This window comes from Arthrobacter sp. JUb119 (genome assembly GCF_024807995.1).
Lineage (GTDB): Bacteria > Actinomycetota > Actinomycetes > Actinomycetales > Micrococcaceae > Glutamicibacter.
Genome location: NZ_JANUFE010000003.1, coordinates 342471 through 398691, shown reverse-complemented (window position 1 = coordinate 398691; position 56221 = coordinate 342471). Strand labels below are relative to the sequence as shown.

56 protein-coding genes and 2 riboswitches (2 of these 58 only partly in view) are annotated in these 56221 nt (G+C 61.9%); of the genes, 33 read left to right on the top strand and 23 right to left on the bottom strand.

Annotated elements, in window-relative coordinates; genetic code table 11:
- From M2368_RS10800 to M2368_RS10765, 8 genes are all read left to right on the top strand, one after another.
- On the top strand, nucleotides 1-175 hold the end of the coding sequence (locus M2368_RS10800) for a LacI family DNA-binding transcriptional regulator (RefSeq protein ID WP_498724447.1). 839 nt of this gene lie to the left of the window's left edge; only the last 175 of its 1014 coding nucleotides appear in the window; the start codon falls outside the window, past its left edge; its stop codon occupies nucleotides 173-175.
- 306 nt (nucleotides 176-481) lie between these two features.
- Nucleotides 482-2215 carry an ABC transporter ATP-binding protein gene (locus tag M2368_RS10795; protein ID WP_498724446.1) on the top strand — a complete coding sequence of 578 codons (1734 nt, stop codon included), beginning with the start codon at nucleotides 482-484 and terminating at the stop codon, nucleotides 2213-2215.
- On the top strand, nucleotides 2216-4300 hold the full coding sequence (locus tag M2368_RS10790) for an ABC transporter ATP-binding protein (protein WP_332504215.1): 2085 nt from the start codon (nucleotides 2216-2218) through the stop codon (nucleotides 4298-4300).
- A 149-nt stretch (nucleotides 4301-4449) separates the two neighbouring features.
- The gene (locus M2368_RS10785; RefSeq protein ID WP_208294295.1) at nucleotides 4450-5373 is read left to right on the top strand and encodes a LysR family transcriptional regulator; all 924 of its coding nucleotides are present in this window, start codon (nucleotides 4450-4452) and stop codon (nucleotides 5371-5373) included.
- Nucleotides 5374-5642: 269 nt separating this feature from the next.
- Entirely contained in the window at nucleotides 5643-6632 is a 990-nt protein-coding gene (locus M2368_RS10780) for an FUSC family protein (RefSeq protein ID WP_498724445.1), read from the top strand.
- A gap of 158 nt (nucleotides 6633-6790) precedes the next feature.
- Nucleotides 6791-7555 (top strand): aquaporin Z, encoded by a 765-nt coding sequence (aqpZ, locus tag M2368_RS10775; RefSeq protein ID WP_498724444.1) that lies wholly within the window; start codon nucleotides 6791-6793, stop codon nucleotides 7553-7555.
- Nucleotides 7556-7693: 138 nt separating this feature from the next.
- Complete coding sequence (locus M2368_RS10770) at nucleotides 7694-8464, top strand: CPBP family intramembrane glutamic endopeptidase (RefSeq protein ID WP_105662070.1); 771 nt, start codon at nucleotides 7694-7696, stop codon at nucleotides 8462-8464.
- A 3-nt stretch (nucleotides 8465-8467) separates the two neighbouring features.
- The gene (locus tag M2368_RS10765) at nucleotides 8468-9667 is read left to right on the top strand and encodes an MFS transporter (protein ID WP_498724443.1); all 1200 of its coding nucleotides are present in this window, start codon (nucleotides 8468-8470) and stop codon (nucleotides 9665-9667) included.
- 41 nt (nucleotides 9668-9708) lie between these two features.
- Here M2368_RS10765 and M2368_RS10760 read toward each other — a convergent pair whose 3' ends face one another.
- On the bottom strand, nucleotides 9709-10542 hold the full coding sequence (locus M2368_RS10760) for an MBL fold metallo-hydrolase (RefSeq protein ID WP_498724442.1): 834 nt from the start codon (nucleotides 10540-10542) through the stop codon (nucleotides 9709-9711).
- 152 nt (nucleotides 10543-10694) lie between these two features.
- Here M2368_RS10760 and M2368_RS10755 point away from each other — a divergent pair, with 152 nt between their 5' ends.
- A complete protein-coding gene (locus M2368_RS10755) occupies nucleotides 10695-12035 on the top strand; it encodes an MATE family efflux transporter (protein ID WP_498724441.1) in 1341 nt (446 codons plus the stop codon).
- 130 nt (nucleotides 12036-12165) lie between these two features.
- Here M2368_RS10755 and M2368_RS10750 read toward each other — a convergent pair whose 3' ends face one another.
- Nucleotides 12166-12378 (bottom strand): hypothetical protein, encoded by a 213-nt coding sequence (locus tag M2368_RS10750; RefSeq protein WP_498724439.1) that lies wholly within the window; start codon nucleotides 12376-12378, stop codon nucleotides 12166-12168.
- 58 nt (nucleotides 12379-12436) lie between these two features.
- Complete coding sequence (locus tag M2368_RS10745; protein ID WP_105656097.1) at nucleotides 12437-13072, bottom strand: GntR family transcriptional regulator; 636 nt, start codon at nucleotides 13070-13072, stop codon at nucleotides 12437-12439.
- Nucleotides 13073-13202: 130 nt separating this feature from the next.
- Between M2368_RS10745 and M2368_RS10740 the strand changes: the two genes are divergently transcribed.
- The 6 genes from M2368_RS10740 (at nucleotide 13203) to rraA (ending at nucleotide 18915) form a co-directional block, all read left to right on the top strand.
- Nucleotides 13203-14516, top strand: coding sequence for an MFS transporter (locus tag M2368_RS10740; protein ID WP_498724438.1), 1314 nt, complete (start codon nucleotides 13203-13205; stop codon nucleotides 14514-14516).
- 34 nt (nucleotides 14517-14550) lie between these two features.
- Nucleotides 14551-15771, top strand: coding sequence for an alpha-hydroxy acid oxidase (locus tag M2368_RS10735; RefSeq protein WP_332489048.1), 1221 nt, complete (start codon nucleotides 14551-14553; stop codon nucleotides 15769-15771).
- A gap of 56 nt (nucleotides 15772-15827) precedes the next feature.
- Complete coding sequence (locus tag M2368_RS10730; protein ID WP_105662065.1) at nucleotides 15828-16421, top strand: DUF308 domain-containing protein; 594 nt, start codon at nucleotides 15828-15830, stop codon at nucleotides 16419-16421.
- Nucleotides 16422-16459: 38 nt separating this feature from the next.
- The gene (locus tag M2368_RS10725) at nucleotides 16460-16753 is read left to right on the top strand and encodes a hypothetical protein (protein ID WP_286134039.1); all 294 of its coding nucleotides are present in this window, start codon (nucleotides 16460-16462) and stop codon (nucleotides 16751-16753) included.
- A 207-nt stretch (nucleotides 16754-16960) separates the two neighbouring features.
- Complete coding sequence (locus tag M2368_RS10720; protein ID WP_286134064.1) at nucleotides 16961-18355, top strand: amino acid permease; 1395 nt, start codon at nucleotides 16961-16963, stop codon at nucleotides 18353-18355.
- A gap of 83 nt (nucleotides 18356-18438) precedes the next feature.
- Complete coding sequence (gene rraA, locus M2368_RS10715) at nucleotides 18439-18915, top strand: ribonuclease E activity regulator RraA (RefSeq protein WP_332502708.1); 477 nt, start codon at nucleotides 18439-18441, stop codon at nucleotides 18913-18915.
- Between the two features lie 16 nt (nucleotides 18916-18931).
- Here rraA and M2368_RS10710 read toward each other — a convergent pair whose 3' ends face one another.
- Nucleotides 18932-19240 carry a hypothetical protein gene (locus tag M2368_RS10710; RefSeq protein WP_105656103.1) on the bottom strand — a complete coding sequence of 103 codons (309 nt, stop codon included), beginning with the start codon at nucleotides 19238-19240 and terminating at the stop codon, nucleotides 18932-18934.
- Between the two features lie 251 nt (nucleotides 19241-19491).
- Nucleotides 19492-20043, bottom strand: coding sequence for a CGNR zinc finger domain-containing protein (locus tag M2368_RS10705; protein WP_105656104.1), 552 nt, complete (start codon nucleotides 20041-20043; stop codon nucleotides 19492-19494).
- 124 nt (nucleotides 20044-20167) lie between these two features.
- Between M2368_RS10705 and M2368_RS10700 the strand changes: the two genes are divergently transcribed.
- The 4 genes from M2368_RS10700 (at nucleotide 20168) to M2368_RS10685 (ending at nucleotide 24471) form a co-directional block, all read left to right on the top strand.
- On the top strand, nucleotides 20168-21145 hold the full coding sequence (locus M2368_RS10700) for an EamA family transporter (protein WP_105656105.1): 978 nt from the start codon (nucleotides 20168-20170) through the stop codon (nucleotides 21143-21145).
- Between the two features lie 127 nt (nucleotides 21146-21272).
- A complete protein-coding gene (locus M2368_RS10695) occupies nucleotides 21273-22796 on the top strand; it encodes a GMC family oxidoreductase (protein ID WP_332489047.1) in 1524 nt (507 codons plus the stop codon).
- A 170-nt stretch (nucleotides 22797-22966) separates the two neighbouring features.
- Nucleotides 22967-23419 (top strand): MarR family winged helix-turn-helix transcriptional regulator, encoded by a 453-nt coding sequence (locus tag M2368_RS10690; RefSeq protein ID WP_105662061.1) that lies wholly within the window; start codon nucleotides 22967-22969, stop codon nucleotides 23417-23419.
- Nucleotides 23416-24471 carry an FUSC family protein gene (locus M2368_RS10685; RefSeq protein ID WP_332502702.1) on the top strand — a complete coding sequence of 352 codons (1056 nt, stop codon included), beginning with the start codon at nucleotides 23416-23418 and terminating at the stop codon, nucleotides 24469-24471. Before M2368_RS10690 ends, M2368_RS10685 begins: the two co-directional genes overlap by 4 nt.
- On the opposite strand, the gene M2368_RS10680 is transcribed toward M2368_RS10685, so the two are convergent.
- From M2368_RS10680 to M2368_RS10660, 5 genes are all read right to left on the bottom strand, one after another.
- Nucleotides 24455-24778 (bottom strand): 4a-hydroxytetrahydrobiopterin dehydratase, encoded by a 324-nt coding sequence (locus tag M2368_RS10680; RefSeq protein WP_166650861.1) that lies wholly within the window; start codon nucleotides 24776-24778, stop codon nucleotides 24455-24457. The two genes, M2368_RS10685 and M2368_RS10680, sit on opposite strands and share 17 nt — an antisense overlap.
- 168 nt (nucleotides 24779-24946) lie before the next feature.
- Nucleotides 24947-26449: a D-serine/D-alanine/glycine transporter gene (gene cycA, locus M2368_RS10675; protein WP_105656110.1), complete on the bottom strand. Its 1503-nt coding sequence runs from the start codon at nucleotides 26447-26449 to the stop codon at nucleotides 24947-24949.
- A 216-nt stretch (nucleotides 26450-26665) separates the two neighbouring features.
- A riboswitch (glycine riboswitch) is annotated at nucleotides 26666-26774 on the bottom strand.
- A riboswitch (glycine riboswitch) is annotated at nucleotides 26775-26873 on the bottom strand. It abuts the riboswitch before it with no gap.
- Between the two features lie 228 nt (nucleotides 26874-27101).
- Nucleotides 27102-29360: a heavy metal translocating P-type ATPase gene (locus M2368_RS10670; RefSeq protein WP_332727867.1), complete on the bottom strand. Its 2259-nt coding sequence runs from the start codon at nucleotides 29358-29360 to the stop codon at nucleotides 27102-27104.
- Between the two features lie 56 nt (nucleotides 29361-29416).
- Nucleotides 29417-29731 (bottom strand): heavy-metal-associated domain-containing protein, encoded by a 315-nt coding sequence (locus tag M2368_RS10665; protein WP_105656112.1) that lies wholly within the window; start codon nucleotides 29729-29731, stop codon nucleotides 29417-29419.
- A gap of 59 nt (nucleotides 29732-29790) precedes the next feature.
- Entirely contained in the window at nucleotides 29791-30120 is a 330-nt protein-coding gene (locus tag M2368_RS10660; protein ID WP_498724435.1) for a metal-sensitive transcriptional regulator, read from the bottom strand.
- Nucleotides 30121-30216: 96 nt separating this feature from the next.
- On the opposite strand from M2368_RS10660, the gene M2368_RS10655 reads away from it, so the two are divergent.
- Nucleotides 30217-31359, top strand: a complete 1143-nt coding sequence (locus M2368_RS10655; protein ID WP_498724434.1) for a lipid II:glycine glycyltransferase FemX — start codon at nucleotides 30217-30219, stop codon at nucleotides 31357-31359.
- 13 nt (nucleotides 31360-31372) lie between these two features.
- Nucleotides 31373-32647, top strand: a complete 1275-nt coding sequence (locus M2368_RS10650; RefSeq protein ID WP_105656115.1) for a carboxylate--amine ligase — start codon at nucleotides 31373-31375, stop codon at nucleotides 32645-32647.
- Here M2368_RS10650 and M2368_RS10645 read toward each other — a convergent pair.
- Entirely contained in the window at nucleotides 32608-34107 is a 1500-nt protein-coding gene (locus tag M2368_RS10645; RefSeq protein WP_498724433.1) for a DUF4232 domain-containing protein, read from the bottom strand. The genes M2368_RS10650 and M2368_RS10645 overlap by 40 nt on opposite strands.
- A gap of 109 nt (nucleotides 34108-34216) precedes the next feature.
- On the opposite strand from M2368_RS10645, the gene M2368_RS10640 reads away from it, so the two are divergent.
- The gene (locus M2368_RS10640; protein WP_105662056.1) at nucleotides 34217-34675 is read left to right on the top strand and encodes a GatB/YqeY domain-containing protein; all 459 of its coding nucleotides are present in this window, start codon (nucleotides 34217-34219) and stop codon (nucleotides 34673-34675) included.
- Between the two features lie 115 nt (nucleotides 34676-34790).
- On the top strand, nucleotides 34791-36038 hold the full coding sequence (locus tag M2368_RS10635) for a CynX/NimT family MFS transporter (RefSeq protein ID WP_498724522.1): 1248 nt from the start codon (nucleotides 34791-34793) through the stop codon (nucleotides 36036-36038).
- Here the strand turns inward: M2368_RS10635 and M2368_RS10630 are convergent.
- A complete protein-coding gene (locus M2368_RS10630; RefSeq protein WP_105662055.1) occupies nucleotides 36035-36799 on the bottom strand; it encodes a DUF2786 domain-containing protein in 765 nt (254 codons plus the stop codon). The genes M2368_RS10635 and M2368_RS10630 overlap by 4 nt on opposite strands.
- A 408-nt stretch (nucleotides 36800-37207) precedes the next feature.
- A complete protein-coding gene (locus tag M2368_RS10625) occupies nucleotides 37208-37873 on the bottom strand; it encodes an IclR family transcriptional regulator (RefSeq protein ID WP_105656120.1) in 666 nt (221 codons plus the stop codon).
- 168 nt (nucleotides 37874-38041) lie between these two features.
- Between M2368_RS10625 and M2368_RS10620 the strand changes: the two genes are divergently transcribed.
- The 3 genes from M2368_RS10620 (at nucleotide 38042) to M2368_RS10610 (ending at nucleotide 41684) form a co-directional block, all read left to right on the top strand.
- Nucleotides 38042-39940 carry an FAD-dependent monooxygenase gene (locus tag M2368_RS10620; RefSeq protein ID WP_498724432.1) on the top strand — a complete coding sequence of 633 codons (1899 nt, stop codon included), beginning with the start codon at nucleotides 38042-38044 and terminating at the stop codon, nucleotides 39938-39940.
- Nucleotides 39941-40052: 112 nt separating this feature from the next.
- Entirely contained in the window at nucleotides 40053-40772 is a 720-nt protein-coding gene (locus tag M2368_RS10615) for an AAA family ATPase (protein ID WP_105656122.1), read from the top strand.
- Nucleotides 40773-40856: 84 nt separating this feature from the next.
- Nucleotides 40857-41684 carry a PspA/IM30 family protein gene (locus M2368_RS10610; RefSeq protein WP_498724431.1) on the top strand — a complete coding sequence of 276 codons (828 nt, stop codon included), beginning with the start codon at nucleotides 40857-40859 and terminating at the stop codon, nucleotides 41682-41684.
- A gap of 86 nt (nucleotides 41685-41770) precedes the next feature.
- Here M2368_RS10610 and M2368_RS10605 read toward each other — a convergent pair whose 3' ends face one another.
- The 3 genes from M2368_RS10605 to M2368_RS10595 are packed head-to-tail and all read right to left on the bottom strand — an operon-like array spanning nucleotide 41771 to nucleotide 44600.
- Nucleotides 41771-42634 (bottom strand): hypothetical protein, encoded by an 864-nt coding sequence (locus M2368_RS10605; RefSeq protein WP_105656124.1) that lies wholly within the window; start codon nucleotides 42632-42634, stop codon nucleotides 41771-41773.
- The gene (locus M2368_RS10600) at nucleotides 42631-43320 is read right to left on the bottom strand and encodes a response regulator transcription factor (RefSeq protein ID WP_105656125.1); all 690 of its coding nucleotides are present in this window, start codon (nucleotides 43318-43320) and stop codon (nucleotides 42631-42633) included. Before M2368_RS10600 ends, M2368_RS10605 begins: the two co-directional genes overlap by 4 nt.
- Nucleotides 43308-44600 carry a sensor histidine kinase gene (locus M2368_RS10595; protein ID WP_105656126.1) on the bottom strand — a complete coding sequence of 431 codons (1293 nt, stop codon included), beginning with the start codon at nucleotides 44598-44600 and terminating at the stop codon, nucleotides 43308-43310. The genes M2368_RS10600 and M2368_RS10595 overlap by 13 nt, the downstream gene beginning before the upstream one ends.
- A 125-nt stretch (nucleotides 44601-44725) precedes the next feature.
- On the opposite strand from M2368_RS10595, the gene M2368_RS10590 reads away from it, so the two are divergent.
- Complete coding sequence (locus M2368_RS10590; protein ID WP_498724430.1) at nucleotides 44726-45334, top strand: GNAT family N-acetyltransferase; 609 nt, start codon at nucleotides 44726-44728, stop codon at nucleotides 45332-45334.
- A 71-nt stretch (nucleotides 45335-45405) separates the two neighbouring features.
- On the top strand, nucleotides 45406-46245 hold the full coding sequence (locus tag M2368_RS10585; protein ID WP_332502693.1) for an SGNH/GDSL hydrolase family protein: 840 nt from the start codon (nucleotides 45406-45408) through the stop codon (nucleotides 46243-46245).
- A gap of 12 nt (nucleotides 46246-46257) precedes the next feature.
- Here M2368_RS10585 and M2368_RS10580 read toward each other — a convergent pair whose 3' ends face one another.
- Nucleotides 46258-46680: a VOC family protein gene (locus M2368_RS10580; RefSeq protein WP_105656139.1), complete on the bottom strand. Its 423-nt coding sequence runs from the start codon at nucleotides 46678-46680 to the stop codon at nucleotides 46258-46260.
- Between the two features lie 198 nt (nucleotides 46681-46878).
- Nucleotides 46879-47301, bottom strand: coding sequence for an acyl-CoA thioesterase (locus tag M2368_RS10575; protein ID WP_105656140.1), 423 nt, complete (start codon nucleotides 47299-47301; stop codon nucleotides 46879-46881).
- A gap of 244 nt (nucleotides 47302-47545) precedes the next feature.
- Here M2368_RS10575 and glsA point away from each other — a divergent pair, with 244 nt between their 5' ends.
- Nucleotides 47546-48571: a glutaminase A gene (gene glsA / locus M2368_RS10570; RefSeq protein ID WP_498724429.1), complete on the top strand. Its 1026-nt coding sequence runs from the start codon at nucleotides 47546-47548 to the stop codon at nucleotides 48569-48571.
- Nucleotides 48572-48614: 43 nt separating this feature from the next.
- Here the strand turns inward: glsA and M2368_RS10565 are convergent, their stop codons facing one another.
- The 4 genes from M2368_RS10565 to M2368_RS10550 all read right to left on the bottom strand — a co-directional run bounded on the left by M2368_RS10565 (nucleotide 48615) and on the right by M2368_RS10550 (nucleotide 51959).
- Nucleotides 48615-49028 (bottom strand): hypothetical protein, encoded by a 414-nt coding sequence (locus M2368_RS10565; protein WP_498724428.1) that lies wholly within the window; start codon nucleotides 49026-49028, stop codon nucleotides 48615-48617.
- Between the two features lie 88 nt (nucleotides 49029-49116).
- The gene (locus tag M2368_RS10560) at nucleotides 49117-50367 is read right to left on the bottom strand and encodes a signal peptidase I (RefSeq protein ID WP_498724427.1); all 1251 of its coding nucleotides are present in this window, start codon (nucleotides 50365-50367) and stop codon (nucleotides 49117-49119) included.
- 150 nt (nucleotides 50368-50517) lie between these two features.
- Entirely contained in the window at nucleotides 50518-51138 is a 621-nt protein-coding gene (locus M2368_RS10555; protein WP_498724426.1) for a SipW-dependent-type signal peptide-containing protein, read from the bottom strand.
- 206 nt (nucleotides 51139-51344) lie between these two features.
- The gene (locus tag M2368_RS10550; protein WP_498724425.1) at nucleotides 51345-51959 is read right to left on the bottom strand and encodes a TetR/AcrR family transcriptional regulator C-terminal domain-containing protein; all 615 of its coding nucleotides are present in this window, start codon (nucleotides 51957-51959) and stop codon (nucleotides 51345-51347) included.
- A 139-nt stretch (nucleotides 51960-52098) separates the two neighbouring features.
- Between M2368_RS10550 and M2368_RS10545 the strand changes: the two genes are divergently transcribed.
- Together M2368_RS10545 and M2368_RS10540 are read left to right on the top strand one after the other, a co-directional pair.
- Nucleotides 52099-53076 carry a nitrilase-related carbon-nitrogen hydrolase gene (locus M2368_RS10545; RefSeq protein ID WP_498724424.1) on the top strand — a complete coding sequence of 326 codons (978 nt, stop codon included), beginning with the start codon at nucleotides 52099-52101 and terminating at the stop codon, nucleotides 53074-53076.
- Nucleotides 53069-54100 (top strand): agmatine deiminase family protein, encoded by a 1032-nt coding sequence (locus M2368_RS10540; protein WP_332499264.1) that lies wholly within the window; start codon nucleotides 53069-53071, stop codon nucleotides 54098-54100. The genes M2368_RS10545 and M2368_RS10540 overlap by 8 nt, the downstream gene beginning before the upstream one ends.
- A 4-nt stretch (nucleotides 54101-54104) precedes the next feature.
- Here the strand turns inward: M2368_RS10540 and M2368_RS10535 are convergent, their stop codons facing one another.
- On the bottom strand, nucleotides 54105-55280 hold the full coding sequence (locus M2368_RS10535; RefSeq protein WP_332489077.1) for an FAD-dependent oxidoreductase: 1176 nt from the start codon (nucleotides 55278-55280) through the stop codon (nucleotides 54105-54107).
- Nucleotides 55281-55393: 113 nt separating this feature from the next.
- Between M2368_RS10535 and M2368_RS10530 the strand changes: the two genes are divergently transcribed.
- Both M2368_RS10530 and M2368_RS10525 read left to right on the top strand, forming a co-directional pair.
- Nucleotides 55394-56131, top strand: a complete 738-nt coding sequence (locus M2368_RS10530; RefSeq protein ID WP_133834141.1) for a sulfite exporter TauE/SafE family protein — start codon at nucleotides 55394-55396, stop codon at nucleotides 56129-56131.
- Nucleotides 56132-56209: 78 nt separating this feature from the next.
- Nucleotides 56210-56221, top strand: partial view of a hypothetical protein gene (locus M2368_RS10525; RefSeq protein WP_332489078.1) — the beginning only. Its footprint extends 1152 nt past the window's final position; 12 of the gene's 1164 nt are visible here — the first part of the coding sequence; the start codon lies at nucleotides 56210-56212; its stop codon lies off the right edge, out of view.

Genomic DNA, 56221 nt, shown 5'->3' with positions numbered 1-56221 from the left:
TGCGGCGTCGTGGATGTCGCCGCCGTTGACCACAGTGCGCCAGCCCCTGGACTCCATGGGGCAAATCGCCGTGGAGAGGCTGCTGGCACTGGCTGATGATCCGGGCAGATTCGCCCATCCTTTCCAGTTGGAGACCAGGCTCGTGGTCCGCGAATCAACAGCCGCCTTGAAGTAGCGGCGCAAGCTGCAGGTGGGCGGTCTTCGCCGCCCCGGTGCGGTCACGCGGATTGAGCGGCTTACTGGCGTTTCAGGAATCCCGGGCGATTGTCCTGCCCGTAAGTACACGGTTTATGATTAACGCCACCATGCCCGGGATCCTGCGGGAATGCGGGTGCTTGCCAGTGATTGATAAAAATCAATCGCAAGGATGATTCAAAGTGTCCAAGGCGAGCGCTAGACTGGCAATCGCTCTTCAATCACGCTGCCCTTAATCCGAAGGTCCAGCATGCCGGAGAGCTTGATGCCAGCGAGGATTTCCCACATGCTTCTCAAGCTCATCTTGAAACACTCCAAGCCGTACACGGGGTGGATCATTGCCGTAGTCATTTTGCAGCTGGCCACCACCGTGGCCACTCTTTATCTCCCTAGCCTGAACGCCAGGATCATCGACGTCGGCGTGGTCGAAGCCGATATCGACTACATCTGGCGCACCGGCGGACTGATGCTGGTGGTGGCCCTCATCCAGGTAGCCACCGCGGTGGCCGCCGTCTACTTCGGGGCCAAGACCTCCATGAGCGTAGGCCGCGACATCCGCCAGTCGGTCTTCGAGAAGGTCTCGACCTTCTCGGCACAGGACGTCAACAAATTCGGCGCCGCCACCTTGATCACCCGCGGCACCAACGACGTGCAGCAGATCCAAATGCTCACCTTGATGGCGTTGAACTTCATGATCACGGCGCCGATCATGTCCATCGGCGGCGTGATCATGGCGATCCGCGAAGATCCCGGACTGTCCTGGCTCGTTTGGGTTTCGGTACCGCTGGTGCTCATAGTCGTGGGCCTGCTGGTCATCAAGCTCATGCCGCTGTTCCGCGATATGCAGACCCGCATCGACGGGATCAACGGCGTGCTGCGCGAGCAGATCACCGGCATCCGCGTGGTGCGCGCCTTTGTGCGCGAAGAGCATGAGACGCAGCGCTATGCAGACGCCAACCAGAAGCTGACCGACCTCGGTGTCAAGGTCGGCAACCTGTTCGTGCTGATGTTCCCGGCGATCACCATGATCCTGCACCTGTCCACCGCCGCCGTGCTGTGGTTCGGCGGGCACCGGGTGGATAACAACCAGGTGGAGGTCGGCGCGCTGACCGCCTTCCTGCAGTACCTGCTGCAGATCCTGATGGCGGTCATGATGGGTACCTTCATGGCCATGATGATTCCCCGTGCCATGGTTTCGGCCGACCGCATCTCCGAGGTGCTGGACAGCGAGCCGAGCATGCTCGACGCCGCCGAACGGCAGCTCGCGCTGCCCACCCCGGGCACCGTGGAATTCAAGAACGTCAGCTTCGGATACCCCGGCGCCGAGGCGCCGGTGCTCAACGATATCTCCTTCACCGCCAAGCCGGGGCAGACCACTGCCATCATCGGCTCCACCGGTGCGGGCAAGACCACCTTGCTGAACCTGATCCCGCGGCTCTACGACGCCACCGAAGGCGAAATCCTGATCGGCGGGGTGCCGCTGAGGGAACTGGGACGCGACACCATTTCGCGGAACATCTCCGCGGTGCCGCAGCGCCCTTACCTTTTCTCCGGGACCATCGCCAGCAACCTGCGCTTCGGCGCCCAGGACGCTACCGAAGATGACCTGTGGGATGCGCTGAGAGTGGCCCAGGCCGACGGCTTCGTCGCCGAACGCGAAGGCCAGCTGGATTCGAAGATCTCCCAGGGCGGCACCAACGTGTCCGGCGGACAGCGCCAGCGCCTGTGCATTGCCCGGGCCCTGGCCGCGAAGCCGAGCACCTACCTGTTCGATGATTCGTTCTCGGCACTGGATGTGAACACCGATGCCAGGCTGCGTGCGGCCCTGGCCGAACCGACCAAGGACGCCGCGGTGATCATCGTGGCCCAGCGCGTATCGACCATTACCGGTGCGGACCAGATCCTGGTCCTGGACCATGGCGAAATCGTGGCCCGGGGTACCCACGAGCAACTGCTCGAAACCTCGGAAACCTATCAGGAAATCGTGGCATCCCAGCTGAGCGTGGAGGAGGTGGCCTAAATGGCGAAGAAGCAGAAGAATATCGATCCGGAACAGCTCGAAAGCGAGCTTGCGGACGTCAATGAATTCGATGCCGCGGCGGGAGTCGATGACTGGAGCGGCGGCGCCCCGGTGCGCAAGGCCGAGCATTTCTGGCCATCGGCCAAGCGCCTGGTCGGGCTGATGTCCCCGTACAAGCTGGGCATGGTCCTGGTGTTCGCGCTGATCACCGTGTACGTGGTGCTCTCGGTGATCGCACCGCGGATCCTGGGCAAGGCCATGGACGTGATCTTCGCCGGGCTGATCGGCAAGAACATCCCGGCCGGCACGCCCGCGGAGCTGGTGATCCAGCAGCTGCGCGACTCCGGGCAGGGAACCCAAGCCGACATGCTCTCCAAGGTGGACTTCGTCCCCGGGCAGGGCATCGACTTCACCCAGCTTTCGCAGTACATCCTGATCGTGCTCTCCATGTACTTCGTTGCCTCGCTCTTCTCGTGGGCCTCGGGCTGGCTGCTGAACAAGCTGGTCATGCGCGTGGTCTACAACCTGCGCAAGGACGTCGAGGACAAGATCAACAAGCTGCCGCTGAACTACTTCGACACGCGCCAGCGCGGCGATCTGCTCTCGCGCGTGACCAACGACGTGGACAACATCCAGAATGCGCTGCAGCAGGCGCTGAGCCAGCTGGTCTCCTCGGCCATGACCGTTATCGGCATCGTGATCATGATGTTCGTGGTCTCCTGGCAGATGGCGCTGATCGCGCTGGTGGCCCTGCCGCTTTCGGCAGCTGCCGCGGGCATTATCGGCACCCGGGCGCAGAAGCTGTTCACCGCGCAGTGGAAGAACACCGGGGCGCTGAACGGGCAGATCGAGGAATCCTTCTCCGGCCACGAGCTGATGAAGGTCTTCGGCCGCGAAGCGGACATGGTGGACCGCTTCACCGCGCGCAACGAGGAACTGTACAAGGCCAGCTTCGGCGCCCAGTTCGTCTCGGGCATGATCATGCCGGTGATGAACTTCGTGTCCTACCTGGCCTACGTGGGCATCGCCGTGGTGGGCGGGCTGCGCGTGGCTTCGGGCACGATGAGCCTGGGCGACGCGACCGCGTTCATCCAGTACAGCCGCGAGTTCACCCAGCCGCTGGGCCAGATTGCCGGCGTGGCGAACATGCTGCAGTCCGGCGTGGCTTCGGCTGAACGCACCTTCGAGCTGCTGGACGCGGAGGAACAGGAACCGGACGACGCGCAGGACAGCCTTCCTGCCCGCGCCGACGGGCATGTCTCCTTCAAGAATGTGTCCTTCTCCTACTCCCCGGACAAGCCGCTGATTGAGGACCTGTCCTTCGATGCGGATCCGGGGCACACCGTGGCGATTGTCGGGCCGACCGGCGCGGGCAAGACCACGCTGGTGAACCTGGTGATGCGCTTCTACGAGCTGAATTCCGGGAAGATCATGCTCGATAACCGCGATATCACCGATCTTTCCCGCGCTGATCTGCGCTCGAAGGTGGGCATGGTGCTGCAGGACGCATGGCTCTTTGGCGGAAGCATCATGGAGAACATCCGCTACGGCCGGCTGGATGCGACCGATGAGGAAGTGATCGCGGCCGCGAAGGCGACCTTCGTGGACCGTTTCGTGCGCGCGCTGCCCGATGGCTACGACACCATCATAGACGAGGAAGGCACCAACGTGTCGGCCGGCGAGAAGCAGCTGATCACCATTGCCCGCGCGTTCGTGGCCAACCCGTCGCTGCTGATCCTGGACGAGGCGACCAGCTCGGTGGATACCCGTACCGAATTGCTGGTGCAGCAGGCGATGGCCGCGCTGCGCAGCGACCGCACCAGCTTCGTGATTGCCCACCGGCTGTCCACGATCCGCGACGCGGACACCATCTTGGTGATGGAGTCCGGCCGGATCGTGGAGCAGGGCAACCACGAGCACCTGCTGGGGACCCAGGGCGCCTACTACCGGCTGTACCAGTCGCAGTTCGCCGGCCCGGCCGAGGACGTGGATGCGAATCCGGATACGGCTGCGGTGCCCGCGGTAGCGGCCGGAGCCACGGTGGCCAGTGACATGGCACCGGAAGCAAAGGAAGAAACCGAGTAGGACCTTGAGTCGCGAAGACCCCGGCATCTGGCAGATTTTCACTGCCGGTGCCGGGGTCTTTTTGCATTGCCAGGCCTGCTTCTGATCGAACCGCTGCGGCACGCCCCCAGGCCATCGATAGCATTTGTTCCTGCAGGAAATGATGCAATATGAACATGATGCTTAGACAGTTGGAATATCTGGTGGCACTGGCCAATGAGGGACATTTTGCCCGGGCAGCTGAAGAATGCGCGGTCTCCCAGCCAGCATTATCAGAGGGCATTCGAAAACTCGAAAAGGAACTGGGCGCGCCATTGGTCCGCCGGGGCCATGCCTTCCAAGGACTGACCGTTGAAGGCGAGACGGTTCTCAAATGGGCTCGGAAAATCCTGAAAGACCATGCCTCGCTGAGACAGGAAATCTCCCATTACGAGAATGGCCTGAACGGAACACTTCGATTGGGAACGGTTCCTGCTGCCTCTTCAACTGTTGCAACCCTCACCGACAAGTTTGCCCGTGCGCATCCGCAAGTGGGCATCAACGTCCAGGCGAGTCTCCATTCGGCGGACATCGTCCGTCAGATCAGGAACTACGAGCTTGACGCGGGCCTTATCTACGCGGAGCCGCAGGACCTAGCTGGACTGCTGGTCTATCCGCTCTATGCCGAGGAACATGTGCTGCTCACTGCGCCGGGGATGCTCCCCGAGGGCGCAACGACGGCTTGGGCGACGGCGTTGGAGTTGCCCTTATGCCTCCTCGACTCATCTCTTCGAGGGCGCCAGGTCCTCGACCAGACGCTCAGCCGGCACGATCTGGTAGTCTCGCCGCGAATCGAATGCGACTCGATAGTCACGTTGCTCGCGCATGTGTCCACCGGGAACTGGGCCAGCATAGTTCCGCGCCAGTGGTTGCCACCCTTGGGAGCTCTGCCTGGTATTGAGCTTTACAGGCTGGATGATCCGCAAGTTACCTCGCAAATTTCTCTTGTAATGGAAGACAGCAGTCCATTAACCCTGATGTCGCAGGCGCTCGAAAAGATAATTTCTAGCACATTCCCTGCGGTCGATATGCATCTCAGCAGGAATCATAAGTAGCACTTACTGAATCATCGGATCTAATTATTGGATCTGATCAATGGTAATCCCTGAACCTAGAACCAGACCCCAAGTCGCTTAGGAATTGGGCCGTGCAACTGGGAGCGGAGAGAACAGTGGAACCTGACCATCTTGAGGCACCATGGGATCCGAGGGATGCAGGCAATCAGATAATTGCCAGGACGACTCGGGATTCCATGATGACGGCAGGCAGAGCAGCTCCGGTCTCCACAGCCATTGGTAAGTTCAAATTCACGCGCGGTTCGCTCGTGAATTGGCAGCTCTTCGCCATTTCGCACAGCCCAGAGATCCGCCCGGCCCTGCGCGTAGGCCTCGGATTGGGACTTCCGGGGATTGCACTGCTGCTGATTGGCAGAACGGACCTCCTTGCCTACGCTGTTTTCGGCTCCATTGTCGGGATGTACGGCCGAAATCCGCATCGCTCGCAGCGACTGAAGGACCAGGTGCTCGGAGCTGCACTGATGCTGTGTGCGGGAATTTGCGGGATCGCCATGGCCCCCTTGGGTATGCGCGGGTGGACGCTGCTTGCCGGAGGATTGTTCTGGGCGGCCTTCAGCTCATTGATCGCTGATCGATATGGGCTCAAGCCCGGCGGTGCCTTCTTTCCGCTCTTTGCGTTTGGTGCGTTGGGAACTTTGCCGGTGGGGGAACTTCCCGCCCTTGATGGCCTGGCCGCGTTCGTCGCCACCGCTCTGTTCAGCATCCTGCTCGGCCAAGCCGCACGCTTCGGACGAGTGGAAGAGTGCGGCTCGGAAGGCCTCGCGATTCCATGGCCCCGCATCCTGCGCAGGGCATGCACCTACCTGATAGTTGTCTTCCTAGCTGGAGCTGTCGGGATTACTCTGCAGGTCGAGCATCTCCAATGGACCATGGCCGGGGCGGCCGTTCCGCTTGCCGTCGGCAATGCCCGGGGACGGTTGCGACGTGGGGCTCACCGCATCGGGGGAACCGTGGCCGGTATAGGCGTGTTGTTTGGGATCACGGCCCTGACTCCCAGCGAACTGATGATCGGCTGCTGCATCATCTTGCTGATGTTCCCAACCGAGGCCTATATGGTCCGGAACTACGGCCTTGCCCTCAGCTTTTTCACGCCGCTGATTATCCTGATGCTTCAGCTGGCTAATCCGAAGAGCGGATCCCAGATGGTGTGGGACTGCGCTATGGGAAATCTTCTCGGTGTCGTTGTCGGCATTGCGGCCGCTTCAATTTTCGAACGGCAGCCCCGAACCACGATCTAGAAACGCCGCAACTGCGGCGCGGCAGATCAGAAGCATGAACCCAGAAGAAAAATAAGACGAACGAGATCTATTAAGTAGCCGCAGGCCTACCGCAGCCCCATCGGCAGGACATAAGCTGGCCTTGAACTCGCATAATTCATCGAGGATAAGGAAAAAGCATGTCAGATGCAGCTGTGCCAACTGTTGGCGCAAAACTATCGGCAGAATTCTTGGGCACATTCGTGCTGGTCTTCGGTGGCTGTGGTTCAGCGATCTTCGCAGCCAAGGTCATCGCAGATGAAACCGTGAACATGGGCATCGGATTCCTGGGCGTAGCTCTGGCTTTCGGTTTCACTGTGCTGATCATGGCGTACGCAGTAGGGCATATCTCCGGCGGCCATTTCAACCCTGCCGTCACCCTGGGCACGGCCTTTGCCGGGCGCACCCCGTGGAAGGATGTCCTCCCGTACATCGTCACGCAGATCGTCGCTGCTTCGGTGGCGGGTGCCGTGCTGTTCTGGATCGCTTCGGGCAAGGACGGATTCAACGCAGTCGAATCCGGTTTCGCTTCCAATGGCTATGGGGAGCGATCGCCAGATGGCTATTCGCTGGTTGCGGCACTGGTCGCAGAGATCGTTTTGACTGCGATCTTCCTGTACGTGATCCTCGGCTCCACCGACAAGCGCGCGCCGCAGGGTTTCGCGCCGATCGCTATCGGCCTGTCATTGACCCTGATCCACCTGGTGTCCATTCCCATCACCAATACCTCGGTCAACCCGGCACGTTCCCTGGGCGTCGCATGGTTCGCCGGCCCGGAAGCCTTGGGCCAGGTATGGCTGTTTATCCTGGCACCGGTTATCGGTGCGGTCATTGCCGGTGTCAGCTACAAGGTGCTCTTCCCGGCCTTCGTGGACAAGGGTCGCGAAGGTTTCGACAAGAACTAGCAGATGATGGGAGCTCGCGGTTACCGCAGCTCGCTGAACCCAGTCCAGCAGACTTCGACGTCGGCTGGACTGGGTTCGTCCTTTCACGTGGAACGATGAACTTGGGAAATCCACATGGAAGGCGATTAGGCTTGTCATATGCAACAACGGCCAGAGTACATGAACCCCTATTCGGCTCCGCGGCCCAAGCAACGCGTCTTCAACGCCGGGCAATTCACCAAGGGCGACTTCTGGACAGTTCTTGCCTACCTCGTCTTCTTTGTCGGGGGCGCAGCAGGCCTCATCGGCTTGATCCCTGGCTACATGGGCGCCTTCTCCACCCAGGAACAGGCGCTGTTCGGGATCAACCTGATCCTGTATGTCACCTTCTTCATTCTCGCGATGATCCAGTGCGGTCCGCAGTTCTTCGAGTCGTTCAAGACCATGCGCTACCACCCCTGGGCCAAATGGCTGATGCTGCCCGGTGGCTGGTTCCTGACCATCATGGCCAACGGAATCATCGCCGCCTTGACGGGCCAAGCGGCCACCAGCGAGAACCAGGCGGCCCTGGAATCCATGGCCGGAACGGTGCCGCTGCCGGTCATGCTGGTGGTCACTGCGCTCTTCGGCCCATTCGTCGAGGAATACCTGTTCCGCCATCTGCTCATCGGCAAGCTTTCACGCAAGCTCAACGTCTGGATTTGCGCACTGATCTCCACGGTGCTGTTCGCCAGCATCCACTTCATTGGCGCGGGCATCGGCTCGTGGCTGGAGGTCGTGCCGTACTTCATGCTGGGCGTCATGATGGGTGTTGCCTACATCCTCAGCGGCAAGTCGCTGGCCTACTCCTACATGCTGCATGTCATTAACAATGCAGTAGCGTTGCTGGTGGTGTACCTGATCTACCCGCTGCTTCCTGTGGGAGCCTAGGCAGTGGCATTTACCGGACTCGAACCGAACACCCCCGCCTATCGGGGCATGCTGCTGGCGCTTTTTGCCGGCGGCGTTGCCACGTTCTCCCAGCTCTATGCGGTGCAGGGGCTGCTGCCGGTGATCGCCGGCTATTTCCACATCACCTCTTCGCACACGGCACTTGCCGTTTCATCAGCGACCCTGGGGCTGGCGTTGGCCGTGACTCCATGGGCCATCATTTCCGACCGCGTCGGGCGCCGCAAGGTCATCAGCATCGCCCTGATCTCTTCGGTTGCCCTGGGACTGCTCAGCTGCCTGTCGCCAAGCTTCGAGTTCCTGGTGGCGATCCGGTTCTTCGAGGGAATTGCCTTGGCAGGTGTTCCCGGCTCTGCACTGGCCTTCCTCGTTGACGAGGTCAATCCGCGAGCCGTTGCCGTGGCCAGCGGCACCTATATCTCCGGCACCACCCTTGGCGGGCTGGCCGGACGCTTGGTCGCCAGCTTTGTCGCAGACCCCGCCGGCTGGCGCTGGGGGGTCGCGGCAGTGAGCATCATGGCCGGCCTGGCGACGCTCTTCTTCCTGTTCAAGGCGCCCAGCGCCCAGGGCTTCGACCCCATCCACGGCCAGAACCTGCGCAGCATCGCCAAGAAGTTCGCACATGCATTGCACGGCAAAATGGCACTGGTCTATGCCCAGGGATTCTTGCTCATGGGCGGATTCGTGGCCGTCTACAACTACCTGGCTTTCCGGCTGGAAGCACCGCCCTACCTGATTCCGGCTTCGTGGGCGGCACTGGTCTTCTTGGCCTACCTTTCTGGAACCTACACCTCGGTGGCCAGCAGCAAACTCGTCGCCAAGGCTGGACGGCGAAATACCCCGCGCATCAGCATTCTCACCAGCGCCCTGGGCTTGCTGCTGACCCTGGCCGGGAACCTGGTCGTGATCATCAGCGGGTTGCTGATCTTCACCGCTGGATTCTTCGCGGCCCACGCGGTCGCCAGCGGGTGGGTGCCGGTGCTGGCCACCGAAGCCAGGGCGCAGGCCTCCAGCCTGTACAACTTGTTCTACTACGTGGGCTCGTCACTGCTTGGCTGGCTCATCGGCATCCCCTTCATGCACTACGGCTGGGCCAGCGTCGTGCTCTGCGTTGGCGCGTTGCAGGTGGTTGCCCTGATCATGGCTTCCTTGCTCTCCAAAAGGGACCCATCCCTTCGCGGATAATTCATATTCCGCATTCGGAATACTCAACTTTGCGCGAAATATCAGGTCAGATCGTCGAATTCTCCTGATACCCACCTGGCATAGCGTTCCGCAGAGAACTGGACCACCCGGTGGGCATCGGCCTGGATGCAGGCGGCGAAGTTATTGTAGAGGCGGTCGAACTTCACCGGCTCCAGATCCTTGGCCATGCGCCGCACCACGGCAGCCGAGAGCGGGATGCGGTTGGGGTAGCTGCGCAAGAAGGTCGCATTGCCATCGGCCACGGGGAAAATCGCGTCGCCAGCCAGCAGGACTCCGCGGCCATCGGCTCCTGCTTCCCAAACAGCCGCAGTGCTGCCCGGGAAGTGGCCGCCGAGCTGCATCAGCCTGATCCCGGGTAGCACCTCAAAAGGCTGGGACCAGGTCCTGACGGCGGCTGAGGAATACTGGACCCACTGCGCATCTTTCTCGGCGACGAGGATCGGCGCATCACCCAGCGCCTGGCTGTATTGCTGCTGCACCCCGTACATGTGCGGATGGCTCGCCACAATGGCCGCCAGCTTTCCGCGGCTATCCAGCCAATCAATGATTTCTCCGGTAATCAGCCCGGGCACGTCGAAGAGCAGGTTGCCCGCGGTGGTCTCAACGAGCAAGGAGCTTTGGCCTATGCCGATTTCGGGAGAAGCAATCGCATTCAGTCCCGGCTCCAGCGAACTGATCGTCAGCTGGTGGCCGGCTGCTGCCAGGTCTTCGGTGCGCACCCAACGCTGGATTCCGCCCGGAATGTACTGGCGTTCATCGGCGCAGATGGGGCAGGTGCCGGTGGGTTGCGGGCCCGGCGGGAACTCCACGGCGCAACCCGCGCATTGCCAATGGCCAATATGTTCTTGTCCCATGGGAAACCTGTTTTCTGGTGGCGGTGCTGGCTGTGCCCTGCTTGCTTCCAAACCTAGTACTCGCTCCGGACGCAGGAAAGAGGACTGCACCGGGAATCCTCCTGCGCGCAAGCAAATGGTGAAAGTCCACTCTGCTTCGTAGAGTTGAGGTTGTGAATCCTTCAACCCCCACCGAATCCCCGCGGAGCTTGGCCCGGCAGATCCTTGCCTTGGCAGTTCCCGCCTTGGGTGCTTTGATCGCCGAGCCGCTGTTCTTGATGGCCGATTCGGCCATCGTGGGCCACCTTGGCGTGGCCGAGCTGGCCGGCGCCGCACTGGGCACCACGGTGCTGCACACTGCGGTGGGGTTGATGATCTTCTTGGCCTATGCCACCACGCCAGCTGTAGCCAGAGCCCTGGGCGCTGGCAACCCCGGCAAGGCCATGGCGGCGGGCCGTGATGGCATGTGGTTTGCCGTAGTCCTCGGGGTGGCGCTTTCGCTGCTCGGATACTTCAGTGCCGATCGGCTTGTGGGCTTGATGGGCGGCGAAGGGGAAACCGCTGGATTCGCCGTCGACTACATCAGGTACTCGATGCCTGGCCTGACCGCGATGCTGCTGGTCCTGGCAGCCACCGGCGTGCTGCGTGGCATGCAGGACACGAAAACACCGTTGATCGTGGCCACCGCTGGCTTCGGATTGAATATCGTCCTGAACTTCGTGCTGGTCTACTGGGCCGATATGTCCGTAGCCGGTGCCGCGCTTGGCACATCGATCGCCCAGTGGATGATGGCGGTGGTGTATTTGTGGATGATCTTGCCAAGAATCCGCAAGCAAGGAATTTCCGTGGCGCCGAGTTGGTCCGGGTTCATTTCCACCGGGCAAGTCGGTTCCTGGTTGATGCTGCGCAACCTGAGCATGCGCGCGGCGTTGCTCCTCACGGTTCTTGTCGCCACCAACGCCGGCACCCAGACACTGGCAGCGCACCAGCTGGTCTTCACGATCTTCAGTTTCCTGGCCTTTGCACTGGATGCGTTGGCTATTGCGGCCCAGGCCATGATTGGCCAGGAGCTGGGCCGCGGGGATGCAGAGCAGGTCCGCAAGCTCACCGGGATCATGAGCCGCTGGGGCATCTGCTTCGGCGTGGTCACCGGGATCCTGCTGCTTGCCACCTCGTGGGTCTTCCCGATGATCTTCACCCCGGATGAGCAGATCCGCCAGCTGACCACCGTTGGGCTGTGGGTGCTGGCATTGTCCCAGCCGTTGTGCGGTTTGGTGTTCGTGCTGGACGGCGTGCTCATCGGTGCGGGGGATGCCCGCTATCTCGGGTTGGTAGGCGTAGCGAACCTTGTTCTCTACGTGCCGATGCTCTGGGCGGTTCAGGTCTTTGCCAAGGATTCCACGTCAGCGATTTTGTGGATCTGGGTTGCTTTCGCCATCGGCTACATGGCAGCTCGCGGAGTGAGCCTGTCCCTGCGTGCCAGGAACAGCGCTTGGATGCGGTTGGGCAGCTGAACCCAGGCCACCAGGCCGCTCGCCAGCGATTACCCTGGAGCTTCATTGCCTGGGCGGCAATCTCATGGGCGACCGCATGGTGCAGTGAACTGGTCGTGCCTCGGCCACCCGGATCCGGGCTGGGCAACGACTAGTGCGTTGGACTGAGGGTGCGGCCGATACCGGTACGGGTCATTGCCGTTTCCCGGACGAGGGTCTCGCGTTCGATGCCTTCGAAGATGTTCTCGCGGACCACGAAGAAGTCCACGTCCCCTGGCTGGCGGAATTGCAGCAGGCTGCCCACGGCGCAGGAGAAGAGCGAGTCATGCACGCCAAGCCGCTCAATCCGGTTATCGGGCATCATCTGCCTGCAAGCACGGCGATGCTGTGTGCCTTGCCCATGATGCACCAGTGGTTGGCCGCTAGTGATGTCCCAGCATGGCTCGGCGGATGGATTCCAGATGCAGCGTCATGGCCTCGGCGGCCGCTGAAGGATCTGAATTCTGTATGGCGGCAAAGATCGACTGGTGCTCGGCCAGCTCGTCCGATTGGGACATGTATGGCTGCATGGAAGGCAAGACGTAGTGGGCTCGGGCGGTTTGCGTGAAGCAGTTCTCCAGGCTGTCCACAATGCGGGAGTTGCGCGAAGCCGCGGCCAGTTCGCTATGGAAGCACTGGGCGGCATGCATGGAGGCAATGGGGTCGGAGACCGCCAGCTTTTGCTGGGCTTCAAGGTGCCCGGCCAGGGAAACCACAAGCGCGGCCGAATGCATGCTGGCTACCTGTCCTGCCACATGCGGTTCGAGCAAGCTGCGCAGTTCCAGGACTTCATAGACATCATTCATCGAGATGGCGCGAACCAGATAGCCCTTCTTGGGCAGCACCTGCAGCAGGCCCTCGCTGGTGAGCTGGCGCAGGGACTCGCGCACCGGGGTCTTGGAGACCTCGAACTCCTGGGCCAGTGCCGGTTCGATGATCAGGCTTCCCGGGGCAAGTTCCCCGCGGTTGATGCGTTCGCGCAAGGTGAGCGTGAGCTGTTCGGAGAGCGAGCTGGCCATGGTTTTCCGATTCCTAAGGGGCGTAACTTGGCGACCTGATCTAGCTATCGCTCTGGGCAACACTCTAGTCTGGGATGAAATATATTTCAGGTATCTTACGGAACACCACTTTATCGCAAGGACTACGACTGTGCCGATCACCCAGAACTCTGCCAGCACGCAGCAAGCGCGCAACCGGCGCCGGGCCCTGTTCGCCTCTGTCTTCGGCACGGCCATTGAATGGTACGACTACGCGCTGTATGGCGCGGCCGCATCGGTGGTGATCGGTCCGCTGTTCTTCGCCGGAGCCGGAGAAGCGGCGGCCTCGATCGCGTCCTTTGCGACCTTCGCGGTGGGCTTCGTGGCCCGCCCGCTGGGCGGTGTGCTCATCGGCCACCTGGGGGACAGGTTCGGCCGTCGGCCAGCTATGCTGCTCTCGGTCATCCTGATGGGTATCGCCACGGTGGGCATCGGCCTGCTGCCTACCGCCCAGACCTGGGGCGTGTGGTCCGTGGGCCTGCTGGTGCTGCTGCGCCTGATCCAGGGCTTCGGCGCTGGCGCGGAACTGACCGGGGCGATGACGCTGGTGGCCGAATACGTGGAACCGAAAAAACGCGGGTTCTACACCTCGCTGGTGCTCTCCACCCCGCCACTGGGCATCGCCCTGGCCACCGTGTGCTTCTTCCTGGTCTCGCTGGCCGGTGACGAGGTACTGCTCGGGTGGGCCTGGCGCATCCCATTCCTGGTCTCGGCACTGCTGTTCGTCGTGGCCATCTACATCCGCAACAAGCTGGAAGAGACCCCTGACTATGCCGCCGCCATGGCCTCGGCCCGTGCCGAGCAGCAGCAGGCCAAGCTCCCCATCGTGCAGGTTTTCGCCGCGCACTGGCGCCGCGTGGCCCTGGGCTTCCTGGCCATCACCGGGCACAACGCGGTGAACTACATCCTTGCGGTCTTCGCGCTGAGCCTGATGGTCACCAGCGGCATGGAACGCAGCCATGCGCTGCTGGCGGTGACCCTGGGCTCATTGGTCTCCGTGGTGCTCACGCCGGTGGGCGGTTGGCTGGCCGATCGGTTCGGCGCTTCCAAGGTGCTGGCGGCGGGAAACATTTCAGGCTTGGTCCTCGCTTTCCCGATCTTCGCACTGATCTCCACCGGCGAGTTCGCCCTCGGGTTCCTGGGCATCGCCGCCGGCTACGCGCTGGTGATCCCGTGCACTTCCGGTGCCCAAGGGGCCTTCCTCACCGAGCTGTTCCCCGTCTCGGTGCGCTTCTCCGGGATTGCCATCGCGCGCGAACTGAACGGCGCCATCGTCGCTGGGCTCTCGCCGCTGATTGCCGCTGCGCTCTTGCAGGCGGGCAACGGCTCCATCGCGATGCCAGCGGGATACCTGGCGCTGTGCTGCCTGTCCTCGGCCATTGCAATCTTCATCGGCACCCGCGCAAGCTCGCGCACCCTGTACTAGACCGGCAATTTCCACCGAAGTAAAGGAACAATCCATGGGTAATCTCAAGCGCCAACTGCCCGACGTGGCCGAACTGGTCAGCCTGATGAAGTTCAAGCTCCCCTCCACTAGCCCTCGCGCCGCCCGGCTGGCCGGTGCCGCCGACATCTGGGATCTGCGCAAGATCGCCAAGCGCCGCACCCCCGCCGCGGCCTTCGACTATGTCGATGGCGCTGCCGGGCGAGAAATCACCGCGACCCGCGCCCGAGCGGTGTTCGACAGCGTTGAGCTGTTGCCGCGAATCCTGCACGGAACCGCGCAGTCGGATCTTTCCACCACCATTGCCGGTGCCCCATCGGCATTGCCCTTCGGCATCGCCCCCACCGGTTTCACCCGCTTCATGCACTCCGAGGGCGAAATCGGCGGCTCGCGGGCTGCCCAGAAAGCAGGGATTCCCTTCAGCCTGTCCACCATGGGCACCCGATCCATCGAGGAGGTCGCCGAGGCGGCACCCGAGGGCCGCAAATGGTTCCAGCTCTATCTGTGGAAGGACCGGGAAAAGTCCAGGGCGCTGGTGGAACGTGCTGCTGCAGCGGGCTATGACACCTTGCTGGTCACCGTGGACACCCCGGTAGCCGGCCAGCGCCACCGCGATACCCGCAACGGCATGAAGATCCCGCCGGAATTGACCGTGAAGACCGTGCTCGATGCGTCGTACCGACCCGAATGGTGGTACAACTTTCTGACCACCGATTCGCTGAAGTTCGCATCGCTGTCGGATACGTCGGCAGACCTGCCAACGATCATCAACTCCATGTTCGATTCCTCCTTGGACTTCGAGGATCTGAAATGGATCCGCGAGCTGTGGAAGGGCCAGCTTTTCGTCAAGGGCGTGCTCACCAGCGAAGACGCTGCCAAGGCACAGGCCGCCGGTGCTGACGGACTGGTGGTCTCCAATCACGGCGGACGGCAGCTGGACCGCGCGCCGATCGCCTTCGAGGCCTTGGGCGAAGTGCGTGCCGAAGTCGGTGAGGACATGGAAATCATCATGGATTCGGGCATCATGTCCGGCGCGGACATTGTCGCCGCGCTGTGTGCCGGAGCGGACTTCGTGCTGATTGGCCGCGCCTACCTCTACGGCCTGATGGCTGGGGGAGAGGAAGGCGTCAGCCGTGCCATCGAATTGCTGGCCAAGGAAGTGGAAGTGACTATGCAGCTGATGGGCGCGGCGAGCATCGGGGATCTGGACCAGTCGCTGATTCGCCGCCGTGGCTGATGTGATTAACCCCGGGCGAAGTGGCGGTTAGTTCTATGAGCGGTAGAATAGAAATTGTGCCTGCACCAAAAACCACCCCAGTTCAAGCTTCAGAAGTTTTCCGCCCAGTCTTCCTGCGCGGCCTGACAGCCCTGGCCTATGCCCTGATGTCGATTTTCTGGATCGGCGCAGATGACAAGGTTGTCACTTACTCCACGGCAGCGTTCCTCGTTGTCACTGGCGTGTTCATGTGGCAGTACGTATCTGTGGAAAGCGCGCCGGAGAAGTCGCGCGCCCCCTACGCGCTGGGTGCGGGACTGATGCTTCTGGCTGGTATTGCCACCATCTTCGTCAGCTCGATTGCCTGGGTCGGCTATGTGGGTGCCTTTGCATTCCTGGCCGGAGGCATTGCCGAGCTCATCGTCTTTGCCAAGCATCGCGAGGCCTTCCCGCCGTTCAGGAACCAGCTGGTTACCGGCGCGGTGGGCGTGATCTTGGCCATTTCGCTGTGCTTCAGCGGTGGCATGGATGCGCACGCATTGTTCGGCCTGATTGGCGGCGGAACTATCGTTCTGGCCGTTTTCGCGCTGATTGCCGCCTTCGGCCATCGCCATGAAATGAAGGCAGCCGCCCCGACCACGATCAATTCGCCGGACCAGGAAAGCAACTAGTCTTTAGGTCTGCAGTAAAAGTAGAAACGGAGTTCCTGGTGGGAAACAACAAGAAGAAGCAACCGTGGAGCCAGTCAATCAAGGGCCCACTGAGCTTCTCGCTGATCCTGGCCATCGTCGCCGGCGTGGTCGGCTTGGTTAGCTCCACCGGCGGATCGCAGAATCCCTTGCGCTTCGATATCGGTTTGGCCTGTTTCGGCATCGCCTTTGTCGCAAGCCTGCTGGTCATCTCGGTGATGACCATGGCTGCCAAGGACAATGATCCTGACCTGGGAAAGGGGACCGGGGTAAACCGATCCTCATCCAACCCGGACAAGAAGTTTGAAGACTGATAATAAAGCTTAGCCACGCGGCATGACGCGCTGGGACTGTCCATCCACAGATAGTCCCAGCGCGTTGTCGTTTGCCGGGCCAATTGATCGAGGCAGGACGCCTCAAGCACGCACCAAGGATTTCAAGTGAGTAGCACGAGTATCTCTGATCAGCATGGCCGCACCCCACTGGGCAAGCAGCTGCGACGGCGCAAGTCCATCCAGGCGATGGCCAACGACGCCGCGAACAACGCCGGGCTCGGGACGCTCAAGCGCTCGCTGGGCGTCACCCAGCTGGTCATGATCTCCGTCGGAGCCACCCTGGGCACCGGCATCCTGGTGATCCTCGGATCTGCCGTTCCGGTCGCCGGCCCGGCGATCTGGATCGCCTTCGTGCTGGCCGGCATCACCGCGCTGCTTTCGGCGGTCTCCTATGCCGAAATGGCGGGCATGGTCCCGGTCTCCGGCTCCAGCTATTCCTATTCCTACGCCACGCTGGGCGAAGGCATGGCCTGGGTGTGCGGTTGGTGCCTGGTCTTGGAATACGCAGTTTCCGCGGCAGCGGTGGCGGTGGGTGCCGGCGCCTACGTGAACCAGACGCTGGAGATCTTCGGCTTGGCTTTGCCCCAAGCCCTGGCCGCCGGCCCGGGCGACGGCGGCGTCATCAACCTCTCGGCATTGATCGTGGTCATCTTGGCGACCCTGCTGCTGGTACGCGGTGCCCGCGAATCGGCGCTGGCCAACACCGTCATGGTGATCGTGAAGATCGCCATCCTCGTCTTCTTCGTGGTGGTCGCCTTCACCGCTTTCAATGCCGGGAACTTCGCTCCGCTGCTGCCCATGGGCGCCGCGGGCGTGACCGGGGCAGCGTCCATGGTCTTCTTCTCCTACATCGGCTTCGACGCGGCCTCGACCGCCGGCGAGGAAGCCAAGAATCCGCAGAAGGACCTGCCGCGGGCGATCATGATCGCCATGGTGCTGGTAACCACCATTTACGTGCTGGTTGCCGTAGCTGCCATTGGCGCCCGGGAGTGGAACTGGTTCGCCGAGTCAGAAGCCGCCCTGGTGCAGATTGTTTCCGAAATCACCGGACAGAAGTGGATGGTCTTGGCTTTCGCCCTGGCCTCGGTGATCGCGATCGTCTCGGTGGTGCTGACCACCTTGTACGGGCAGACCCGCATCCTGCTCTCCATGGGCCGCGACGGCTTGATCCCTCGCTTCTTCGCCAAGGTTTCGCCCAGCACCCGCACCCCGGTCATCGGCACCTACGTCACCGGCGCGGTCGTGGCCATTGCCGCCTCGCTGATACCTCTGGGCCAGCTGGCCGAAGCGACCAGCATCGGCACCCTGTTCGCCTTCTCGTTGGTAGGTGTCTCGGTAATGTACCTGCGCAAAACCCAGCCGGATACCCCGCGGACCTTCCGCGTCCCGCTGTATCCGGTGACCCCGATTCTGGGCATCGCTGCCTGCCTGTTCCTGATGTTCAACCTGGCTGGCATCACCTGGCTGGTCTTCGCCATCTGGATGGCTGTGGGAGCTGCGATCTATCTGGGCTTCGGCCGCCGCAATTCGCGCCTCGGCGCCTTGGACGCCAAGGCCTATGAAGCGGAACTGAATCTCTGACACTTTCGTCATGCGCTGGGGTTGCGGGCACTGCGGGCTAAGCTGTGTGGTGGACCACTATCGCAGCTCATGAAGGAAACACCATGCACCAGGAACCGATCAGCACCGCCGACCTCTACGACCAGCAGGGGGATGCACTGCAGTCCGTCTCGGCTCAATTCCAGGACTTCGGCGGGCGGCTGTCCTTCCACGGGCCGGCACGTACCGTGAAGTGCCATGAGGACAACGGCCTGGTCAAGGAGATCCTGAGCTTCCCGGGCAATGGCGCAGTGCTCGTGGTCGATGGGGGAGCATCCCTGCGTTACGCCCTGATGGGTGACATGATTGCCGCGAATGCCGAAGCCAATGGCTGGGCCGGGGTCATCATCAGCGGCGCCGTACGCGACCGTGCGGCACTGGCTGAAATGGAACTCGGGATCAAGGCACTAGGCAGCAACCCACGCAAAACCGTCAAGCGCTCGCACGGTTCGGTGGATGAAGTGATCAGCATCGGGGATGTGAAGGTCCGACCGGGCGCGATGGTGTATGCGGATATCGACGGGATTCTTGTCGAAAACTAGCCGCTAGCCCATCCAGCTAGGGCTTGTCGCCTGCGCCTTCCCATTCCGCTTTGAACTCCTCGGTGCCCAAGGCCTCCAAATCCGCGCGGATCTGGACGATCAGCCGCTCAGCTTCTTCGAGACTGGAGGTTGTCATGCGCAGCAGTACCGAATCGTCTTGGCGGGAATGCACGACTACCTGGGGCTCGTTCGCTTCGTACTCGGCATCGCCCAGCGTGGCAGAAGCCAGAGCTACAACCCAGCGGGCCGCGGCTTTCAATGGTCCGCTCTCAGCTGCTTCTATCCGTGCCTCGTAATCATCCGAAGCGTGGGTTTCCTGAGTCATGACCTGCCCCTTCCACTACTGCAACTGCCGGTATCCCGGTTGTGTGTTCATCATATGGCCCGGGCAAGGTAAAAGGCGAGGGGCATCGCCCAACGACAGTTTGGCCACGTGCTGGCCGCTGGTCATGGGGATGGGCGGTGGTCCCGAGGCCGCAGCGAGCTACTCGGCCACGCTGCGGCGATGAAGTGCGCAGGGGCGCTGGCCGATCACGGACGAAACTAGACTTGGTGTGCTCAGTGTCGGGGTTCTGGCTAGTCGATACGTTTTCCGGCTTTGCGCGCACGGTAGGCGCGCACGTGCTCGCGGTTGGCGCAGTTGCCGGTATCGCAGTACAGCTTGGAGCGGTTGCGCGACAGATCCAGCAGGGCCGCCTCGCAGTCCTCCGAGGCGCAGATCCGCAGACGCTGCAATCCGCCGGAGCGGATCACTTCCGCCAGTGCCATCGCGGCGTCCACGGCCATGCGGTCGTAGAGCGGGGTGCTGTTGGTGGTGGCGTGCAGGTGGTAACCCAGCGATTCGCTCTTGATCAATTGAGGCTGGGCGTTGGCATTGCGCAGGATCGCATTGACCCGGAAGACGGATTCTTCTTCGGTACCTATCCAGATGTTCTTCAGCTGGGAACGCAACTGGCGAATGGAGCGAAGCTCTGCCTGGTTGTGCGCGCGGGAGCCTTCGAAATTCTCGGCATCAAGGAACTCATCGAGATCAGCGACGGTGGAGAGCATATCCACGATTTGCACCTCGGTATTCAGAAGGTTCACCACGGACTTCAATGAAGCTTCGATATCTGGTGCAAAGGTCATAATTCGTTCCTGGAAGCTGGGTAGATTGACTGCCACTCAAGCCTAACCGTATCGTCATGCTCATACCCTCATTTGCCCCTGAACGGCGGCATGAAATTCTTCGCGAAAGACTTCAAAGACCCTCATGAGCGACCTGTCTGATTCCGGCCTTCCGGCCGCCACTGCCGGCAGTCCAGTACTGCGTCAAAGCCAGTCCCGGGGGATCTGGATTGCGCTGGCATCCTCCGCGGCCTTCGGGATTTCCGGCTCCTTCGCCAAGGGGCTTTTCGAAGCAGGGTGGAGTCCCACTGCGGCCGTGGCCGCACGCATGGCCGGCGCCGCGCTGGTCCTGGCGATCCCTGCGGTCCTGGCGATGCGCGGCCGCTGGACGTTGCTGCGCACCAACTGGGTGTCGATTGTGCTCTTCGGATTGTTTGGAGTGGGAGCCTGCCAGCTGTGCTATTTCTTGGCGGTGCAGCGCTTGGATGTCGGGGTGGCTTTGCTGCTGGAGTATCTGGCTCCGGTGCTCATCGTGCTGGTGCTCTGGGCCAAGCACCAGAAGCGCCCGTCGGCGGCAACGATCGCTGGCACCCTATTGTCATTGGCGGGCCTGGTGGCGGTGCTGGATCTGACCGGCACCACGCGGATTGATCCGATCGGCGTGCTCTGGGGCTTGGGGGCAGCGGTGGGCCTGACGGTCTACTTCTTCATTAGCGCCAAGGTCGATGGCGCGCTGCCACCCATCATGCTGTCGGCCGGTGGCATGGCCGTTGGCGCGCTAACCATGCTGCTGGTTGGCGGCTTGGGAATCCTTCCAATGCAGTGGGCCGCCGGCAGCGGATCATTTGCTGGATATGAAACCCCGTGGTGGTTGGCCTTGACCGGGCTGATCCTGATCGCCACCGTGTTCTCATACACCACCGGTGTGATGGCCGCCCGGGAACTGGGGTCCAAGGTGGCCAGCTTCATCTCCTTGACCGAGGTGCTTTTCGCGGTGCTGTGGGCTTGGCTGCTGCTCTCCGAGCTGCCGGGTGCGGTGCAGCTGTTCGGCGGCCTGCTGATTGTGTGCGGCGTGGTGCTGGTGCGTGTCGATGAACTGCGTGCGGCACGCAAGGGGATCTAAGCGGCCCGTAGGGTAAAAACGCGCACGCGATGCCAATTGTTGTGCGCCGGATGCCAAGGGAAAACCCGCTGGCCTGTACAGGCTGGGAGAAACAAGTTTCGCAGGCATCCTAGCTGGAGGAATACCCATGGGCAGCAAGTCGGTCATAGTCGTAGGCGCAGGTTCGGCTGGCTCGGTGGTCGCGCGCCGGCTCGTGGATGCCGGGGCGCGGGTGACCTTGTTCGAAGCTGGCTCCGAGGACACCAACCCTGCCATCCACGACCTCTCGCGCATGGGCGAGCTGTGGCATAGCAAGGACGACTGGGATTACCACACCGTCCCGATGGCCGGGGCAGCGAACAAGCCGATGCACCTGCCACGGGGCAAGGTGCTCGGCGGTTCCCACGCGCTGAATGCGACCATCTGGGTGCGCTGCGCCCCGCAGGATTTCGATGACTGGGCCAAGGACTGCGGCGAGCAGTGGGCCTGGAAGAATGTCCTGCCGATCTACAAGGAAATCGAGAACTTCTCTGGCGGCGCCAGCGAATTCCACGGCAGCGATGGGCTGGTGCCGGTGGACAACGACTACGAGCTGGATGAGATCCACCAGTCAATTATCGACGCCGCGGTGCAGTCCGGAATCCGGTTCAATCCCGACTACAACGGCGAGCAGCTGGAAGGCGTTTCCAAGGAGCAGATCAACGTTGCTGGCGGCGAACGCATCAACACCTGGAAGGCCTATCTGAAGCCGGTGCGCGAGCGCATGGAAATCATCACGGATGCCGAGGTGCATTCGGTGATCCTCGAATCCGGATCCGCGGTAGGCGTGCGCTATCGGATCGGCGGGCAGCTGCAGGAGCTGCGCGCGGATGAGGTGGTGCTCAGCGCCGGTGCCCTGGGATCCCCGCAAATCCTGTTGCGCTCAGGCATCGGCCCGGTGGCCGAGCTCGAAGCCGCGGGCGTCATGCCGCTGCATGAGCTGGATCAGGTCGGAAAGAACCTGCATGACCACCTGCTGGCACCGGTGATTGCCGAAACCACCACCCGCGCGATACCCGCCCCGCGTGCCGGGGTCTCCGTCTCGCAATCGCACATGTTCACCCGATCCCGCGAGGGCCTGGATCGCCCGGACACCCAGCCGATCTTCTTCGCCGTGCCCATGTACTCCCCGGGCATGGAACCGGTCGACGGCACTGCCTTCACCTTGCACTCCGGGATCGTCACCCCGCACAGCCGCGGCGAAATCACCCTGGGCGGGCCCGGCCTGGATGACCCAGTGAACATCGATTTGAATGCGCTGGATGATCCGCGGGATATGCAGGCATTCCTGGTATCGATGAAGCAATGCCGCGCGATGGTGGAGCAAGATGCCTTGGCCGGGGACTGGGGAGCGAGGGAAATCTACCCGGGCGAAGAAATACGCGGCGATGAGCAGCTGGAGGATTACATTCGGAACAACGTCGTGACCTACCACCACCAGGTGGGTACCTGCCGCATGGGCACGGATGCGCAGGCCGTGGTGGATCCGCAGCTGCGGGTACGCGGCTTGGAAGGGCTGCGCGTCATCGATGCCTCGATCATGCCCAAGATCACCACCGGCAACACCAATGCCCCGGCCATCCTCATCGGCGAACTGGGCGCCAAATTCCTCCTGGCTGATCTTCGGCTCTGACAGGCGGCGCACTATGGCCGTGGCCAAGGAGAACGAGCCCTCACCTTCCAAAAGACGACGATTCCGTGGACCGCAGCTGGCGATGGAACGCGCGCCAGCTGCGTGTGAGATACATCGAATAAACTGCTTCAGGGCGAAATCGTTTCAAGCTGAAATGATATTTTGAAGGGATGAACGAACACCGGATTCCGCAGTTCCAATGGAACTCGCTGAGCTATCTCACCGCCCGAGCCGGACGCATCGGCACCCAGGAGCTCACCGAGCTGATGGAATCCGAGTCCTTGTCCCGGCATCATTTCACCATCATCTGCGCGCTGGAGGAGTTCGGCGGCATCTCCCAGAACGACTTGGCAGATCGCTCGAATGTGAACCGCGGCCATCTGGTGGCCTACCTCGATCAGCTGTCGAGCCGTGGGATCCTGGAACGCGAAGTTGATCCGGAGGACCGCCGCCGCAACGTCATCACGCTGACTCCCGAGGGCCGGAAATTCGCTGCCCGGGCGATGGAGGCTGCCTCGCATAACGAAGCCAAGGTCTTCGGCGCATTGGATGAGCCGCAGCGGGAGCAGCTGCGCGCCTTGCTGCAGCTGGTCGCTACGCAGGACGGCGAGGCACGCCAGTGAAGCGCCACTTAGAAGAAATAGTGCAGCGCAGCGTCGTCGTGGCCCCTCACCGCCCGTCGCTCATCCCGGCAGCCAAGGCGACGATCAGCCTGGCCGCGCCGCTGATCCTGTTGGCCGGCCTTGGCCGCCTTGACTGGGCAATGTATGCAGCGTTCGGCGCCTTCTGCGCGGTCTTCGGCCGTTTCGACGCGTACGCGCCGCGTTTCTGGCAGCAGCTCTCGGCAGGTATCGTGCAACTGGCCGCAATGCTGCTGGGCACCTATTTTTCGCTCATCGAGGCACCGTTCCCGGTACGCGTGCTCGTGCTGGCATTCATTGGTTTTGGCGCCAACTACGTCTCCCATGCCACGCGCTGGATGCCGCCGGGACCGGTCTTCGCGGTCTTCGCCGGCGGCGCCTGCCTGGGCATCCCGGCCACTTCGCAAAGCTTCACCGGGGTGCTGCTGGCCGGCGGCGGAACAATGGCCTTCAGCATGCTGCTGATGCTTGGCCTGTCGATGCGCAAAGCCAACCTGCTTCATACCCTGCGCTCCGGATACGCCTGGTCGCCCTCGCGCCGGGCCATGGCCCAATCGCTCCAAATGGGCACGGGCGTGCTGCTGGCGGGAATCGCAGGGCATCTGCTCAGCGACGGCCACTGGTACTGGGCCAGTCTCGGCGCGATCGCCGCAGTCACCGGCGCTGATGCCTATGCGCGGGTAGCCCGCGGGCTGCAGCGCTGCGCAGGCACCTGCATTGGCGTAGCGCTGACCGCAATAGTTTTCGCCTTCGATTCCCCGGTCTGGGTAATCCTGGCCGCTGCGCTGGCCTCGCAGTTCGTCATCGAGCTGGTGATTCTGCGCAACTATGCGGTGGGGATGGTATTCATGACGGTCACCGCACTGCTCATGGTCCACCTGGTCAGCCCTGAACCGGCCGCGTCCCTGCTCATCGACCGCATTTCCATGACGGCGCTGGGCGCTTTGGTGGGTGCGGTGCAGAGCATCGCCATTTCGCTGCTGGTGGCCCGCCGCCGCCAAGGCCGAACGCCGGGGGCTACCAGTGCTCGGTGACAACCTGCGCTTCGAGCTTGCCGGCCTCGATGGAGATATGGCGGGCTAATTCCAGGTCCAGTGTTCCCAGATGCTCGGGCTGGTTGTGCGTTAGGCGCAGCTCGACGATGGTAACCCGCCACTCCAGGTGCGGATGCCGGTTGTCCTGCTCGGCGCGCAGGCCTACCTGGACAATGAACTGCAAGGCCGTGCTCGCGCAATCGAAACGGTAAGCGGCCCGCAAACCCAAGTCATCACGCTTCCAATCAGGCAAGGCGCCCAGCCTCTGATCGAATTCGAAGCGCGGTAACGGACCGGTTGATGCCATGGTTCTCTCCTCCAAGCGGCAGCGGGTCGGACTATGCAAGTGGTTGCTGCCTGCCATCATGATCGCATCGACCCCGGCTATTGCGGTAGCGATCCCAGCGACTATGCAGTTAGGCCCCGGCATCTGGTGATGCCGGGGCCCGGCTGAGAGAGCTGTCAAGTGCTCGGGCTACTGGCGGATGTCCTCGGCAACCTGTGCGGCGGTTTCCGCTTCGCGCTTGGCGAAGGATTCCGCATCACGGTAGGCGGAGGCCTCATAGCGTTCGTGCGCCACCTTGGCCAGGTGCGCGGCGCGCAGTGCCTGGTGCTGGGGGTTGCGGCGGATGACCAGGTAGCCTGCAGCCAGGATCAGGAACCAGATCGGGGTAATGGCCATAGCCATGAGGGTATCGGTCTGGGTGGTCAGGGCCCACAAGATGAAGCCGAAGAATGCCAGCACAACATATGGCATGAAGCTGCCGCCAGGGACCTTGAACTTCGATGCGTCGTGCAGGTGCGGGCGACGAGCACGGAAGACCAGGTAGCTGAGCAGGATGATGGTCCAGACGAACATGAAGCACAGGGCCGAGACGGTGGTGACCAGTGTAAATGCTCCCATGACCGAATCGCCGCCGTAGAGCAGTGCGACGCCGGCCAGCAGGAACATGCAGGAGAACATCAGGGCGTTGCGCGGAACCTTGCGGCCTGACAGCTTGGTGAACGTCTTCGGTGCATCGCCTTCCATGGACAGGCCACGGAGCATGCGGGAGGTCGAGTAGATACCCGAGTTGGCGCTCGAAGCCGCCGAGGTAAGGACCACGAAGTTGATGATGCCAGCGGCGCCAGCCAGACCGGCCAGGGCGAACATGCCCACGAATGGCGATTGCGCAGCGGAGAACAGATCCCAGGGGGTCACGGCCATCAGGATGATCAGCGCGCCAACGTAGAAGAACAGGATGCGGACAGGAATCGAGTTGATTGCCTTGGGCAGGGTCTTTTCGGGGTCCTTGGTTTCCGCCGCGGTGGTGCCAACCAGCTCAATGCCAACGAAGGCGAAGACCGCGATCTGGAAACCGGCTACGAAGCCCATGAAGCCGGTCGGGAACATGCCGCCGTCGTTCCACAGGTTAGCGAAGGATGAAGAAGCACCGTTGTGCTCGAAACCGGTGATCACCATAACCAGGCCAACCACGATCAGTGCGCCGATGGCGACGATCTTGATCAGCGAGAACCAGAATTCGGTTTCGCCAAAAGCCTTCACTGTCGCCAGGTTCAGAACCAGCAGCAGTACGATACAGGCCAGTGCCGGGATCCATAGCGGCAAATCGCCCCACCAGAAGGCGACATAATGGGCGATGGCCACGACGTCGGCGATGCCGGTGACAACCCAGCAGAACCAGTAGGTCCAGCCGGTAAAGAATGCGGCCCAAGGGCCTAACAGGTCGCCGGCGAAGTCGGCGAAGCTCTTGTAGTTCAGGTTGCTCAACAGCAGTTCGCCCATGGCGCGCATGACGAAGAACAGCATGAAGCCAATGATCATGTAGACGAAGATGACCGACGGGCCGGCTACCGAGATGGTCTTGCCGGAGCCCATGAACAAGCCGGTGCCGATGGCGCCGCCAATGGCGATCAGCTGGATGTGACGATTGGAGAGCCCTCGTTCGAGTGCGGGGCCAGAACTGGTGGTACTCATGCTGATTGCCTTCCAGGAGTGTGGTGTGACGCCTCGAAGCGCTCCTGCCCCCAAGCCCTGAAGGCTTGGAGAGCAGCTGTTCGCTTTGAAGAACGCATCCGATTAGGAAGGATTCCAGCTGGGCATTGCGCGGCATGCTGCGCTCAGAGCAGTTGCTGCGAATGCCACGGGGAGTCCCTCGAAACTGGTGCGCTCGGTGCGGCACTGTTCTTGGTCCCTCCCCAATCTGTATTACAACCTGAGAGTTTTCACTTCCACCCGAATACTGGGTGAAGCTTGCTCCTTCGGTGAGCCCGGACGAACCTGGGCTGCTTTCCAGAGGTGCCTGTTCGTAGCGGTACAGGTGCCTGAGAGTTTCCCGGGGAGGAAATTGCTCCTACGGCGCCCGCCCATGGTGTGAGCGGATCTCTCCCGCCACGCATCAACGGCATATGTGGTGATTGCCATCACAGTATGCGCAGAAAAATGAACGTGGTGCAAGTCGCAATTTCACACTTCGGGCCCCGGATAACCGCTTGGCCACGCCAATCGTGGAAAGTGGCTGGCGAAATGGGGGATTCTCCGCTTCGTAATGATTCGGGAAGCAAGGGCATGGATGCGGCAAAGCGGGGCATCGGTTCAACCGATGCCCCGCGTGGGGAGGTACGGAGGGCTACTTCCCGAACCGTCGCAGCCGCAGCGAGTTCAGTACCACCAGCACCGAGCTGGCTGCCATGGCCGCTCCGGCGATCATCGGGTTCAGCAAGCCCAGGGCCGCAATCGGAATGCCGGCAGTGTTGTAGGCGAAAGCCCAGAACAGGTTCATCTTGATGGTGGACAGGGTTCGGGCCGACAGGTCGATGGCCTGCGTGACCTGATGCAGGTCGTTACCCATCAGGGTGATGTCCGCGGCTTCGATGGCCACATCGGTGCCCGAGCCCATGGCGATGCCGAGGTCGGCCTGCGCCAGTGCTGGCGCGTCATTCACGCCATCGCCCACCATGGCCACGACCTTGCCCTGCTCTTGCAATGAGGTGATCGCCTGGGCCTTGCCGGCAGGGAAGACCCCGGCGAATACGTCCTCGGCCTTGATGCCTACCTGGGCGGCAACCTCGGTAGCCACCGACTGGTTGTCGCCGGTCAGCAGCACCACGCGCAGGCCGCGCTCCTGGAGTTCGGCAATAGCTTTTGCGGAGCTGTCCTTGATCTTGTCCGCCACCGAGATCACTGCCTGGAACTGCTGGTCCACCGCGACCAGGATGGCGGTCGCGCCGGCCTGCTCGGCTTCCGCGAGCATGGCCTTGGCGGAGTCATCCAAGGACGCGCCCTGGGCTTCGAGCCAGCTGAAGCGGCCTACGGCAACGCGATGCCCGTTGACCGTGCCGACCACGCCGCCGCCCGGATCGGAATCGAAGTCGCTGGCTTCGGGCAGCGGGCCCAAGCCGGCTGCGGCCTTGGCGATGGCCTGGGCGATCGGATGCTCGGAATGGTGCTCCACGGCACCGGCCAAGGCCAGGACCTCATCGGGATCGACCCCGTCGATGGCCTGGGTGCCCTGGTGGGCCATGACCCCGGTGGTCACGGTGCCGGTCTTGTCCAGCACGATGGTGTCCAGCTTGCGGGTATCTTCCAGGACCTGCGGCCCGCGGATCAGGATGCCCAGCTGCGCGCCGCGTCCGGTGCCGACCAGCAAGCCGATCGGGGTCGCCAGGCCCAATGCGCAGGGGCAGGCGATGACCAGCACGGCGACCGCAGCGGTGAACGCCTGGTAGGGATCGCCGCTGGCAAAGAACCAGGTCACGAACGTGAGCAGCGCAATGGCCAGTACGATCGGCACGAAGACGGAGGATATCCGGTCAGCCAGGCGGGCAATGGGCGCCTTGCCCGATTGGGCTTCGGAGACCAGCTTGCCCATCTGGGCCAAGGTGGTGTCCGCGCCAACGCGGGTAGCTTCGATCACCAGCCGGCCCGAGGCATTCAAGGTCGCGCCGGTGACTTCATCGCCGGGCCCGGCCTTCTGCGGGACCGATTCGCCCGTAAGCAGCGAGGTGTCTACCGCGCTGGCGCCGTCAATGACCACGCCGTCAGTAGCGATCTTCTCGCCGGGGCGCACCACGAAATGGTCCCCGACCTGCACCTGCCCGGCCGGGATTTTCACTTCCGCGCCGTCGCGAAGCACCACTGCATCCTTGGCGCCCAGGTTCAGCAAGGACTTCAGCGCATCGGATGCCGAGGACTTGGCGCGGTGCTCCAGGAAACGGCCCAGCAGCAGCAAGGTGGCCACGACGCCGGCAGTTTCAAAGTAGAGCGCATGCTCGGACATGGACATGCCGATATGGGCGGTCAGCTGCGGATCGAGGATCAGCTGCACTGCAGAGAAGAAGTAGGCCGCGAGCACACCGAGGGAAACCAGAGTGTCCATGGTCGAGGCCAGGTGCCGTGCGTTGACGGCCGCTGCCTTGTGGAAAGGCCAGGCGCCGTAAAAGACCACGGGAGTGGCCAGCGCGAAGGCGACCCAACCCCAATGCGGGAACTGCGCTGCGGGAATCATGGAAATGATGAACAGCGGAATGGTGAAGATCGCGGAGACCAGCAGGCGGCGCAGCAGGTGGTTGGGCACCATGTGCTCGTGCCCGCCGTGATCATGCTCCCCGTGTCCCTGGTGATCCGAACCGGCGGGTTTGGGCGGGTGCTTGAGGGAAGCGGTATAGCCGGCGGCTTGCACCGTATCGATCAGTGCCTCATCGGTGACATCGGCTGGGACCTGGACCTTGGCGGTTTCCAGGGGCAGGTTCACCGTCGCGCTGACACCGGGCAGCTTGCCGAGTTTGCGTTCCACCCGATTCACGCACGAGGCGCAGGTCATTCCCTGGATGTCCAGATCGACGGTGCGCAATTCGGGGATTGTTTCATGCGGGGCATGGGAAGTCATGATTTACGACCTTGCACTTTCTTGCCGTTGTGGCTTGGTGCCTGGCTTTTTTGCGGCTAGGCGTTAATTGCTTCGACGGTGTAACCAGCCTCGTCGATGGCATTGCGAATGCTCTCTTCGCTTACGGTTGCGCTGGTGGTGACGTTGGCGGTGGACACGCCCTTCGCATCGAGGAACACTTCCACCTCTTGCACCCCATCAAGCTCCTTGAGCTCCTCGGTGACAGAGGATACGCAGTGGCCGCAGGTCATGCCGGAGATCTTGATTTCCACATGGCTAGTCAGCGGGGTGCTCTGCTCGCGGGGAATGATCTGCAGGCCCTGGTTGGAGTTCTTTTCCGAGGAGCATCCGCAATTGCAGTTGTGGCTCATGATCTTGCTCTCTTTCGATGAATTCTGTGTGAATTGGAAATGGGTCCGTTGGGGCGCGCTCAGCGCACCAAACGGGAGATGGCGGCCGTGGCCTCGGCGATTTTGTCTTGCACGATGGATGGATCACCCGTCTCGATGGATGACTTGGCCGCATCAACCACGCAATGGCCGATATGGTCATCGATCAGCTGCACGCTGACCTTGTGCAATGCCGCGTTGATAGCGGAGATCTGGGTCAGGATGTCGATGCAGTACTTGTCTTCATCTACCATCTTGGCCACTCCGCGCACCTGGCCTTCAATGCGCTTCAGGCGTCGTTCCAAGGCGCTTTTATCCGCGTGATAGCCGTGGTGCTCAGCTGTTTCATATCGCGTGTGGTTGGTATCCATATAACGATCATACCCCCTAGGGGTATTAAGTCAAGTACCCCCTGGGGGTATCCAGCATCCCCCAGCCGGAGAGGGAAGCACGGTAGGATTTCACCCGTGAGCCACAACGAACTTCATGTGCGTCCGATTTCCGGCACCGAGCACTCATCATTCCTTGAGACCGCCCAAGACGTCAGCTTCCTGCAGCGTCCCGAATGGGCCCAGGTCAAGGGCGGCTGGCGCGGTGAATCCCTCGGCTGGTTCGAGGAAGACGAGCTGGTAGGCGCGGCACTGGTGCTGCATCGTGCAGCCCCGGTCATCAAGAAGACCCTCGCCTACATCCCCGATGGCCCGGTCATCGACTTCGGCACCTATGCTCCTGGACAGGTAATCCAGCCGCTGGCCGCCTACCTGAAGAATCGTGGCGCATTCCAGCTGAAGATGGGCCCGGGACTGGCCGTGCGCACCTGGGGTGCCGCCGCGGTGCGCAAGAACCTGGGCAAGGAAGGGTTCACCCAGCTCGCTGACCTTGAAACCCAGAGCACCTCAGGCACCGCGCTAGCGCTGAATGACGCCTTGCTGGAAATGGGCTTCTCCAAAGAAGATGTGGGACTGGACTTCGCTGCGGGCCAGCCGGAATTCGTGGCCCGCGTGGCGTTGCAAGATGATGACGGCAACCAGCTGGACGTGGACCAGGTCATGGCCAGCTACTCGGCGACCACCCGCAACGAGACCCGCAAGGCGCTGAAGAGCACCCTGGAAATCGAAGTCGGCCAGACCAAGGACATTGCCCGCTTCCATGCCCTGTACAACCACACCGCGGATCGCCAGGACTTCACCGGCCGCCCGCTGGGCTACTTCGAGAAGATGCACACCGTGCTCAACGAAGCGGTGCCGGGCTCCTGCACCCTGTACATCGCCAGCAATGAAGGCGTGGACCTGGCCGCATCCATTGTCATCCGTTCCTCGAACCTGGCCTGGTACCTGTACGGCGCTTCCTCCTCGGAGCAGCGCAAGCTGTTCGCGCCGAAGGCGATCATGCAGCACATGGTCATCGATTCCATCGAGGCAGGTTGCCGCTATCTGGACCAGGGCGGCGTGAGCGCGACCCTGGACAAGGAGCACCACCTCTCGGGGCTGACCAAGTTCAAGACCAACACCGGCTGCGACATCGTGCAGACCAACGGCGAGTGGGACCTGGCGCTGAACAAGCCCCTGGCGTGGGCCTTCGAAAAATACATGAACTGGCGCAAGAAGTAGGGAAAACACCACTTTGGCAATCGATCCAACCCAGCCATTTGTCCCGGTCATCCTCGGCGGGGACATCGGCACCTACACCTTGGCGCGCGAATTCTACGAGGCCTACGGGGTGCGCTCGGTGGTTCTGCCGGCTGCCGGCAACGGCGTCATCGAGCACTCGGTAGCCATCGAACTGCGCCCCATCGGCTCCATGGCCGACGAGGGACGCGTAGTCGCGGCCCTGGTCGAGCTGGCCGATGAGCTGAAGGCCGCGGCGGATCGGCCGCTGATGCTTTTCGGCTCCCTGGACTTCCACATCATGCTGATCGCCAAGAACCGTGAGCAGCTTGAGGAACAGTACGTCATCCCGTACCCCCAGCTGGAAACCATCGAGGGTGCGGCACTGAAAGAGAACTTCTACGCGCTCGCCGAAAAATTGGGCATCGCCCATCCGCGCACCGCCGTGTATTACCCGGGAACCCCGCTGGATTCGCTGGTAGGTTCCTTCGACTACCCGGTCATCGGCAAGCCATCGAGCTCCGCGGATTGGATCGCCGCCAAGTTCGAGGGCAAGCAGAAAATCCACACCATCGACAGCCGCGCCGACCTCGAAGCCCTGGTTTCCAGAATCGATGGCAGCGGCTACGACTCGGGCTACATCTTCCAGGAGTACATTCCGGGTGGAGATGACGCGATGCGCCTGTGCACCTACTTCGCCACCCAGGAAGAAAAGGTCATCTTCGCCGGCTACGGCGAAGTGGTGATCGAGGAGCATGCCCCGCTGGTGCTGGGCAATTCGGCCGCCATTGTCAGCGGTCGCAACGATGCGATGGCCGCCGATGGCGCGCGCATGCTCGAAGAACTGGGCTGGCGCGGAATTGCCATGATCGATGCCAAATACGATCACCGCGATGGCCAGATCAAATTCTTCGAGATCAACCCGCGCCTGGGCCGCAACCACTTCTACCTGACCGCAGCCGGGGTGAACCCGGCCCGTTTCTATGTCACCGAGTTCCTCGGCGCGCAGTTCGATCAGTCGAACCCGGAAACCGACGCGGTGGTGGACACCGGCACAGGTGTCTTGCAGCTGTCGCGCCAGCGGCTATTCACCGTGCTGCCGCACCACTTGCTGCGCCGCTTCCTGGACAGCGGAACCGGCCGCAAGGCAGAAGCACTGCTCAAGGCAGGCAAGGTCTCGAACCCGTTGAAGTTCGCAGCCGAGAAGAACCCTCGCCGCAAGCTCTATCTGCTGTTGAATGCGGCCAACCACTACCGCAAGTTCAAGGCGTTCCCGCCGCGCACCCAGTAGGCTTGCCCAGGCCCAGGCCCAGGCCCAGGCCCAGGCCCAGGCCTAGGAGTGGCCGGTGGTTGTGGTTTGAAGGCGTCTCCAGGAATTGCCCACCCGTCGCGCGCCTGTACCCAGGGGCTTTGGGCGATCTGCGCCCCGTCCAGGATGTCAAGGGACGTCGGCTGGCCATCGTATTGGGGTGCGAGCTGGACCGGTTTCATTCCCTTGGCTGCGGCGATGACCAGGGCAACGGTTTCATCCGGATCCTGGGACGTTGACATGGCATTCCAATCCAGCGTCGAAATCACCGCTTCGCCGGAAGGGATGGCAACGCGTTCAAGGAGGATATCCGGTTCGGGCTGCAGCTCGATATCCGGCTGGGCATCGCCGGCCTCGTTGAGGAAATCGATCTGCGGGTAGGACTGCAACGCGCACGAGCGAGCAGAAATGTTCTTGGCGTAGACCGCCATGTACCGTGAACCGGCAGCTGCATCGGGTGCGCCGAGGGCTATTTCCAAGTCCCCCTCTGCGCACAACGGAGCTGGCTGATTCGCTGGCCAGCTTTTGACCTTGTCGGGAAGAACCACAGGCTTGGGGATCAGCCATTGTGGTTTCTTGTTTCCAACCCAGCCTTCAGCAAGGACCTCGTATCGAGGCGATGCCAGCTTGTAGGGCATGGGCTCGCCAAAGGGACCATGCCGCTCCAGCCATAAGCGGGTTTCCTTTTCCGCCTCTGCTGGCGCCTCGTTGCCGAGGACCAGGTTCAATCCGGAATGGTCAATGCTGGCGCTCTCGAAGAAACCTCGCTTGGCCGCCTCGATAAGAAGCTGGAGCTCGGGAATATCAGTGCGATTCGCGGGCGAATAGCGCACGGATCGATCTGCTAGTGCCAAATCGGTGGGGTGCTTGGCCTGTGCAGCGAATTTTCCCAGCGCCAGCAGCTGCTCCAAATTAAACGCCGTGGCCGAGTAGTTAGCCGCACTTGCCGCGCCGAGCCCGCGTAGGCGGAATGCGAATGAAGCCCTCTCACCGAGAAGACCAGGCTTCGCTTGCTCTTCGCCTCCAAAGTGCGAAAAATTGTCGGAGACTTCCAGTGGGTAGGTTTTCGTCTTTGAGCCTGGGATATTCTGGGGTTCACCGGCGACAAAGGCCAGGTCGATGTTCCGCAAGCTCAGGGCATGGGCCCCAGCCTGGATCTGTTGTGCCATCTCCCGCACGATTACTTCCGCTTGTGCAGGATCGAGCTGATCCGAGAGCACGAATTGCAGGTCAACTGACAGATCCGGTGCGGCCAAGACATCGTGATCCATGACCTCGGAGGACATCTGGACGCCAAGGACCCCGTCCCGGTCCTCGACGGCTGCAACGAAATCGCAAACTTCATCGGGCGCGTCGCAGGAATTCCATGGCTGCCAGATCACCAGGATGGCTGCGATAAGAGCCAGTGCGATGACGCTAGCTCCAGCGCGCAGTGAATTCATCTGGCTACTGTATCAAATGCGACCTCATGCTTGACCGCTGGTACTCCGGAAAACGGTAACGGGATAATGCGAGTAAAATTTCAAGCACACGTATTGAAAGCGAGTTCTCATGAGTTTGAAAGATCGCCTGCGCGATGACAGCATCGCCCATCTGAAGGCCGGCAACGAGCTGGAGAAGACGACCCTGCGCAATATCCTCAGTGCCATCGGCACCAAGGAGAAGTCGGGAAAGAACCCCAGCGAGCTCAACGACCAGGATGTCGAGAACCTGCTTCGCAAGGAAGTCGGCAACCGCGAGGAAACTGCTGGCCTGGCCGCCAAGGACGGCCGCACCGAATTGGCTGAACGCGAATTGGCCGAAGCCGCCTTCATCTCCACGTACCTGCCCAAGATGCTTGACGAAGCGCAAGCCCAGGACATTGTCGAGAGGATCATGGCCGAACTTGCAGCCGATCACGACCTGACCATGAAGGACATGGGCCAGGCCATGAAGCTGGTCGGCGCCGAAATCGCTGGCCGCTTCGATGGCAAGGCTGTCTCCCAGATGGTGCGCGCCAAACTGGGCTAGCCAACACTGGACTTTTCATTCGGCACGGGCCGTCCCACTTTTGGGGCGGCCCGTTGCCGTAGTCCAGGCAACGGGGATGGGATCCGGGTTTTGAAGCAGATAGTCTGTGGATACCATGCCTGACTTCCCGAAAAACCGCGCCACCCTGTCCAAGGGCTCTGGCGCACTGCTGATCCTTGCCATCATCCTGGCCTCGCTGAACCTGCGTCCTGCCGTCACCTCCTTGGGGTCCCTGCTTGATCTGGTGATTGGCGACCTGCAGATGAATGGCTTCGTGGCCGGAATGATCACCGGCATCCCTCCACTGTGCTTCGCGCTGCTGGGTCCCTTGGCGCCGCGGCTGGCCCGGAAGCGCGGACCGGAACTAGTGGTGGCCTCAGCCATGGGTGCTGTCCTGTTGGGCATTGCCCTGCGCGCGGTGGCTCCGGGGACCGGATTCTTCCTGCTGTGCACCGCATTGGCCCTTGCGGGCATCGCGGTGGGCAACATTCTCATGCCGGTACTGGTCAAGCGCTGGTTCCCGGGAAAGATCGGGATTGTCACCGGCGCCTACACTACGGCGGTTGCCTTGGGTGCTTCCGGAGTTGCGGGGGTCGCCGTGCCGGTGAATCAGATGCTCGGCGGAAACTGGCGCGTGGGCTTGGGATTCTGGGCAATTCTGGCCTTGCTGGCGCTGGTGCTGTGGCTTTTGGTGTACTTCGGGATGCGCAACCAAATCGCAGCCCAGCAGCAGCATCTTGCCAGTAACTCAAATGATGCGGCCGGCATCGGGCCGATGAGCAAGAACGCCACCGCATGGTGGGTGGCGTTGTTCTTCGGCGGGCAGTCCGCCGTGGCTTATATCTTCATGGGGTGGCTGCCCAAGATCTTCATCGACTTGGGAGTCTCGCCGGCATTCGCTGGATCCCTGCTGGCGATCCTGCTGGGTGTGGGCGTGCCTTTGTCCTTCGTGATGCCGGCGCTCGCTGCCAAATTCTCGAACCAGGCGCCACTGGTGATCTTCAACGGTGCCGTGGGCATCATCGCGATCATCGGCATGCTGCTTGCTCCGGTCCAGGGAGCGGTGCTGTGGGCGGTGCTGCTGGGCATTTGCGGGTCGAACTTCCCGCTGGCCTTGACCATGATCGGCTTAAAGGCCCGCACCGCCGCGGGTGTCTCGAAGCTCTCCACCTTCGGCCAGTCTGCGGGCTATCTGCTGGCGTTCCCCGGTCCGTTCCTGGTCGGGGTGCTGCACGAAACTTCGAGTTCATGGGTTGCGCCAATGTGGCTTATTGCCGGCTTGATCGTTTTCCAGACCCTGGTCGGCATCATGGCCGGGCGTCCGCGCTACATCGAGGACACGCAACTAGAGCAAGTGCGCTAGCTGGCGACTTCGCCGGTCGCGGCTGAGTCGACGTGCTTGTCGAAACCGAGATCTGCCTGGCTTCCTGCGACCCGTCCGGCCAATGAGGCATTGGCGCTTCCGGCTGCGGCGCGGTTCCTGCTGCGGCGCAGGAACGGATATTGGTTGCTGACGAATTCGTCGACCTGTTCCTTGCGGCTAGCCAGGACCAGTTCGGTCCCGCTGCCGCTGTGCACGCTTTCTTCCTGGTAGAGGATGGCGATGCGCGAAGCGACTTGCAGGTAGAAGCTGCGCTGGAATTCGCGGCGTTCAATGGTTTTCTCGGAATCGGTGTACCAGTTCGCGTAGAGCTTGCCCTCCTGTGCCCACCAGTGGGCCATGGCAGCAGTCGCCTGGACAACCAAGGAGGCGAAGAGATTCTTGACGGTAGCTACATCCGATTCATGGCCGATGATGTACAGCCTGCACGAGGTCGAGTAGTTGCTTTGCAGCATGGACACCGTGCGGAAGGCCCGGCCCACAGCGGACAGGCCATCGCGCTGTCCCAGGCGGTAGACGCCGCGCATATCGAAGTGCTCCTCGATAATGGCTTCCTTCTTCTTGCCCCGGTGGGCCGAGTCGGCATCCAGTTCCGCACGGCCGATGCCATAGCGCACCATGAGCCGTTCGGCATGTTCCTGGAAGGCCTGCGCTTCGTGCGGAAAAGTGGTGTTCTCGGCCTTGTTCAGCAATAGGGCAATGCGTTCTTTCAAGCGTTGCAGCTTTTGCTCAGAGGTGCTCATGGCTTCTTCCTTGCTAGCGGTCCGGCGGTGGCGAAGCGGTCATATCCGGTTCTCTGCATTAGTTTGCCACGAGGTGCAGAGCCCTGCTTGAGGGGCTGTGGGTAACTGCCGCCAGTGGACCCTAGCCGGTTGTGCAAACCGCGCGTAGAGTGAAGGCACCAAGCAGGTCCAGCAGGCCCGCGAACTTCGCTTCGCGGCTGGTCATCGGAGGTTGTGATGGGTGATTTTCGTGCATACACCATGGAAGAGCGGGCCACGTACCTGGCTCCTTCATGCGATCGCTGCGGGCAGCACCGCCACATAGTGTGGGAGAAGGTTGAAGGAACCCAGACCTACCGTCCGCGTGATGCGGGGTGCTCCAATGAGGCCTGCACCGCCTAGCTAGCGCAGCGTGCGGGCAGGTACCGCTCACGAGCGGATGCCCAGGCTTGCCGAGATGCGTGCCGAGGCGGCCGTAAGCACGGCTGCAATGTGGTTGCGATCGCGTTCCAGTGGCGGGTAGATGACGGCGATGGCCGCGGGCTTGCCCTGCGGGAGCACCAGCGGAACGGCAATCGAGGTCAACCCCGGGATCACTTCGTCATGGCTGAATTCGAAGTCCTTGGCCGGGTGCTCCTGGGGATTGAGCATGGAACGGATGACCCGTCCAGGTGCGCCGTTGTCGATCGGATGGCGGGTGCCCGGGCGCTGGGCCACGGTGGCATCGGCGAGCCGGGGTTCTGCGGTGCTCAGGGTAACGGCTGCCTCGCCATCGAAGACGACAAGCAGCGCCGTCATCTGCAGCTCATCGGAGACGGTGGCCAGATGCGGTGCGGCCGCGGCCTGCAGGGACTTGGCGACGTTGCGCGCCAGCGCGCCCAGGCGGGCTCCCAATTCGAGCTCGCCTGCCGGATTGCGTTCCACGAATCCGTACTGCTCGAAGGTCTTGACCAGCCGGTAGGCCATGGAGCGGTGCACGCCTAGCAGTCCGGCGAGTTCCGAGACGCTCAGCGGCGTCGCGGATTCCCCGATCAGGGTCAGTGCCTCTAGCCCGCGGCCCAGGGTCTGCGAACCGCCTTCGGTGGTTTTGCTCATGTTCCAATCATTCCATCTGGCCTGCGCAGATGCCTGCCGCGCTGTTCCCGGTGTGATCCACGTCTTGCCTACAGCCTACGTGAAAGCTACGATTGTTTCTATAGTTAGGACAGTGTCGCAATTATAGAGACAATGAAGTTCAGCGGCACAGCGATAGGGAGCCACATTATGCAGATTCACCACAGGGGATACGTTTCCGGGGATCCACGGGTCAAGGAAGCAGCCGGTTACGGCATTGACCGCGCCGAGCAAATTCCCGATGAAATGGATGTGCTGATCGTTGGAACCGGTCCGGCGGCCGCCGTGGTGACCGCGCAGCTCTCGCGCTTCCCGAGCATCAACGCCCGCGCCATCGAGATGCGCCCGGGCCGGCTCGACGTCGGCCAGGCCGACGGCATCCAGGCCCGCTCGGTGGAAACCTTCCAGGCTTTCGGCTTCGCCAACGAGGTTATCGAAGAGGCCTACCGCAATGTCGAAATGTGCTTCTGGACCCCGGACCCCGAGAACCCGGCGAACATCAAGCGCCATTCGCGTGCTGCCGACGACTCCACCGGAATGAGCGAATTCCCGCACATCTACGTGAACCAGTCGCGCATCCTGGACTACTTCCTGCGTGACGCCGAACGCGCGCCGGGCAAAATCACCCCGGACTACGGCGTGGAATACCTCGGCTGCGAGATCGACCCGGACGCCGAATACCCGGTGTCCGCGCGCATCAAGTACGTGGCGGGGCCGCGTACTGGCGAAGAGCGCACCGTGAAGGCCAAGTACCTGGTTGGCGGCGACGGCGCGCGCAGCCAGGTGCGCCGCTCGCTGGGCCACAAGCTGCACGGCGATGCGGCCCTGCATGCCTGGGGCGTCATGGACGTCATGGTCAACACCGACTTCCCGGACATCCAGGTCAAATGCTCCATCCAGTCCCACGACGCGGGCAATATCCTGCTCATCCCGCGCGAGGGCGGCTATCTGGTCCGCTTCTACGTGGACCTGGGCGAGCTGACCGCCGAGGATGCCGGGGCCATCCGCAACACCCCGGTCGAGGAAATCGTGGCCACGGCCAACCGCATCATCCACCCGTACACCATGGACGTGAAGAACGTCGCCTGGTTCTCGGTCTACGAGGTGGCCCACCGGATCACCGACGGCTTCGACGACGTTTCCGATGAGGAGCGCGGCACCCGCTGCGCGCGCGCCTTCATCATGGGCGATGCCTGCCACACCCACTCGGCCAAGGCCGGGCAGGGCATGAACGTGTCCATCCAGGACGGCTTCAACCTGGGCTGGAAGCTGGCCGCCGTGCTCGAAGGCCGCGCCCCGGATGCGCTGCTGGATACCTACGCCGGGGAACGCAAGGTCATCGCGCAGAACCTGATCGACTTCGACAAGGAATGGTCCACCCTGATGGCCAAGTCGGTGGACGATTGGGAAGACCCTGACGAGCTGGAGAAGTACTACACCAAGACCCAGGAATTCCCTGCCGGGTTCATGACGCAGTACACCCAATCGCCGATCACCGCCGGCCTGGAGCACCAGGATCTGGCCCCGGGCTTCCCGGTGGGCAAGCGCTTCAAATCCGCCGAGGTCATTCGCCGTTCGGATAACCGCTGGCGCCACCTGGGCCACTTCCACGAGGCTGACGGACGCTGGCGCATCTACGCCTTCGCCGATGCGGCAGCACCGGCACTGGAGGGCACCGCAATGGCCGACTTCGCCGCTTGGTGGAGCGCCGATCCGGCATCGCCGCGCAACCTGTACACCCCGGCAGGCGGGGACGAGGATGCCGTTTTCGATACCAAGGCCATCTACCAGCAGGACTATACGCAGGTCGAGCTGCATGATGTGCCCAAGGCCTTCCAGCCGCTGAAGGTCCCGTACGGCCTGCACGACATCAACCAGGTATTCGCAGCCGGCCACGGCCGCGACATCTTCCGCGACCGCGAAATCAGCAAGAACGGCGCCATCGTGGTGGTCCGCCCGGATCAGTACGTCGCCGGGATCTTCCCGCTGGATGCGCGTGAGGAGATCGCCGGGTTCTTCGCCGGGAACATGCTTCCGGTCAACGGCTAGAAAACCCTATTGGCTCTTTTGGCCGCACCCTGCTGAACCATGGGTGCGGCCAAGGGGCCAAGCCTGCATAACTGCCGCCAAGCTGTCGCGCGCTGCTGGTAGCCTCGGGTGCATGAGCGCACTTTTCGACACGCTGCCGGTTCGCCGCGTCACCGAACATCCCAAGGCACCCATGGATCGTTCCGACTGGGCCGCCCAGATCCCGGCGGTGCAGCAACTGCTTGACGAGGGCCTTGAACTAGGCCAGCTGACTGTGCTGGTGGGGGAGAACGGCGCAGGAAAATCGACACTCGTCGAGGCGATTGCAGCGGCCTTTGGGCTGAATGCCGAGGGCGGAACCCGCAACAGCATGCACCAGACCCAACCAACCGAATCCGGGTTGTCCTCGCACCTGCAATTGGAACGCGGAGCCGGTGCGTCCAAGGCCGGCGTGTTCTTGCGCGCGGAAACCATGCACGGGCACTTCGCCTATCTGGGCTCCATCGGCTCGCGCGGAAAGCACAATTTCCAGAGCCATGGCGAATCCTTCGTCGAGTTCTTCACCGAGCGCTCGTATGTCAATGGGTTGTGGGTTTTCGACGAAGCCGAATCAGCGCTGTCCTTCAATGGCTGCCTCATGCTGCTCTCGCATATTGCAGATCTGTTGCGTTCCGGTTCCCAGGTAATTCTCTCCACCCACTCGCCAATTCTTGCTTCCTTGCCGGAGGCGCGAATCTATGAAATCGGGGAGTGGGGCATCCGCGAATCGGACTACGACGAGTTGGACATGGTGCGGAACTGGCGGCTTTTCCTGGATGCCCCGGGACGGTACCTGCGCCATTTCAATGACTAGATTGCCGACGCAGCGTGGTCTTCGGTTAGAGCGGCGCTGCTAATTCCCCTAAGCTTTAAGCAACGGAAGACGAAGGGACGCACTATGGCCAAGAAGCGCTCAATTTGGGCTCGAATGTTCGGTATCGGCAAGGCTAACGCCAACGCCGCTTTGGATGCTCTGGAGGATCCGAAGAAGATGCTGGACCAGTCGGTTCGCGAATACACCAACAACATTGCCCGGGCCGAGCAGGCGGTTGCCCAGACCATCGGCAACCTGCGCATGGCCGAGGACGACCACGCCAAGTTCCAGCAGGAAGCCAAGGACTGGGGCAACAAGGCGCTGGCCGCGTCGAACAAGGCTGACGAATATTCTGCCGCCGGTGACAGCACCAACCAGCAGAAGTTCAACCAGCTGGCCACGGTGGCCATCCAGCGCCAGATGGACGCCGAGAAGCGCGCCAAGAACCTGGGATCCACGATCACCACCCAGCGTGATGTCGTGGCCAAGCTGAAGACCGGTCTGAACACCATGCAGACCAAGCGCCAGGAACTGGTGGCCAAGCGCGATGAGCTGGTGGCCCGCGCGCGCAATGCCAAGACCCAGAACCAGATGATGGACACCCTCAAGGCCCTGGACATCAACGACCCGACCAGCGAGATCAGCCGCTTCGAGCAGCAGATCCGCCAGGACGAAGCCAAGGTCCGCGGTGCGCAGGAACTGGCGGCCTCTTCCCTGGATGCGCAGTTCGCGCAGCTGGAAGACCTCGGTGCCGAGACCGAAGTTGATGCGCGCTTGGCAGCCTTGAAGGCCAGCAACGCCCCGCAGGACATCCTCGAGGAAGCCGACGGCGCAGCGCAGATCGAAGCCGGCGCACCGCAGGTTTCCGAGATCGAAGCACGCCTGGCTGCCTTGAAGAAGAACCAGGCCTAGGTCCTAGCCACAAGCGCCAAAGCGTCCCTTCCCGGATCACTACTGATCCGGGAAGGGACGCTTTGCCTTTTTCGTGGGAACCGGGTCTAGCGGCCAACCGATTCCTGGGCGGTGCCTGCTGGATGCAAGGTGGCACTGCCTGCGGAGACATCGATCGTGATCTTGTTAGGGGAGTTCGGATCGGTGGCGAGCAGGTTCTCGACGGATCCGGCGGCCGTATTCTGCCGCAGGTCGTAGGTGGCCTCGGGCAGTTCCAGCTCCAGCGAGCCGGCGCTGACACTGCCCTCGATGCTCTTGGGCGCCGTGCCCGAGAGTTCGCCAATGAGTTCGCCGGCCGAGATATCAAACCGGGCGCTTCGGACATTGTCCAGGCGCACCGTTGCTTCCCCTGCGCCCAAGTCGATATCGGCGGTGTGCGCGCTGCCGGTGAGGTTCAGCTCCCCGGCACCGACTTCAACCACCAGGTCCTTGTAGGCACCGACTGCGTTGAAGGATCCGGCGGACAGCTCGAAGTCCGCATCCAGCCTTCCGTTGTCCATGGATTGCGGAAGCACCAGCGTTGCCTCGTTGTCGTCGAATCCGCAGCCGAAGAAGCAGAAGTTGTCCCAGGCATTCGGGGCTTCGACGATGAGCCGATCGCGCTCCCGATGCAGCTTCCAGCTCGCGGCCTTGGCGCTTTTGACTTCAAGTGTTGCCTTGTCGGTGTCCGCAAAGACCAGATCGAAGCGTCCCGAGCTCGCCGAAACTTCCAAGGCGGTCACCCCGGAGACCTCTGCTTCGTGGACCGAATGCTCCCGGGAGACCGAAGCAAAGGCGCTGCGTGCCGTGGCGATGACCAAGGTGAGAATGACCAGCCCGCCGAGCACCGCGAGGATGATATTCAGCGGCTTGCCGTTGTTGGGTGGCGCCGGTGGGTTTGGCGGTAGCGGCATGGTTTGCGTGGTAGTCATGATCCTGTCCTGTCTGTGCGGTTGGTGCCCAGGGTTTCAATATGAGCCAGGGCTGCCAGCACGCGCCGGTTGCCCGTTCCGTCGGCTTCCAAGCCGAGTTTCTGGAAGATGGAAGTGATGTACTTTTCTACGCTGGCCTCCGAGAGGAAGAGCAGCGCGGCGATCGCCTGGTTGGATTTTCCTTCGGCCAGTGCGGCCAGGACTGTGCGTTCCCGGTCGGTCAGCTTCTGCATGCGGTCATCGTGATTGCGTCGAGTCAACAGCTGTGCCACCACTTCCTGGTCCAAGACGGTTCCACCACCTGCAATCTGCTCCAGCGAGGCAATGAACTCGCTGACATCCGCAACACGGTCCTTGAGCAGGTAGCCGATCGCTCCGGACTGGGTGGAAATCAGTTCCGAGGCGTAGCGCTCCTCGACGTACTGGGAGAGCACCAGCACCGGCAGATCCGGATACTTCTTGCGCAGTTCCAGCGCCGCACGGATGCCTTCATCCGTGTAGGTCGGCGGGAGACGGACATCAAGGATGCAGACCTGCGGGAAATCATCGGCGGACGAGTTGTCCAGGAAATCCATCAGCCCGCTGGTTTCGGGCAAATCCGCGACAACATGGTGGCCGCTGTGGGCCAGCAACCTGACCAGCCCTTCACGCAGCAGGACCGAATCCTCGCAAATCAGTACGCGCATGGCACGTTCACCTCCACTGCAGTTGGCCCGCCCTGGGGGCTGTCCAGGTTGAAGGTGCCGCCGGCGGCGAGCACCCGATTATTGATTCCATCCAGGCCGCCGCCGGGGGTGATGCGCGCCCCGCCGGTGCCGTTGTCCTCGATGCGGGCCCACAGGCTTTGCTGGCCCTCATGCTCCCGGACCCTCACGGTGATCTGGCAGCGCTGGGCCCGCGAATGCTTGGCAGCATTGGTCAGCGCCTCGGCAATGGCGAAGTACACCGCCGCTTCGGCCACGCGCGGATAGCGCCCATTGAGCTGGATATCCAGGCCCACCGGGATATGCGAGCGGCCTGCGATAGCCGAGAGTGCCGCATCCAGTCCGCGGTCATCGAGTACCGACGCGTAGATTCCGCGGGTGAGCTGGCGCAGTTCGGTAATCGCGGACTTGGTTGAAGCGTGGGCTTCGGCCACCAGTTCCTTGGCCTGGCGCGGATCGCTGTCGATCTGCTGGTGCGCAAGCCCCAAGGTCATGGCCACGGAGACCAGCCGGGGCTGGACCCCATCGTGCAGGTCGCGTTCGATGCGGGTGCGCTCCACCTCTGCGGCGCGCACCGCTCCTTCGCGCTGCACCGCGGTGGTGCGCACGCGTTCGACCAGTGCACTCTCGCGGGCAATAGAGCCGACGATTCCCACGGTGACCATCCGGTGCAAGAAAACCAAGCCGATAACCACTGCTATTCCCAGCAGCGCCGCCAGCACCAGCCAAGGTGCCTGGCTTACTGGAGTCTGGAAGCCCCACAGCCCGGGAACGGTTCCCAGCGGGTCGGCACTATCTGCCTGCAAGACCGGGGCGAAGGCAACGATGGACGAACGCACGGCCATTTGCAGGGCAGTGAGCATCAGCGAGCCGGCGAGGCAGGAGAAGAGCAAGCTTCCCAGCAGCGCCCACATGCGTCCGTTGGACACATTGCGTCCGAGCGAACGGACGTATTCGCCAAAGCCTTCACGGCGGCGTGGCCGCCAGGTCAGCGGAGCGACGTCCATGTCGTAGAGGTTGCTGATTCGAGTCAGCTCGAAGCGGGCCAGGCCGAAGAGCGCATAGACCAATCCGGCCAAGACGACCAGGCCCAAACCGAGGATCGGGGTCAGCGCGACGCCTACCGAGAGCCAGGCCAGCAGCAGCGAAAACAGGATCAGGCCGGCAGACCCGAACAATGCCATATGCAGCAGCGTCATGCCCAATCTCAGCGGGGGACGGGCAGGTGCGGTGCCCGGTAGAACCTTAGGTGTCGAAGTCATACCTCAACACTAGAGCGCGCAGGTCAGCGCCAACACCGAGGGAACCGGAGTTCTTCATTATGGAAAACCCGAAGAATTTGCCTCCCAGGGTGCCCTTTGGGCTTTTCGGAGCGCAGGATGGACAGATGGACACGAACCAGGATCCGCAGGCGGCAGGAACAGCGCCCCTCGAGATCAGGCCGCTGGCCGAAGAACGCATGGACGACTTCGCGACGGTAGTGAATCCGAGCCGGAGGCAGAAGCATTGCTGGTGCTTGTCGCACCGGATCGGTGCCGCCGAGATCAGGGAACGAGGCACAGGGGACCGGTTCGCCGCCATGCGCTCACTGAGCACCGAGCCGATTGCCCCGGGAGTGATCGCTTATCGCGCAGGGGAACCGGTGGGCTGGTGCAGCATCGCTCCGCGATCGAGGATCCCACTGCTGGAAAAGTCCAAGCTCATCAGGCCCGTGGATGATCTGGAGGCTTGGAGCATCACCTGCATGGTGGTGCGCAGCGGCTACCGCCGCCAGGGCGTGAATCGGGAAATGGTCCAAGGCGCAGTGCAGTATGCGCGGGACCTCGGGGCGCCAGCGGTCGAAGCCTACCCCGTGAATCCGGCAGGGCGGATGGACCTGACCATGGCCTTCGTCGGAACCAGGAAGATGTTCGAGCAGGCCGGGTTCGAGGTCGTCGGGGTCAGCGACGCCCAGGCCAGCAGGATGCCCCGGCTGATCATGCGCATGGTTTTCTGAACCGCCAGGGTTTACCAGAAATTCAACCGCAAGCTTCATGCTATGCACTTTCGGCTTCTAGCGTCGGTAGCATGGGACGGCTGTTTATGGCGATCGGGGATTCCTTTACCGAAGGTGTGGGGGACTGGGAACCCAGGCTGCCCAACGGTGTACGCGGATGGGCCGATCGCGTGGCCAAGCAGTTATCCAAAGCGGATCCCGAGTGGCAGTACGTGAACCTGGGAATACGCAGCCGACGGCTCCAGTCGATTATCGACGAGCAGATCCCCATAGCCCTGGAACTCAGGCCGGAGGTGATCACCTTTTATGCCGGCGGCAACGACATCCTGGAATTCCGCAAGGACATGAAGGAATTCCTTGCCCGATACTCGCAGGCTGTCGAAGCCCTGGTTTCCACGGGTGCCAAGGTCCTGCTGTTCACCGGGTTCGATATCCCCGTGCACCCGGTGCTCGCCCCGTTCAAGCGGCGCAACTGGCGCTTCAATGACCACGTGCGCCGGCTCGCTGAACGCTATCCGGACTCAGTAGTGCTCGTTGACTACTGGAATTGGGAGGCGTACCGGGATAAGCGCATGTGGGATATCGACAAGCTGCACATGAATCGTGCCGGCCATCGCTACATGGCCATCAGGATCCTGGAGATCCTCGGGTATCCGCACCAGCTGGTTTTCGATCCCTTTGGCGCCGCGGACCGGGTCGGATTCTGGCAGGCCACGCAGCGCGACGTGGAGTGGCTGAGGCAGTGGGTGCTGCCGATGTTCGGGCGGCGCATGCGCGGCATTACCCTGGGGGACCAGCTGCGTCCCCGCTGGCCGGAGCCGATGCATCCGGCCAAGGGGATGAAGAAGCAGTTCCGCAAGCGCCGCAAAGCAGAAGAGCTGCGGCACCTGCGGATTTCCGAGGTCAGCTAGTTGCCTAGCTGCCTAGCTGCCTGGGTTTTCCATTGCTTCTGGACTCATCCACGCGATTTCCCAGACGTGGCCATCCGGGTCCTGGACGGCTGCCTGGTACATGCCCGGGAATGGCTCATCTGCCGGGCGGTAGATGCTGCCGCCACCGGCCTCGGCCCGTGCGACGAAGTCGTCGACGCCTTCGCGGGTTTCTGCCGACAGGGCATTGAGGGTTTCGCGCAGGCCGCTTCCGAGCGCCGGCTTATCGCCGTTGACCAGGAAGCTTGCGAAGAACTCCTGGCGCAGCACCATCACGAGAATATTCTCGGCGATGATCCATGAGGTGGCATTTTCATCGGAGAACGTCGTGTTCTTGGTGAAGCCCATGGCCTCGTAGAACTTGTCGGCTCTGGCTAGATCGGCGGTCGGTAGGTTGACGAAAATCATCTGGCCCATGGGTTTCTCGCTTCTGCGTCGGGGGAATTCCTCAGTGCAAAAACAACTTTGCTGGACGCATGAACCGAGCGCAAGAGCTATGCGGGATTAACCTTGAAATGAAACAAGGCCCCGCTAGGGCACGCAGTTAAGCGCGGCCGAGCGGAGCCTTGAACCAAACCCTTGAATTCTTGAGGGCTTCGGGCATTCAAGCGGGGACTAGATCAGTGCCTTGGTGATTTCCAGCGGGATGCGATCGCGGGTGTAGGTGATGTGGTCGTAGCCGTGCGGTGCCGGCTTGCCGTCTTCGCCGATGTTCACGAAGACGATCTTCTCGATGGTCAGGATCGATTCCTGGGTGAAGATGTTGCGCACCTCTGCGCGCAGGGTGACCGAAGTCCGGCCGAAGTCGATAGCGGTCAGGCCCATCTCGATCAGGTCGCCTTCCTTTGCGGAGGCGATGAAGTTGATCTCGGACATGAACTTGGTGACAACGTGCTTGTTGCCCAGCTGGATGATCGAGTAGATCGCAGCTTCTTCGTCGATCCAGCGCAGCAGGCTGCCGCCGAACAGCGTGCCGTTTGCGTTCAAGTCTTCTGGGCGAACCCACTTGCGCGTATGAAAAGTAATACCCTTAGCCATACACAAAATGCTAAGTCAGATCGGGTGCATTGCGCTGTAAGGTGCTCCACAATGTAGGGGAAAACACATGCGATTCATGCATTGAATACCAAGTGGACGCGTGATTGGGGCGGGTGCCGGGAGAACTGGCCCAATGCTTCCTGTCTGCTCATGGCTGTATCCAAGGTGCTAAGCGGCAATGCTGTTGATAAGGTCAAATCAAGCAGCATGAATCAACGGACCCAGGACTAAAAGGCAGGTGAAGATGACCTATCCTTCGGAAGGGAATAACGAAACTATTCCCACCGATTTCGACGACGTCGTTCAGCAAGTTTCTACCGGTGAGCTGGAACATGATCGCATCGATTCCCTGCTCAAGGAAGCCCATGAGCGATACGCGGATGCAGACGACGGGCTCCTTGCCCACTACATTCCGATCCTGGGCCAAGCGGACCCCAATCTCTTTGGCATCGCCATGTCCCACGTCGGCGGCTCTGTCCACATGGTTGGCGATTGCGATCATCTGTTCTCGATTCAGTCGATCTCCAAGATGTTCGTCTACGCGCTGGTGGTGCAGGAGCATGGGCGCGAGGTCGTTCGCGAACGCATCGGCGTGAACAATACGGGCATGTCTTTCAACTCTGTGATGGCCGTCGAATTGAACAACGGCTTGCCGATGAACCCCATGGTCAATGCCGGCGCCATCGCCACGACAGCAATGATGCCCGGCAAGACCGCTGCCAAGAAGTGGGAGAACGTCCGGGAAGGGCTATCCGCCTTTGCCGGCCGGGCGCTGAGCCTGGATGACGAGGTCTACCACTCAGAATCGCTGGCCAACGAGCGCAACAAGGCCTTGGGGCATTTGCTCAAGAGCTATGGGCGGCTGGAGAACGAACCTGCGGATGCCGTTGATGTGTACACCAAGCAGTGCTCGCTGAATATCAGCGCGCATGATCTTGCCGTCATGGGCGCGACGCTGGCCGATGGCGGAGTGAACCCGGTGACCGGAAAGCGCGTCGTCGATGCAGATGTTTGCCGCGATACCCTGGCGACCGTGGCCTCCAACGGCTTGTACGAGCGTTCTGGCGAGTGGCTGTTCGAGATCGGGATTCCGGCTAAGTCCGGGGTTTCTGGCGGCATTGTCGCGGTAGCTCCGGGCAAGGGCGCCATTGGCGCGTTCTCGCCGCCCCTGGATATGGCCGGAAACTCGGTGCGCGCGCAGCTGGCCATCGGGCAGCTTTCGCGTGCCATGGGCCTGAATCTGTTTGCGTCGGCGCCGAACCTGGAGTAGCGAACTGATACGGTGCGCCGAAGTTGTCAGTGACGATGAACTGCTAGCAGTCCATCGTCACTGACAACAGCAACGAAATAGTTCTTGCGGTATACGTTTCGGGTGGTCCCTCCCATGTTCCGTACACGGGATATACCTTGAAAACGATGTCGAAACTGAGAATTTGTCCAAGCAGTACCGCTTGGTATTTATACTGATTGGTGCCATCGGCTACCGTTGCTTCACCCTTTGCACCGAGAATTCCGCCATCCCAAGTAATTCGGTACTTCATGGGGCGATCTTCAAAGCCCGTAGGGGTGTCCCAGGCAAGAAGCAACTGGTTTCTCAGCAAATTTGTGCCGAGCAATCCGCTGTCGATATCAAAGCATTGGAGGGCTCTGACAGGCCCGAGCGAGGCTGCCGAGAATTCTGCCGAGGCGATTGATTGCTCGGTCCACGCTGCCGTCGTGCTTTCCATTCGGGTGCTAGACAGACCAGCAAGAGACAACACCAGTACCAATAGGACGGCGAAGAACCTGCATCTGGTAGGAGAGCCGAACCGATGCCTATCCATGCTGACGCCTCCTTCCCAGCACACGTAGCGAAAGTCCGAGGGCGACAAGGACCAACGCCAGGAGCAGGAATGCAGGAAGATTAGCCGTGCCCGTTTCAGCAAGGTTTGGGCCGTCGTCAACGGTGCCGTTGGGCGATTCGGGATCCGAAGGTTCTGGTGAGGTGGCGAGGTCCTCGCCTAGGCCCTTGGCGATGAGCTTGACTTCCAAGGGGGAAATGCTGTCGCCTGCCGAAAATTCCGAACTCAGTGAAACGACGACCTGGAACCGGTGTCGTTCTTCGGAACTAAAACTTGCAACATTGATGCTCGTATTGTTCGTGGCATTGGAAGCTGGTTGAGCCGAGAGCAATTCGCGCGGAGGCTCACCGCAATCCGGCAAGTGCTCGTCGCCCAAGAGGCTGCAGCCGATCACGGTCAGTTCCCATGGCGATGGCTCGTCCTGTTGAGGGGAAATGTGCACCTCGACGTCGATGAGTCCCTCGTCCGGCGCATCCGCCCAGACATCGGTTGTCCATGTTGCCGATTGGCCAGGGCTCATGCTCGACATTGCCGCGGAGGAAACGGACCTAAGGCGCAGGTACTCACCTTCAGCAGTTTGGATCGTGGAGTTCGGGGATGCAGGAACGATTGCCGCTGCAACAGCGAGTAGCACTGCTGGAAGAAGGACAGCGTGCTGTGAATCGATTTGTTTCGGTACTTGCGCCGATAGTTCCTCTTCTTCACCTTGGTCGCGCGGCCAGAAAACCCAGACGACGAGCGCAGCGGCTCCCAGCGTCAGCACACCAAGCACATATGGAGAATTGAACTTCTGGATCAGCGGGGCGAGCCCCGGAACGGAAAAGAACACGCGTTGGACAGTCGAGGCGGTGTAGGGATCCACATCGGGTGTCTCGTTCCCGTCACCCTTCATTGTAAAGGTCACGGTGCCGTCATCAGCGATGTCCTTGATCGCTGTGACTCGGTGGGTGACCGGAAGCTCCCCTTGGCCGCGCTGAACGGTGGCAATGTCGCCAACTACCAGTTCGCTGGCAGGGATTTCCTTGACTAGCGCAATGGATCCGGCAGTGATGGTGGGACTCATGGAACCGGTTTTGAACATCATGATCGAGATGTTCAAGGTGAAGCTGAGGATGACGAGCAGCAAACACAATGAACCGGCAATGGCCAGGATAGTGAGCAGGAAGTCACCGAGACGAGCAGTGAGTGTCGGCTTGGCGCGAGCTGGTGCGCTGCGTGATCCCACCCTGCCCCCATTCCATGATCTTATTCGTTGTTCTGAACTCTGCGTCGCTTGGCACCGGCAATGGACGGCGAGGAACCCGCGTTCAGGCTAGCAGGCGAACGCGGGCTCACAGTCTGGTTCCAATGGCCTATTGAAATGGCCTGGCGGGAACTATGGCTGCAGCGAAGTGGCTTCGAAGCCCCAGGTTGCAGATGCGGCGGCACCTTGTACCAGATTTGCACCGGCGGTTACCTGGAAGCACAGCACGGTCGAGGTGCCGGCAACCGTATCGGTTCCTGCAGCCAGGGTGAATTCTGTTGCCGTAGGTACGCCGGGACCGAAGACGGTGCCGGTGTCGGTAACAACTGCAGCGGGAGCAGCGGTAGCGCTCGGCGTGCAGTCTCCGATGGCGGGTACGGTGAAGATCTCGTAGGTCAGGTTCTGCGCGTTATCGCCGGTTGAAGTTGCCGCGATTAAGTCGACGGAGGCCTCATAAGCTGTTCCCGCAGCTGTTCGCAAGACGAACGCCTCGGCAACCTTGTCACCTGGAGCCAAGTTGTCTGCGGCGACTTCGAAGCTGAGCGCTGCAGCTTCATCTGATGTCGGGTGCGAACTAAAATCGGTTCCGTTGGTACTGCCTTCAACGTTGAAGGAGCCCGCACTGAAGGTTCCGGTGGCCCATTCCTGGTCGGTCCAGGCTGCCAGAGTCACGGCCGTGCCGACACCGAGAACCAAGCCGCCAGCTAGTAGAGCCTTGACCTTGCGTGATTTTTGGCTTGTAGTTGCAGCCATGAACTTACCTCCTGAAACGTGCGGTGACCCACTAATGCCTATGGTTATGCTGAACCTATCATTCGCTAGTTGAAGCTTTAATTTTTACCCGCGAGTAATGGCCTTTGGGTTGATAAAATAGGACGCTCGGCTAGCTGCTTCACATCGGAAGTCTGTGATCCAGTGGATTTTCCTATCCAGATGGACAGTGGGGCTGGTCGATTGGATTAATTGCCTCCGTGGCCATTCGGAGCGAGGCCCCGCAGGATGACGTCGAGCCCCGCCAGGAAAGCGTGCTCGGCCCGGTGTTCAGTACTCAGGCCTGCTTCGAGCGCCTCGGTGAATGCCTTGGACGATTCGGTGTCGGGTTGCCAGACTTCCGCCGGGGCAGCGGCGTCCAAGGCTGATCCGAGCACGAATGAATCGATGATGGTGATGGCCTCAAGACGATGATGCGGGTTGAATCCGGCCGAGACGAAAGCCAGGGCCAATGCATCGTAGACGCGCAGGGTGGTACTGTCGCGGACCGTGTGGCTGGTCAGCAGCGGGATCAAGCGAGGATGTTTTGCGTAGGATGCCCAGTACTCCATCGCAATGCGCCGGACCGATTCGCGCCAATCGTCCTCGGATGGATCAGGCAAACGGATTTCGGCCATGGCCCGCCCGCGCATCAGTTCGATGATTTCCCCTTTTCCCTGCACGTGGTTGTACAGCGATGAGGCGGAAACCGAGAGGGCTTTGGCCAATTGCGGAAGCGTGAACTCGCCGTGGGCGTCGACGAGCTTGAGTGCAGCCTCGGCGATTGCAGTGGTGCTGAGCTTGGGCTTGGAGGGCCTGGCCATGAATACTCCCGGTCTTGAAGGTTCTTCGTAGAGCTTACACAAATAAACGAAAGTCATTCGTTAAATCCCTTGCGCAACAGCGGCTTCCGTGCCTAATCTGTAAACGAATATGATTCGTTTAATTTCCGTTGGGAACCCCATGCAAGAAATTCTGGCCCTTGAACCACCCGTTTCCCCCGCACGTGCAGAAGCCAAATCGCGCGGAGAGATCACCATCGCGCTGGTGCAGCACCGCTGGCACGCCGACGCCGCAGCCATGGAAGCCGAGCTGGAGGACGGCATTGCCCGGGCAGCCAAGCACGGCGCCAAAATCGTCTTCTTGCCTGAGCTCACGTTGAACAAATACCCTGCTTTCGAAATCCCGGACGCGCGGGCAGCTGACGCTTCAGCCGAAGACCTGTACACCGGACGCACCTTCGCCTTTGCCAAGGCGATGGCCGCGAAGTTCCAGCTGCATGTTCATATCTCGCTTTTCCGCAAGGATCCAGCATCCGACGGACTCGGACTGAACACGGCCATCATCGTCTCTCCCGAAGGCGAATTGGTGGCGGCCACCAACAAGCTGCACATTCCGCGGACTGCTGGCTACTACGAGGACAAGTACTTCCGCGAAGGCCCCAGCGACGAGCCCTACCCGGTGCACCGCATCGAGGCAGTCGGGGGCTTGGCCATGGGCCTGCCCACCTGCTGGGACGAATGGTTCAGCGAGCCGCCGCGCATTTACTCGCTGGCTGGAGCCGACCTGCTGGCCTATCCCACCGCGATCGGTTCCGAACCGGATCACCCGGACTTCGACACCGAGCCGCTGTGGCGCCAGACCATCATCGGCAACGGCATTTCCAACGGTTTGTTCATGGTCGTTCCCAACCGCTGGGGCGATGAAGGTGCGCTGGAATTCTACGGATCGTCTTTCATCTCGGACCCCTATGGCCGCATTCTGGCCCGCGCCCCGCGCGATGCATCAGCGGTACTCGTAGCCACCTTGGACTTGGACGCCCGCCGTGACTGGCTGGAGCTCTTCCCGTTCCTGCGCACCCGCCGGCCCGATACCTACTCGGTGCTGGCTGCGCCGCGCGAAGACGCGCAGCTGGGAGAACGGATGCAGTCCCATGCCTGAGTTGCGCATGCCGGCCGAAACCGAAGCCCATGAGCGCATCTTCATGGCATTTCCCTCCGGCGGCTACACGCTGGGTGAAACCGAAGCGCAGGCCGAAGCTGCCCGTGCCGCCTGGAGCGCCGTGGCCCGGGCAGTCAGCGCCTTCACCCCAGTCACAATGGTGGTGGACCCGGCCAGCGAAGCCGAGGCCCGGCGCCATCTGGGCGATGCGGTCAGCTACTGCCTGCACCCGCTGGACGATGCCTGGATGCGCGATTCCGGCCCGAGCTTCGTGCGTACCGCACAGGGCCAGCTCAAGGCGGTGAACTGGAACTTCAACGGCTGGGGCGCGCAGAGCTGGGCATCCTGGGACAAGGACCGCCTGGTGGCGGGCCATGTCGCGCGCCTTGCCGGCGCAGAAGAGATACGGGCGTCGATCACCAATGAGGGTGGCGGGATCCACGTGGACGGCGAGGGAACGGTACTGGCCACGCGCAGCGTCCAGCTGGATCCGGGGCGCAACCCGGGCAAGACCGAGATGGACATCGAGGACGAGTTCGCCCGGCTGCTCGGAACCCGGAAGACCATTTGGCTCGATCGCGGGCTGAGCCGCGACAACGAGGAATTCGGCACGCGCGGCCACGTGGACATCGTCGCCTGCTTCGCCCGGCCCGGTGTCGTGCTCTACCACGACCAGCAGGATCCGCGGCACCCGGACCACGCGATTTCGCAGGCCGTGCGCGCACGGCTGGAGCAATCAACCGACGCGCAGGGACGGACGCTGGAGCTCATTGCCGTGCCGGCGCCGACCGTGCTGCGCGATGCCGAAAGCTGGGTGGACTATTCCTATATCAACCACCTGGTGACCAACGGCGGGGTCATCGCCTGCAGCTTCGATGATCCCAATGACCACCAGGCCGCGAGCATCCTAGCTGCGGCCTATCCAGGACGGGAAGTGGCCAGCGTGGATGCGCGCGAGCTGTTCGCCCGCGGAGGCGGCATCCACTGCATCACCCAGCAGCAGCCCGCCGCGGAACGGGGATAGGCCCCTAGCCCAGGCCGACCGCGCGGCGGCGTTCCAGGAAGACCGGTTTCGCCGCCGTGCGGGTTGCGGAGAACAGGGGTTCGGCCGCGCGCCGGCCCAGGGCCAGGTCGGCCAGGTATTCGCCGATGGCGGGCACGAATTTGAAGCCGTGCCCGCTGAATCCCGCGCCGACGGTGACCGGCCCCAGCGAATCGAGGATGAAGTGCTCGTCTGCGGTGTTGGCGTAGGTGCAGGACACCGTTTCGTAGCGCGAGGGATCCGCTCCCGGAAGCCAGCGTGCCGCGTAGTCCTGCAGCGCGCGCAGCTGTTCGTCGCTGGCCTGGTGCGGCCGGTGCTCCGGATCGATGATCCGTCCGGAACCATGCCAGCCCACCTTGATGCCTTCCCCCGGGGTGCGCATGCCGTAGATGGGACCGAAGACGCGTGATCCGATATCCCGCGCCGGATCCAGGGTGTGGTTGAACCCCGGCCAGTGCGCCGGCAGGTCCTTCTGCGCGAAATGCACCGGGTGCTCTTCGGTGACGTGGATGGCAGGAAGCTTGAACGCATCGCCCAGCAGCTGCGCGGTCCAAGCCCCCGCGGTGACGATGGCATGGCGAGCCCGGATAGCCGACATGGTGCCCTGGTGCTGGACTTGCACCTCGACACGGTCATCGGCAAGCACCTGCAGAGCGGTCACCCGGTGCCCGTATTCCACGGCAGCTCCGTGCGCTACGGCCAGCTTCTGCAGCGAAGCCACCGCAAGATCGGCATTGATCTGGCCGCCGGCGGGGATATGCAGGACTTCGGTCTCGAACTTCATTCCCGCGAAACGCTCTTCTGCCGCAGCGATGCTCAGCAGCTCGCTGCCGAATCCTGCGTGGGCGAGGACCTGGTGCATTCCCCGTTGTTCGGCAACGATTCCGTGATTGACCAATCCGGTGCGCTCCAGCAGCCGGGTGCCGGCTTGCTCGGAAAGCGAATCCCACAAAGCGTCGGAACGCTGCAGCAGGCGAAGATACTCCGGTTCGGTGTAGGCAGGATTGAAGTTGCGGGTTGCTCCGTGCGAGGCGCCCTCCAGATGGCCCGGAGCAAAGCGTTCCAGCAGCAGGACCTCGTGCCCGCCAGAGGCCAGGGACCACGCGGCCGCCGAGCCCATCGCGCCGCCGCCGATAATCATGAAATCTACGTCATTGCTCACCTCTACAGCGTAAAACTCCAACTGAAGCGGGCTCCATTCAATTGACTCATTGGCCGTGGACTAACGTAATAGAGGATGGCGATCGGGAAAGCGGAGGCAACGTGGAGCAAAGCGTGCAACTAGCGGCGGTAATCGGCTTGGCAGCTGCAGTTTTCGTGGGCGCCTCCACGCAACGAATCTCCGGAATGGGGTTCGCGCTGGTCTCCTCGCCCTTCCTGGTCATGGTCTTGGGACCCCATGAGGGGGTCATGCTGGTCAACCTGCTCGGCGCCTGCAGCAGTTTGCTGATCTTTGCGCAGGTCTTCCGTCAGGTCGAGTACCGGAAGGTCGCCTTCATGCTCATACCGGCCATGCTCATGACCGTTCCCGGAGCTTGGCTGGCGAACTCGCTGGAGGGTCCATGGCTTTCCATCGGCATATCGTTCATGGTGATCCTGGCACTGGTTTCGAGTTTCATGATTCGAAATCTCGCGCTGGCCCAAAGCAAGGGATTGGCCATCGGCGCCGGGGCAGTTTCCGGATTCATGTCAGTGACCGCCGGTGTCTCCGGCCCGGCCATCGCGGGATACGCCGTGGCCAGCCGCTGGCCGCAGGCGCAATTCGCCATCTCCGTGCAGCTCTACTTCCTGGTGCTGTCGCTGACGTCCCTGGCCGCCAAGGGCGGCATGCCACAGCTGGATTGGCAGCAGTGGGGTGCTTGCCTTGGCGCGATGGTGCTGGGCATCTTGCTGGGCAATTACCTGGCTCCGAGGATCCCGCAAAAATTCAGTCGCGCATTCGTGATACTGATTGCCTTCGGCGGTGCCGTGAGCCTGATGGCCAGCGGCTTGGTCGACTTGGCCTCCAACTAGCGCAGTGCGCTGCTGCGCAGTGCGCGGCGGCGCCGCGGGCGGTACACGTTTTTCAATGAAAATGAGAGAATGTACTCCGTGCATTCCCAA

Excerpts from the sequence above, each read along its gene's own strand:
- M2368_RS10750 (WP_498724439.1), bottom strand. The coding sequence starts at position 12,378 with ATGATGCCCGATAACCGGATTGAGCGGCTTGGCGTGCATGACTCGCTC.
- M2368_RS10695 (WP_332489047.1), top strand. The coding sequence starts at position 21,273 with ATGGGCAGCAAGTCGGTCATAGTCGTAGGCGCAGGTTCGGCTGGCTCG.
- M2368_RS10705 (WP_105656104.1), bottom strand. The coding sequence starts at position 20,043 with ATGACCTTTGCACCAGATATCGAAGCTTCATTGAAGTCCGTGGTGAAC.
- M2368_RS10620 (WP_498724432.1), top strand. The coding sequence starts at position 38,042 with ATGCAGATTCACCACAGGGGATACGTTTCCGGGGATCCACGGGTCAAG.
- M2368_RS10790 (WP_332504215.1), top strand. The coding sequence starts at position 2,216 with ATGGCGAAGAAGCAGAAGAATATCGATCCGGAACAGCTCGAAAGCGAG.
- cycA (WP_105656110.1), bottom strand. The coding sequence starts at position 26,449 with ATGAGTACCACCAGTTCTGGCCCCGCACTCGAACGAGGGCTCTCCAAT.
- aqpZ (WP_498724444.1), top strand. The coding sequence starts at position 6,791 with ATGTCAGATGCAGCTGTGCCAACTGTTGGCGCAAAACTATCGGCAGAA.
- M2368_RS10670 (WP_332727867.1), bottom strand. The coding sequence starts at position 29,360 with ATGACTTCCCATGCCCCGCATGAAACAATCCCCGAATTGCGCACCGTC.
- M2368_RS10745 (WP_105656097.1), bottom strand. The coding sequence starts at position 13,072 with ATGGCCAGCTCGCTCTCCGAACAGCTCACGCTCACCTTGCGCGAACGC.
- M2368_RS10595 (WP_105656126.1), bottom strand. The coding sequence starts at position 44,600 with ATGACTTCGACACCTAAGGTTCTACCGGGCACCGCACCTGCCCGTCCC.
- M2368_RS10735 (WP_332489048.1), top strand. The coding sequence starts at position 14,551 with ATGGGTAATCTCAAGCGCCAACTGCCCGACGTGGCCGAACTGGTCAGC.
- M2368_RS10700 (WP_105656105.1), top strand. The coding sequence starts at position 20,168 with ATGAGCGACCTGTCTGATTCCGGCCTTCCGGCCGCCACTGCCGGCAGT.
- M2368_RS10635 (WP_498724522.1), top strand. The coding sequence starts at position 34,791 with ATGCCTGACTTCCCGAAAAACCGCGCCACCCTGTCCAAGGGCTCTGGC.
- M2368_RS10770 (WP_105662070.1), top strand. The coding sequence starts at position 7,694 with ATGCAACAACGGCCAGAGTACATGAACCCCTATTCGGCTCCGCGGCCC.
- M2368_RS10625 (WP_105656120.1), bottom strand. The coding sequence starts at position 37,873 with ATGAGCAAAACCACCGAAGGCGGTTCGCAGACCCTGGGCCGCGGGCTA.
- M2368_RS10645 (WP_498724433.1), bottom strand. The coding sequence starts at position 34,107 with ATGAATTCACTGCGCGCTGGAGCTAGCGTCATCGCACTGGCTCTTATC.
- M2368_RS10680 (WP_166650861.1), bottom strand. The coding sequence starts at position 24,778 with ATGGCATCAACCGGTCCGTTACCGCGCTTCGAATTCGATCAGAGGCTG.
- M2368_RS10690 (WP_105662061.1), top strand. The coding sequence starts at position 22,967 with ATGAACGAACACCGGATTCCGCAGTTCCAATGGAACTCGCTGAGCTAT.
- M2368_RS10615 (WP_105656122.1), top strand. The coding sequence starts at position 40,053 with ATGAGCGCACTTTTCGACACGCTGCCGGTTCGCCGCGTCACCGAACAT.
- rraA (WP_332502708.1), top strand. The coding sequence starts at position 18,439 with ATGCACCAGGAACCGATCAGCACCGCCGACCTCTACGACCAGCAGGGG.
- M2368_RS10585 (WP_332502693.1), top strand. The coding sequence starts at position 45,406 with ATGGGACGGCTGTTTATGGCGATCGGGGATTCCTTTACCGAAGGTGTG.
- M2368_RS10710 (WP_105656103.1), bottom strand. The coding sequence starts at position 19,240 with ATGACTCAGGAAACCCACGCTTCGGATGATTACGAGGCACGGATAGAA.
- M2368_RS10540 (WP_332499264.1), top strand. The coding sequence starts at position 53,069 with ATGCCTGAGTTGCGCATGCCGGCCGAAACCGAAGCCCATGAGCGCATC.
- M2368_RS10760 (WP_498724442.1), bottom strand. The coding sequence starts at position 10,542 with ATGGGACAAGAACATATTGGCCATTGGCAATGCGCGGGTTGCGCCGTG.
- glsA (WP_498724429.1), top strand. The coding sequence starts at position 47,546 with ATGACCTATCCTTCGGAAGGGAATAACGAAACTATTCCCACCGATTTC.
- M2368_RS10605 (WP_105656124.1), bottom strand. The coding sequence starts at position 42,634 with ATGACTACCACGCAAACCATGCCGCTACCGCCAAACCCACCGGCGCCA.
- M2368_RS10575 (WP_105656140.1), bottom strand. The coding sequence starts at position 47,301 with ATGGCTAAGGGTATTACTTTTCATACGCGCAAGTGGGTTCGCCCAGAA.
- M2368_RS10640 (WP_105662056.1), top strand. The coding sequence starts at position 34,217 with ATGAGTTTGAAAGATCGCCTGCGCGATGACAGCATCGCCCATCTGAAG.
- M2368_RS10550 (WP_498724425.1), bottom strand. The coding sequence starts at position 51,959 with ATGGCCAGGCCCTCCAAGCCCAAGCTCAGCACCACTGCAATCGCCGAG.
- M2368_RS10795 (WP_498724446.1), top strand. The coding sequence starts at position 482 with ATGCTTCTCAAGCTCATCTTGAAACACTCCAAGCCGTACACGGGGTGG.
- M2368_RS10785 (WP_208294295.1), top strand. The coding sequence starts at position 4,450 with ATGAACATGATGCTTAGACAGTTGGAATATCTGGTGGCACTGGCCAAT.
- M2368_RS10545 (WP_498724424.1), top strand. The coding sequence starts at position 52,099 with ATGCAAGAAATTCTGGCCCTTGAACCACCCGTTTCCCCCGCACGTGCA.
- M2368_RS10580 (WP_105656139.1), bottom strand. The coding sequence starts at position 46,680 with ATGGGCCAGATGATTTTCGTCAACCTACCGACCGCCGATCTAGCCAGA.
- M2368_RS10720 (WP_286134064.1), top strand. The coding sequence starts at position 16,961 with ATGGCCAACGACGCCGCGAACAACGCCGGGCTCGGGACGCTCAAGCGC.
- M2368_RS10600 (WP_105656125.1), bottom strand. The coding sequence starts at position 43,320 with ATGCGCGTACTGATTTGCGAGGATTCGGTCCTGCTGCGTGAAGGGCTG.
- M2368_RS10610 (WP_498724431.1), top strand. The coding sequence starts at position 40,857 with ATGGCCAAGAAGCGCTCAATTTGGGCTCGAATGTTCGGTATCGGCAAG.
- M2368_RS10555 (WP_498724426.1), bottom strand. The coding sequence starts at position 51,138 with ATGGCTGCAACTACAAGCCAAAAATCACGCAAGGTCAAGGCTCTACTA.
- M2368_RS10630 (WP_105662055.1), bottom strand. The coding sequence starts at position 36,799 with ATGAGCACCTCTGAGCAAAAGCTGCAACGCTTGAAAGAACGCATTGCC.
- M2368_RS10590 (WP_498724430.1), top strand. The coding sequence starts at position 44,726 with ATGGACACGAACCAGGATCCGCAGGCGGCAGGAACAGCGCCCCTCGAG.
- M2368_RS10565 (WP_498724428.1), bottom strand. The coding sequence starts at position 49,028 with ATGGAAAGCACGACGGCAGCGTGGACCGAGCAATCAATCGCCTCGGCA.
- M2368_RS10660 (WP_498724435.1), bottom strand. The coding sequence starts at position 30,120 with ATGGATACCAACCACACGCGATATGAAACAGCTGAGCACCACGGCTAT.
- M2368_RS10665 (WP_105656112.1), bottom strand. The coding sequence starts at position 29,731 with ATGAGCCACAACTGCAATTGCGGATGCTCCTCGGAAAAGAACTCCAAC.